Below are 55,748 nucleotides of genomic sequence, written 5' to 3'. Positions count from 1 at the left end.
CGGCGCGGGACATCCCGCCGCGCTGGTTCCCGGTCGCCGCGGCCCGCGACGACGACGGGGCGGCGTACGCCCTGGCGCACGCCGACGACCCCCGCCTGGCCCGGCTCGTCGTGCTCGACGCGGTGATCAACAACGCGGACCGCAAGGGCGGGCACGTGCTCGTCGGCCCGGACGACCGGATCTACGGCGTCGACCACGGCGTGAGCTTCCACGCCGAGGAGAAGCTGCGTACGGTGCTGTGGGGCTGGGCCGGTCGCGAGCTGCCGCCGGACGCGGTGGAGATGCTCGACGGCCTGGCCGGGCAGCTGGGCGGGCCGCTCGGCGAGGAACTGGCCGAGCACCTGACCATCGGTGAGCTGGCCGCGCTGGCGGAACGGGTGGAGCGGCTGCGCGAGAGCGGCCGGTTCCCGCTGCCGCCGCAGGAGTGGCCGGCGATGCCCTGGCCACCGATGTGAGCCGCTGTCGCGTTGATCACCCGTAGGGCGGCACCCAAGCGTCTGACAGATCGTTAGGCTGGCGGTCATGGAGTCTTGGGCGGGACATGACGTGCCACGGCTGCCCGGCGAGGGCGTGTCGCTGAGGTTGTACGACTCGGCGCGGCAGGGCGCCCATCCCAGCCGGCCCGAGGGCGCGGCCTCGATGTACGTCTGCGGCATCACCCCGTACGACGCGACGCACCTCGGCCACGCCGCCACCATGATCACGTTCGACCTGGTGCAGCGGATGTGGCGCGACGCCGGCCTGGACGTGCGGTACGTGCAGAACGTCACCGACATCGACGACCCGCTGCTGGAGCGCGCCGAGCGCGACGGCGAGGACTGGAAGGTCCTGGCCATGCGGGAGACCGCGCTGTTCCGCGAGGACATGGAGGCGCTGCGGATGATCCCGCCGGCGCACTACGTCGGCGCGGTCGAGTCGATCCCGGACATCGCCGAGAAGGTGCTGATGCTGCTCAAGGACGGCGCGGCGTACCAGCTCGACGACGGCACCGGCGACGTCTACTTCGACGTCTCCGCCGCGCCCCGCTTTGGCTACGAGTCGAACCTGACCCGCGAGCAGATGATCGAGCTGTTCGCCGAGCGCGGCGGCGACCCGGAGCGCGCCGGCAAGCGCGACCCGCTCGACCCGCTGCTGTGGCGCGGCGCCCGCGAGGGCGAGCCGTCCTGGCCCGGCGGCGACCTGGGCGCGGGCCGTCCGGGCTGGCACATCGAGTGCACAGTCATCGCGCTGAACCTGCTCGGCGACCGGATCGACGTGCAGGGCGGCGGCAACGACCTGATCTTCCCGCACCACGAGTGCTCCGCCGCGCACGCCGAGCGGCTGACCGGCGAGGCGCCGTTCGCCGACCACTACGTGCACGCGGGCATGATCGGCCTGGACGGCGAGAAGATGTCGAAGTCCCAGGGCAACCTGGTCTTCGTGTCCCGGCTGCGGGCCGACAAGGTGGACCCGATGGCGGTCCGGCTGGCGCTGATGAGCGGGCACTACCGCAGCGACCGCTCCTGGACCGACGAGCTGCTCACCGAGGGGCAGGAGCGGCTGGGTCGGTGGCGGCGGGCCGCCGCCGCGCCGGCCGGGCCGTCGGGGGCGGCGTTGCTGGCCGAGGTACGCGAGCGCCTGGCCGACGATCTGGACACGCCGGGTGCCCTGGCGGCGGCAGACCGCTGGGCCGAAGGCGCCCTGAACGGCGTCACGGACGACGAGACCGCCCCGGCCCTCTTCCGCGACACGGTGGACGCCCTCCTCGGCATCGCCCTCTAGCCCCGCCCGCCTCTCCGCCGAGTCCTGCCCGTCTCGCGCGGGCCCGCCCTTCTCGCGCGGGCCCGGGCCGTCTCGCGCGGCCCGGGCCGTCTCGCGCCGCCGATCTTGCACTTGCGGCCCGCGTTCCGCCCCTTTTGCTCGAGTTCGCGGGGATCGTGAGTGCAAGATCGCGCCAACCGGGGAGCGGGTGGAACGTGACGGGTGTGTCGAGGGCGGTTTGACACCCGTGGTGTTCCACTCAGGCGTGCCCGGCCCTCGCAGCCCTCGGTGATCTTGCAGGTGAGGCCCTCGAGGTGTCGGGAATGTCCTACTTGCCGGGGCGGAAAGTGCAAGATCGCCGGGTGCCGGGTGCCGGGTGCCGGGTGCCGGGTGGGTCAGCCCAGGACCAGGCCGGGGTCGGGGGCCTGGTCGGGAGCGGGGGCGGGGATCTTGTACTCCTCGGTGAGCGTGGTCATCGGGCCGGGCCACGTGGCCTGGGCGACCTCGATCGGCTTGTGCCGCTCGTCGTAGGCGACGTGCAGCAGGTGCAGCACCGGGGTGTCCGGGCGGATCTGGAGGATCTCCGCCTCCTCCCGGCTGGGCTGGCGGGCGCTGATCGTGTCGGTGGCGGTGACGTACCGCCGGCCGCTGACCTCCTCCGCCTCCTGGTAGAGCGGGCGGCCGAACGCCTCGGCACGCTCCAGTGACGTGCCGGCGGTGTCGGCGGGCAGGAACCACGACGCGCCGACCTCGACCGGGGAATCGTCGGTGCGTACCAGGTGCCGCCGGCAGAGCAGTTCGGTGCCGTCGGCGACGCCGAACGCGTCGGCCACCTCGGCCGGGGCGGGGGAGCGGCCGACCGAGACGAGCTGCTGGCGGTACCGGGCGGCCAGGTCGGTGTGGTATCCGCGGAAGCCGCCGTACCGGCCCCGGGACAGGCGGTTGAGGCGGCGCCGGGTGCCCCGGACGTACGTACCGGAGCCGGGTTTGGTGATCAGGACGCCCTCGACCCGTAGCTGGTCGACGGCGCGCTGCACGGTCTGCTTGGCGACGCCGAACATCTCGGCGATGGCCGGGATGGACGGCAGCCGCTCGCCCGGCCCCCAGTCGCCGCGGCGCACCTGGGCCTTGAGCTGCGCGGCGATCTGCCGGTGCGGGAACTCGGCCGCGCCGGGGTTGATCTGCATGCCCGCCTCCTCAGAACAGCTAGGTTCCTAGGATGCCCTAGAGGGTGTGACGGCGCCACCCCGGACACGAAGAAGCCGGGCCCCGACGAGGAGCCCGGCTTCGACGCAAAGAGCTACCAGGAACCCGCTGTCGGCCCGGCGGAACCGCCGCGGCGGCGCAGGTACTTCTCGAACTCCTGGGCGATCTCGTCCCCGGTCAACGGGGTGATGCCGGCGTCGCCGACCCGTTCCTCCAGCTCACGCACGTACTCGCCGAGCTCGGCGTCCTGCTCGGCGGCGCTGCGCACCCGCTGCTCCCACTCGGCGGCCTCCTCGGCCAGGTCGGCCATCGGCACCGGCAGGTCGAGCACCTCCTCGACCCGGTGCAGCAGCGCGAGGGTGGCCTTCGGGCAGGGCGGATTGTTGGCGTAGTGCGGCACGTGCACCCAGAACGACACCGCGTCGACCTCGGCCCGGGTGCAGGCGTCGTGCAGCACGCCGACGATGCCGGTCGGCCCGTCGTACCGGGTGGGGGTGAGCTGGTAGCGCTTGGCGGCGTCGGCGTCCGACGCGCTGCCGCTGATCGGCAGCGGCCTGGTGTACGGCACGTCGGCCAGCAACGCGCCGAGCAGCACCACCCGCTCGACCTCCAGGCTGTGGCAGATCTCCAGCACCTGCTCGCAGAACGTCCGCCAGCGCATGCTCGGCTCGATGCCGCGGATCAGCACCACGTCCCGCTCGGTGCCCTCCGGGCTGGCCACCATGAACCGCGTGGTCGGCCACTCGACGCGCCGTGTCTCCCCGTCGGCCATGGTGATCGTCGGGCGGCTCACCTGGAAGTCGTAGAAGTCCTCCGGGTCCAGCTCGGTCACCTGCCGGGCCTGCCAGACCTGCTCCAGGTGTTCCACGGCGGCGGTGGAGGCGTCGGCGGCGTCGTTCCAGCCCTCGAAGGCCGCGATGGCGACCGGCGAGCGCAGTACCGGCAGCCCGTCGAACTCGGTCACGCCGTCACCTCACCCTGCTCGTCGGGCGCGGCGCCGCCCCGTCGCACTGTCGCACCCCTGTTGTCCTTCACGTCCGTCAGCCTACGTGCCGCCGCGGGGGCCGGCCCGTCGGCCGCGCCGGTCGCCGGGTCGGACCACCCGGGCGAACCGGCGGAAAGGTGTACGCCGGCCCGGTGGGCAGAATGTGGGAAGGCCTGGTTCGGGTGACTCTGCCGCACTCGGGCGCACTAACCTGGGGCATGTGCCTATTTCGTTGCGTGACCTGCTGGCCGATCGGATCCTGATCGCGGACGGCGCGATGGGGACGATGCTCCAGGCCGCCGACCTCACCCTCGACGACTTCGACGGCCTCGAAGGCTGCAACGAGATCCTCAACGTGACCCGGCCGGACGTGGTCCGCGGCGTGCACGACGCCTACCTGGCGGCGGGCGCGGACTGCGTGGAGACCAACACGTTCGGCGCGAACCTGCCCAACCTCGCCGAGTACGGCATCCCCGGCCGTATCCGGGAGCTGTCCGAGGCGGGCGCGCGGATCGCGCGGGAGGCAGCCGACGCGTACGCGACGCCGGAGCACCCCCGGTTCGTGCTCGGCTCGATGGGCCCGGGCACCAAGCTGCCCACGCTCGGCCACGCGAGCTACGCCTCGCTGCGCGACGCGTACCAGGAGAACGCCGCCGGCCTGATCGCCGGCGGGGCGGACGCGCTGATCATCGAGACCTGCCAGGACCTGCTCCAGGTCAAGGCGGCGGTGGTCGGGTCGAAGCGGGCCCGCGCCGAGGCCGGCCGGGACGTGCCGATCATCTGCCAGGTGGCGGTGGAGACCACCGGCACCATGCTGCTCGGCAGCGAGATCGGCGCCGCGCTGACCGCGATCGAGCCGCTCGGCGTCGACCTGATCGGGCTGAACTGCTCCACCGGGCCGGCCGAGATGGGCGAGCACCTGCGCTACCTGGCGCAGCACTCGCGTATCCCGGTGTCGGTGATGCCGAACGCCGGCCTGCCGGTGCTGACCGCCGACGGGGCGTACTTCCCGCTCAGCCCGGACGAGCTGGCCGACGCGCTGGAGCAGTTCGTCACCGACTACGGCGTGGCCCTGATCGGCGGCTGCTGCGGCACCACCCCGGAGCACATCCGGGTGCTGGTGGAGCGGCTGGGCGGGCGGGCGCCGGTGGCGCGGGAGCCGAAGCCGGAGGCCGGGGTCTCCTCGATCTACCACCACGTGCCGTTCGCCCAGGACGCCAGCATCCTGATGGTGGGGGAGCGGACCAACGCCAACGGCTCGAAGGCGTTCCGCGAGTCCATGCTCGCCGGGGACTGGCAGGCCTGCGTGGAGGTCGCCCGCAGCCAGGCCCGGGACGGCTCGCACCTGCTCGACCTCTGCGTCGACTACGTGGGCCGCGACGGCACGCAGGACATGCGTGAGCTGGCCGGCCGGTTCGCCACCGCCTCGACGCTGCCGATCGTGCTGGACTCCACCGAGCCGGCCGTGATCGAGGCCGGGCTGGAGATGCTCGGCGGCCGGTGCGTGGTCAACTCGGTCAACTTCGAGGACGGCGACGGCCCCGACTCCCGCTACGCCCGGATCATGCCGGTGGTCAAGGAGCACGGCGCCGCCGTCGTGGCGCTGCTCATCGACGAGGAGGGCCAGGCCCGCACCCGCGAGTGGAAGGTACGGGTGGCCAGCCGGCTGATCGACGACCTGACCGGCCGGTGGGGGATGCGCCGGGAGGACATCCTCATCGACGCGCTGACGTTCCCGATCGCCACCGGGCAGGAGGAGACCCGCCGGGACGGCATCGAGACGATCGAGGCGATCCGGGAGATCGCCGCCCGCTACCCGGGCGTGAACTTCACCGCCGGCATCTCCAACGTGTCGTTCGGCCTCAACCCGGCGGCCCGGCAGGTGCTCAACTCGGTGTTCCTGCACGAGTGTGCCCAGGCCGGGCTGACCTCGGCGATCGTGCACGCCAGCAAGATCCTGCCGATGTCGCGGATCCCGGACGAGCAGCGCGAGGTGGCGCTCGACCTGGTCTACGACCGCCGTCGCGAGGGATACGACCCGGTGCAGCGGTTCATCGAGGCCTTCGAGGGCGTGGACGCGGCCTCGGCGCGCGCCACCCGGGCCGAGGAACTGGCCGCGTTGCCGCTGGACGAGCGGCTCAAGCGGCGGATCATCGACGGCGAGCGCAACGGCCTGGAGGCCGACCTGGAGACCGCGATGGCGCAGGGGCGTACGCCGCTGTCCATCATCAACGACCTGCTGCTGGACGGCATGAAGGTGGTCGGGGAGCTGTTCGGCTCCGGCCAGATGCAGTTGCCGTTCGTGCTCCAGTCCGCCGAGGTGATGAAGACCGCGGTGGCCTATCTGGAGCCGCACATGGAGAAGACCGATGACGACGGCAAGGGCCGCATCGTGCTCGCCACGGTGAAGGGCGACGTGCACGACATCGGCAAGAACCTGGTCGACATCATCCTGTCCAACAACGGCTACGACGTGGTGAACATCGGCATCAAGCAGCCGATCAACGCGATCCTCGACGCGGCCGAGGAGCACCGCGCCGACGCGATCGGCATGTCCGGCCTGCTGGTCAAGAGCACCGTCATCATGAAGGAGAACCTGGCCGAGATGGCCTCCCGCGGCGTGGCCGAGCGCTGGCCGGTGCTGCTCGGCGGCGCGGCGCTGACCCGCGCGTACGTGGAGGACGACCTGCGGTCGATCTATCCGGGCCAGGTGCACTACGCCCGCGACGCGTTCGAGGGGCTGTCCCTGATGGACCGGGTGATGGCGGCCAAGCGCGGCGGCGCGCCGGTGGTCGACCCGGAGCGGGAGGCGGCGCTGGCGGCCCGCCGGGAGCGCCGCGAGCGGCAGCGGGCGCAGGTCCGCGAGGCGCTGCCCGAACTGGACGACACGTCGGTCCGCTCCGACGTGGCGGCGGACGTTGCCGTGCCGAAGCCGCCGTTCTTCGGCACCCGCGTCGTCAAGGGCGTACCGCTGGCCGACTACGCGGCCCTGCTGGACGAGCGGGCCACGTTCCTGGGCCAGTGGGGGCTGCGCGGCGCCCGCGGCGGCAAGGGACCGTCGTACGAGGAACTGGTCGAGACCGAGGGCCGGCCCCGGCTGCGGTACTGGCTGGACCGCCTGATCTCGGACCAGGTGCTGGAGGCGGCCGTCGTGTACGGCTACTTCCCGGCGTACTCCGAGGGCAACGACCTGGTGGTGCTGGACGAGAACGGACACAGCGAACGGGCCCGGTTCTCCTTCCCCCGGCAGCGGCAGGAGCGGCGGCTGTGCCTGGCCGACTTCTTCCGGCCCAAGGGCGACCAGCTCGACGTGGTGGCGTTGCAGCTGGTCACCGTCGGGCAGCCGATCAGCGAGTACACGGCGAAGATGTTCGCCGGCAACGAGTACCGCGACTACCTGGAGGTGCACGGCCTGTCCGTGCAGCTCACCGAGGCGCTGGCGGAGTACTGGCACCGGCGGATCCGATCCGAGCTGGTGCTGCCCGGCGGCGGCACGGTGGCCGACGACGACCCGGCCGACCTGGCCGGCCTGCTGCGCACCGACTACCGGGGCTGCCGGTACGCGTTCGGCTACCCGGCCTGCCCGGACCTGGAGGACCGGGCGAAGATCGTGGAGCTGCTGGGCGCGGAGCGGATCGGGGTGCAGTTGTCGGAGGAGTTCCAGTTGGTGCCGGAGCAGGCCACGGACGCGATCGTGGTCCACCACCCGGAGGCGAACTACTTCAACGCCAAGTGACGCCGCACGAGCGCGAAGGCATCATGCCGACTGGGACCGTTCTTTCTGCGGCAACGGCTGGAGCCCACGCTCGATGACGTCAAGGTCGTCGTCATGAATCACGGCCTCCGGGTCGTTTGCTCTCAGTTGCGCGCGGATCGCGCGGTAGAACTCCTGTAGAGCGTCACCGGAGGGGCCGAGTGGAGGCAGCGAACGCCTCACCGTGTTTGAGTAGCGCGGCGTCCCAACGCGCACGGATGTCGGCTGCCATCAATTGCTTGTTCGTCTTTGTGACGGCAACGCGGGGATCCTCGCCGCCGCCCGCAACCGCGCGCAGCCCGACCGTCGTAGTGGTGGCGGCGTCGTTCACGACGGCGATGCGCTGAACGCATGGTTCGGCCTGCGCGCTGGCTGTGGAGGCCGCGGCCAGTGCCGATGCGCCGGCGCCCGGTCGACCAGATCGCGATCATCGACGGTACACCGTCCAGCACGCTCCATGCCTGCTCAAACACTCATGTGACGGGAGGTCAGAAGCGACCGACGCCGATACAATCGCGTGGCACCTCACCCGGCTTCGGTACCCCGCGCCGGGCAACCGGGCGCGAAGGGGAGCACAAGGGTGAGCCCACGTCATGGAGTCGGCCCTGACGGCATGTGGCGGATCGGGCCGCTCCGCCTGTTGACGGTGGTGGGAGTCGGTTACCTGATCGTCGTGCTGGTGCTGGCGGTGGTCACAATGGGCCTCGACCTCGGGCAGTCGACCGCGGTCGATCGTTCTCCCGGGATCGGCGTTGTGACAGGCGTCCCCGGACCGTCGGCGACGGAGGGGCAGGACTACGGCCCTTCCAGTACGTTGGTGCCGCCCCCTGCCACTCCCGGCGGCGCGGCCGAGGATTTGCGCGTCGGATCGGCGGAAACTCGACCGGCGCCACCGCCCCCGGCGCCGCCCGTCACCCGGCGGCCCACCGCCCCGGCCGCACCGCCGCTCGTGACGTCGTATGAGGCCGAATCGTCGGCGAACGGCTTGGCGAACATCCGCATCTACACCTGCTACGGCTGCTCGGGCGACAAGAAGGTGGGCAACATCGGCCGGGACATGGGGACGTTGCAGTTCAACGGCGTGACCGCCCGGACGGGGGGCTCGGCGACCGTGACGATCGCCTACGTCAACGGTGAGGCCCCACGGGTGGGGAAAATCAGCGTGAACGGCGAGCCGCCGATCACGCTGACCTTTCCGGGTACGGGCGGCTGGAGCAGCGTCGGCACGATGGTCGTGACGATGTCTCTCCGGCCCGGGCCCAACACGCTGAAGATTTTCAACCCGGACTCGGCGGCCCCCGACTTCGACAAGATCACAGTCAGCGTCCGATAGTCCCCGGCCGCACCGTCGCCTGTACCACCGACGCCATCGAATGAAGTTGGGTAACGACGGTGAACTGTACGATCCCGTCACCGATCGCAGCGACGACTACTGCACCCTCGCCTATGACCTGTCCAACTGGCTCGATCCATCGCGGCGCTGGGCAGTCCCGGCAGCAGCGAAAGTACGTGCATCCGGGAGGTGTGGGCCGACTGCAAACCCGAGCGCGGCACTGACGCACGCGGGAATGGCGGCGAGGGCCAGTACGACGGCGTCACCGGCGAAGCTGTGGTGGGGCGAGTTCAGCCATGTGCCGGCGTAGAAGCCTGCTAGCAGTGCAAGGGCCGGCATGAACCACCTGCCGCCGTCCTGGCGGCCCGACACCAAGCCGACCAACAAGCCGGCGCTGCCGAGCCCGACCACCATCACGAGGAGGGCGGTGGGGGCGCGTTGTAGCGATCCGCCGGCACCGGCCGAAAGCCAACCCGACGCCGATCCGAGCGCGATCGCCAACGCGGGTAACCATGAACGGCTGCCGAATCGCATAGCCGGACCGTAGCAACACGCATGGCATTGCCCGTCGTGCCGCGAGGCCGGTCAACAGCGTCAACCAGCCCGACCGCCTCGCGCGGCAGGGAGAGCCCACCGATCACCAGGTGTCGCATCCGCGAGTCGAGGCACCGTCCCGAAACCGGGATTGCAGGCGCCCCCTTCGGCGAGGCCGGATGGATGTACCCTCCACCGCCATGAGCTATGACCTGATCTTCGTTCCACGAGGCGACGACCAGTCCTGGGATGACGCCTTGGACGCGGCGGAAGAGTCCGACAGCGCAGAGCGTCCGAGCGGCGAGGTGTGGGCTCGCCTGGTGGCGGCGTCCCGGCAGGCACTCGGTGAGGTTTCCGTCTTCGAGGGCGCCGACAACTACGAGCTGACCCACGAGCCGACCGGCATCCAGGTCAGCTACTACGCGGAAGAGGCCGGGATCACGGTGCCCTACTGGTACCGGGGCGACGATGCCCGGGCAGTCGTCGCGGCGATGTACCAACTCGGCGAAGCGGTCCAGGCGGTCACGGGCCTACCCGGGTACGACCCTCAACTGGAGCTGCCGTTGTCCGATGCTCTCGCGCAGCCCGAGCTTGCCGTCGGTGTCTTCGATGAGGTCGCGGCGTCCTTCGCAGAACGCGGGATCTCCAGCCCCAGCAACGGCTGATCGGCGGCGTCCACGCCGATGAGGTCACCACACCGGTCAGCTCGTGGCCCGAGTACGGAACGCCGGCCGTAGGCCACACTTGGGACGTGCGGAGGTCTCTGGGCGACGGTTGGTCGGTGGAGCTTCCCGGCCCCTGGACACGGGAGATCACCGACGACGGTGTCACCAGGTGGCGGGCGTCCGGCCGAGCAATGCGGGCCGGTCCAGGACCTTCGTGGCGGTGTGCCGATGGCGCCCTGGCTCTACCGCGACGACGACGGGATCGAATTCACCCTCTACGGCTTCACCTTTGTCGACGGCGCGTACCTGGAAACGGTCTTCACCGGTGCGGCCACGGCCGACCTCAAATGGGCCTTCGAGGCCTGGCGTTCGGTCACTCGATCGGGTGACGAGTGATCGGACGACTCGTCTACCGGCGGCACCCGCTCGCTACTCCTATAGCCCGCATCACGTACGGCTTGACCGGCGCCTTCAGACTGAGGGATCGATTCCGATGGCGTGTGAGCGTCCCGGCGCGAGGAGTCCGAGGTGATGAACTCCGCCCTTCTCTCTGTCGTCCACGCGGCCGGAGCCGATCTGCCGCCGCCGGCGGACGAAGTCACGGCCGAGTAGCCGTCAGGGAGGTAGCGCGAAGTGCGGACGGCCTCGAGAGGATCTACCCGCAGTCGTTCTTCTTGGGCCACGTGGCCAACGCTGCGAGGACGGCGCACGGAGCCAAACAGCCGAGTAGGCCGCACAGCGGTACGACGGCCATCCAGAACAGACCCTCCATGGGTCTGGATGGTAGGCGCCGGTCGCCTTGGGGAAGCTCGCGGACAGCCCGTGCCTCCAGTCGGAAACGGCCGTGCCCCCGGGTAGCCGCGATACGCCGTCGGAAGCGGAGCTTTAGCCGGCCCTCACGCCCAGGCTCCGCGTCAGGGCGGGGATCATCACCGCCGCCGCGACCAGATGCAGCCCGACCAGGGCGATGGCGGTCGTCGCAGCCGCCCCGACGAGGAACGGCGGCACGATCGACAGCGCGGTCAGTGCCACCGCCGTCCACCCGAACCGCCGCGCGGGACGCCCGCTGAACCGCAGCAGCACGGCGGCGATGACGACGCCCACGAGCGAGAAGAAGCCGGTCACCACGGTGAACCCGCCCAGCGGGATGGTTTCGCCGCCGCCGTCGGGGATCTCGAAGTCGACGCCGGCGGCCCGGGCGAGCGCGGCCGCGAGTGTGGTGACCACCATCGCCGCGACCGTGGCGACCAGGCCGGTGACGGCGAGCCGCCGGAAGCCGTGCGCACGGCCCGAGACGATGCCGGTGTCGGTGCTGCTGATCATGTCGTTTCTCCGAGCTTCGAGGTGAGGGGTGAGGATCCGCACCGTCGCGGTACGACGGCCGGGGTTGCGCAGCGCGCGTACGCCGGTGCCGTGCAGCCAGAAGCCGGCGTCGAGGCCGAGGACCGGCCCGGGAGCGCCGTCACGCAGCTCCAGCTGGACCCGTCCGCGGGTGACCACGCCGTACGCGTGGTGCCACTGGGCCGCGACCACCGGGACACGCGCGCCGCCGGGCAGCGCGAGCGTCCGCGCGGGCACTACGGCGTACGGTCGGCGGGCAGGCGGTCCGGCAGCCCGAGCCGTGGGAACTGGTCGGCGTGGAACGTGACGATCTCGGTGATCGCCCCGCCGGTGATGCGCAGCGCGTCGACGGTGAGCGGCAGGTACGCGCCGTCGCTCTCCTGCCAGAGGTAGAACGCGACGGCGGGTTGCCGGTTCACGGCGGTGGGTACGGCCCGCAGGCTGCCCAGGCTCTCGAAGCCGTCCGCCACCCAGTCGTTCACCACCGCGTCGCGGCCGATCTGCAGGCCCGGGGTGGGCGGCATCGAGCAGCGCACGTCGTCGCGCAGCATCGCGGCGAGACCGTCGACGTCCTTGGCGATGCTGGCGTCGGTGAAGCGGCGTACCAGTTCGCGGGTCCGGGTGTCCGTCTCGTCGCCGGTCCAGTCCTGCCGCTCGGCTGGTAGGTGTTCCCGCATGCCCGCGCGAGCCCGCTGCAGGGCGCTGTTCACCGAGTTGACCGAGTCGCCCAGCAGTTCCGCGACGTCCTTCGCCGGCCAGCCGAGCACGTCCCGCAGGATCAGCACGGCCCGCGGGCGCGGCGCCAGGTGCTGCACCGCGACCAGGTACGCCAGCTCGATCGTCTCCCGCGCCACCGCGACCGTCTCCGGCTCGTCCGCGCCGGCGGCGGGCAGCTCGTCGAGCAACCGGTCCGGGTAGGGCTGGAGCCACCGCACCTCACCGCCGGTCGCGGGCTCCGGACGGCACTTGGCGAGCAGGTCCAGGCACGCGTTGGTGGCGATCCGGTACAGCCAGGCCCGGAACGTCGAGCGTCCCGAGTACGTCTCCCGCCGCCGCCACGCCCGCAGGAACGTCTCCTGGACGGTGTCCTCGGCGTCCTCGAACGACCCGAGCATCCGGTAGCAGTGCACGTGCAGTTCCCGCCGGTGCCGCTGCGCCAGCCCGGTGAACGCCGGTTCATCGACCTCAGCCAGACCGTTCACGCCCAGCTCCAGCAGCCGCGTGTCCGTACCCATGACGTCATCCTTCCGCGTCGTCGTGTCCCGTCGTAGGTGTGACGGGCACGGCCGCGGAAACTCATCACCGCGACGTCAGCTCGCGCGCGGGGCGTACATGATGACGGCGACGCCGACCAGGCAGATGGCCGCGCCGACGAGGTCGTAGCGGTCGGGCCGGAACCTGTCGACGACCATGCCCCAGGCGAGCGACCCGGCGACGAAGACGCCGCCGTAGGCGGCGAGGATGCGGCCGAAGTTCGGGTCCGGCTGGAACGTGGCCACGAACCCGTAGGCGCCGAGCGCGACCACCCCGGCGGCGATCCAGAGCAGCCCGCGGTTCTCCCGCCAGCCCTGCCACACCAGCCAGGCGCCGCCGATCTCGGCGAGCGCGGCGAGCAGGAACAGCAGGATGGACCGTGCGACAGTCATGCGTCAGACCGTAGCCGGGCCGTGGTCCGGACCGGCGAAGGGCAGCGGGCAGCGAGAGCTGGCGGCGCAGGTGACCAGGTCGTCGCAGCCGGTCGGCGATCTCGGCGCGAGGGCGAAGCCGAGACGTTGCGCGGCCAGCAGCCCGCGCCGTTCGTCGTAGCGCAGCGTCTGCACGTCGACCCCGGCCGCGTCGGCGAGCCGGCCGCTGCGCAGCTCCGGCTCGCCCATCACCGGCCCCGCGCGGCCGTGGCCCGCAGGGCCAGGGCATCGAGTACGGCGACACGGGCGCCCGGAACGCGGATGTCGAGCCTCAGCGGGCTGTCGTCCGGGCGGGCGAGGTCGAACGTGAAGAACGAACAGCATGCCGACTCGCGGGCGATCAGGTCGCGGGCGGCCGGTTCGGCGGCGTCGTCGAGGTGCAGCCGCAGGTGCCGGTCGGTCAGCCGGTCGACGCCGCGCAGCGCGTCGCGGAACAGCGTGTCGAACTCGGCCAGTCGCAGCGGCCGCTCGGCGCTGGGCAGCGTGCAGGCGTCGGGAACCCAGGAGTGGTCGTCGCTCACGTCTCGACGGTAAGCCCGTACCCGGTACCGGATGCAAGCCCTGCGACGCGCGGACGTGATCACCGGCCGCGACCTGCGGCGACGTCGGGAATACGGCTGTGCGCGGCGGCCCGGGCGGCTACCGTCACCGGAGTACGGGCCGGCGTGGGTCAGGCGCGCCGCGTCCACGCCCGCGCTGTCCCGTTGACGTGGCGGAAACGCCCGCAGACGAGCATGGGTACGACGAAAGGGGCGGACATGACCGACGAGGTGACGTCGCAGGTCCCGCCGGAAGCGGCTCCCGTGCTGACCACCACGCCCGCCGGTACGGGGCCGGTCGGGCCGCCGAGCAACCTGGACCTGTGGGCGCGCGCCCAGGTGCTGCACCGCTGCTTCGGCGACGACGACGGCGAGCCGCACATCATGCGCGGCCTGGACTGACCGCGCCGGTCAGCGCACCGTCACACCGGCCCCCGCGAGTGCCTCCCACCACGACGCGAAGTCGAGAATAGGCTCGGCGGACGGGGTCCGGCGGGCCGTGAACTCGTCCAGCCGTCGCCGTTGCTCCGCGCTCGGCGCCGGCGAGACCGCGGCGCCCTCGCCGACCAGGGCGTACCGGCGGTCGTCGACTGTGAGCAGCATCGTGCCGAAGATCGTTGCCCGGGCCTCGACCCGACCGGCGGGGGCGGCGAACACCTCCGCGCCGTGCCGGTCGCAGGCGTGCAGCCGGCCCCCGTCGAGCGTCAGCAGCACCGGCACGCAGCGCATGCCGTTCCAGAGGCTGCGTCGCCAGTAGACGATTCCTGCGTACGACGGGCCCACGACGCCGACCCTACCGCTGCGGTGATCCGGTGAACGTTTTCCGGCGGTGGTACGTGAGAGCCGGTGAGCATCACCGGCGCCGGCCGGGGATACTCCTGCGGGACACGGGTGCGACAGCCGGGAGGTCATGGTGGGGGACAGGGCGGGACGTCAGGGGCGCGGGCCGATCGCCGGACTCGTGGTGGCCGCCCTGGTGGCGGCCGGCTGCATGGCCGGCGGCGTCGACCGGGGCGAGCCGCAGCAGCCCGCACCCCCGCGCAGCGCGCAGCCGGAGTCGCAGACCACCCGCGCGGACGGCACGACGAGCGTGGCCGAGTTCAAGCAGGACATCCAGGACGCGGTCCGGCTGGCCGAACGCTACTGGGCGGAGCAGTTCCGCGCCTCCGGTGAGCGGTTCACCCCGATCCGGCGGGTGGTGCCCTACAGCCGCGAGGGCGAGGTGGCCTGTGCCGGGCAGGGGCTGCCGCGCAACAACGCGGTGTACTGCTCGGCCGGCGACTTCATCGCCTACGACGTGAACTGGTCGGTGGCGGCGTTCCGGCAGGTCGGCGACGCGTTCCTGTTCTACCTGCTCGGCCACGAGTACGCCCACGGCATGCAGGTGCGGCTGGGCATCCGCTACAACTTCACCATCCAGCAGGAGTTGCAGGCCGACTGCATGGCCGGGGCGTACCTCGGGGACAGCGTGCGTTCCGGGGCGCTGGAGCTGGAGGACGGTGACCTGGAGGAGTTCCGGGAAGGGCTGCTCGCGGTCGGCGACGACCCGGACCAGCCGTGGTTCGCCGAGGGCTCGCACGGCACCGCCGAGCAGCGCAGCGACTCGTTCTTCCGGGGGTACGAGAAGTCACTCGGCGCCTGCGGCCTCGGGTGATGCCGCAGGTCACCCCGATCGGGGACGGTGCCGGGCGCGCCGGGCGCGGCTGGCAGGATCGGCGGGGTAGGCGTACCGAAGGAGGCCCCCGCTGAGCAGCCCACACCCCGCCGCCGTGCTCTTCGACATGGACGGCACCCTGGTCGACAGCGAGAAACTGTGGGACGTCGCGTTGGAGGAGCTGGCCGCCGTGTACGGCGGCGTGCTCTCCGACTCCGCCCGCCGCACGATCGTCGGCACCGCGATGGCCGACGCGATGCGGATCGTGCACGACGACCTGGGCCAGCCGCAGCGGGACGTGCAGGCCAGCGCCGACTGGATCAGCGCCCGGATCCTGGACCTGTTCCGCACCGGGCTGCAGTGGCGTCCGGGGGCGCTGGCGTTGCTGCGGGCGGTACGGGCCGCCGGCATCCCCACCGCGCTGGTCACCTCCAGCGGCCGGTCCCTGGTCGAGGTGGCCCTGGACACGCTGGGCCGGGACAGCTTCGACGCGGTGGTCTGCGGCGACGAGGTGGACGCGGCCAAGCCGCACCCGGAGCCGTACCTGACCGCCGCGCGTCTGCTGGGCGTGCCGATCGAGCGGTGCGTGGCGATCGAGGACTCACCCACCGGCGTGGCGAGCGCGCTCGCCGCCGGGGCGGCGGTGCTGGCCGTACCGGCCGAGGTGCCGCTGGCGCCCGCCGACGGCGTACACCAGGTGGAGAGCCTGACCGGGGCGGACCTGGAGCTGCTCGCGGCGCTGCTCAACCGTTAAGAAGGGCCCCTTCCTCTGCGCGAGGCGTTAAGAAGGGGCCCTTCCTTTCACGTCAGTCGTGGGCGATGGCGCCCAGGACGTTGATCCGCGCGGCGCGGATCGCCGGCAGTACGGCGGCGATCACGCCGATGATCGCGGCCAGGATCAGGAACGTCACCATCTGACCCCACGGCAGGACCAGGTCGGTGATGCCCTCGTCCCTGAGCGCCTCGACCACCGCCGCGCCGAGACCGGTGCCGACCACCACGCCGAGCAGCGCGCCGAAGATGGAGATCACCACCGCCTCGACCGTGATCATGCGCATGGTCTGGGCGCGGCGCAGTCCGATCGCCCGCAACAGGCCCAGCTCCCGGGTCCGTTCCAGCACCGACAGCGCGAGCGTGTTGATGATGCCCAGCACCGCGATCACGATGGCCAGCGCCAGCAGGATCTGGATCATCTGGAGCAGGGAGTCCAGCTGACCGGTCTGCTGCTCGATGAACGCGGCCCGGTCGGCCACCGACACCTCCGGACTGTCCGCCAGCAGCCGCTCGACCTGCGGCTGCACGGCGTCCACCGACGTGCCGGGGGCGAGCTGGAGGAAACCCTGGATCGGCTGCGGGATGCTGAAGTCCGCCGCGGCCTGCGGCGGCAGCGTCACCGGGTTGGTCAGCTGCGAGCTTTCGTAGATGCCGCTGACCGTGTAGGTGCGGGCCTCGCCGCGGGACAGCTGCACCGGCACCGTCGAACCGACGGTGAGGTTGCGTGCCTTCGCGGTGTCGGAGCTGACCAGCATCTGGTCCGGCGCCAGCCGGCTGATGTCACCGGCGGCCGCCTTCGCCCCGAAGATCTGCTGCAGCGCGGCCACGTTGCTCGACGCGGCCACCCAGGTCCGCTCGCCGCCGACCACTGCCATGTCGCCGTACTCGCCGCTGACCATCCGCACGCCCGGGATCGCGGCGGCCTTCTCCAGCACCGCCGGGTCGAAGCTCGCCGGACGCGGCCCGGACGACGCCCCGGAGATCACCAGCTCCGCCTTGATGTTGTCCTCGGCCAGCTTGCCGATGCTGCCCTTGGCCGAGTCCAGGATCACCGTCACGCCGGTGACCAGGGCGATGCCCACCATCAGCGCGGCCGCGGTGATCGCGGTGCGGCGCGGGTTGCGGCCCGAGTTGAGCCGGCCCAGCTTGCCCGGCACCGACCAGGAGAACATCGCGCCGAGCAGCGCGACCACCGGCCGGCTGATCACCGGCGTCAGCAGCGCCACCCCGATGAACGCGAACAGCACGCCGCCGAGGATGGTCGCCAGGGTGCTGTCGCCGGCGTGCCCGCCGAGGCCCAGGAACAGCAGCACCGCGCCGATGCCGGTGACCACCGCGCCGCCGATGGTGACCTTGGTGAGCGGCCGGTCCGGCGTGGCGACGTCCTGCATCGCGGCGATCGGCGGGATACGCGAGGCACGCAGCGCCGGCAGCAGCGCGGCGATCACCGTGATCAGCATGCCGACCGCGAACGCGCCGATCACCGCCGAGGCCGGCACACCCAGCCCGGCCAGGCTCAGACCCCCGGCGAGCTGACCGAACAGGTACGCGAGCAGCGCACCCACGCCGATGCCGGCGGCGAGCCCCAGCACCGAGGCGATCAGGCCGACCGCGAGCGCCTCCAGCACCACCGAACCGATGACCTGCTTGCCGCTGGCTCCGATGGCCCGCATCAGGGCCAGCTCACGGGTGCGCTGGGCCACGATGATCGAGAACGTGTTGAGGATCAGGAACGTGCCGACCAGCAGCGCCACCGCGGCGAACCCGAGGAGGATCTTGTTGAAGAACGACAGCCCTTCCTTGAGGCCGGCCGAGGCGTCGGCGGCGAGTTGCTCACCGGTCTTGACCTGGTAGTCGGCGCCCAGCGTGCGGGCCACCTCGTCGCGCAGCGCCTCCGGCGTGGTGCCGTCGGCGGCCTGGACGCTGACGCTGCTGTACACGTCCGGCTCGCCCAGCATCAGCTGCTGCGCCACCGGAGTGGTGAAGTGGACCTCGTTGGCGCCGCCGATCGAGTCCCGGCCGCCGCTGTAGCCGAACACGCCGACGAGCGTGAACTCCTTCTTCGGCGCCAGCGTCAGCACGCCGACCCGGTCGCCGACCTTGACCTTGCCCGCCTCGGCCAGCGCGGCGTTGACCACGATCTCGTCGTCGGCCTGCGGGCCGCGACCCTCGCGCAGCTTCAGCAGATCGCCCTCGCCGAGCCAGTTCTGGCCCAGCTGCGGCGGGCCGAACGAGGTGACCACCTTGCCGTTGCTGCCGATCATGCGGGCGCCCTCGGCGGCCACCACGCCCTCGGCGTCGGCGACGCCCGGCACCGCCTTGACCCGGTCGAGCACCGACGCCGGCATCGGGGTGCTCACCGGCATGCCCTCGGCCGTGGAGACGTCGATCTTCGGTTTCGCCTCGACGTTCACGTCGACCTCGGCGTACGCGTCGGCGAAGACCGCGTCGAAGGACCGCCCGAGCGTGTCGGTGAGCACGAACGCGCCGGAGACGAACATGACGCCGAGCACCACCGCCAGGCCGGACAGCAGCAGGCGCAGCTTGCGCGCCAGCAGGCTCTTGAGCGTTGCCCGCAGCATCAGTTGCCCACCTCGACCGGGGCGTCCAGCTTCTTCATCGTGTCCAGCACCGTCTCGGCGGTCGGCTCGATCAGCTCCGAGACGATCTGCCCGTCGGCGAGGAAGACCACCCGGTCGGCGTACGCGGCGGCGGTCGGGTCGTGCGTGACCATAACGATGGTCTGGCCGTGCTCGCGGACCGAGTTGCGCAGGAACTTGAGCACCTCGGCGCCGGAGCGGGAGTCCAGGTTGCCGGTCGGCTCGTCCGCGAAGATCACCTCGGGGCGGGCGACGAGCGCCCGGGCGCACGCCACGCGCTGCTGCTGGCCGCCGGAGAGCTGCGCCGGGCGGTGCCCGAGCCGCTCCCGCAGCCCGACCGTGTCGATCACCGTGTCGTACCAGGCCGGGTCGGGCTTGCGCCCGGCGATCGACAGGGGCAGCAGGATGTTCTCCTGCGCGGTGAGCGTGGGCAGCAGGTTGAACTGCTGGAAGATGAAGCCCACCTTGTCGCGGCGCAGCTTCGTCAGGCCGGAGTCGTTGAGGCCGGTCACCGTCGTGTCACCGATCATGACCGTGCCCTTGGTCACCGTGTCCAGACCGGCGAGGCAGTGCATCAGCGTGGACTTACCGGAGCCGGACGGCCCCATGATCGCGGTGAACCGGCCGCGTTCGAACTCGGCGCTCACCCCCCGCAGCGCGACGACCTGCGCCTCGCCGCTGCCGTACACCTTCCACACGTCGTACGCCCGGGCCGCGGCCTGCTCTCGGCCTACCGTCGCGGTCACGTCATCTACCTCTTCCGTATGTCGTTCTCATGCCGCACCGCCCCCGCTGGCCGGTGCGGCGGAATCCATCCTCGGGGTCGCGCGCCCGAAAGCCCTCCGACCTGGGGTGGAATCCGCGCCGATCTTCCGGTGAGGGTCGACCCCTATGCGGGCTCAGGGTGACCCCTGACCGGCAGGCGACGCCGACGCTAAGGCCTCACCCGGCGTTATGGTCAACACATCAGCCCCGCCGCTGGTCACGGTAGGTGAGCCGCGCCACCTCAGCCGCCGGGACGGACCAGGCCCGTCTCGTACGCGAGCACGACCGCCTGCACCCGGTCGCGCAACCGTAGCTTCGTGAGCACGTGCCCGACATGGGTTTTCACGGTGGTCTCGCTGACCGACAGCACCCGGGCGATCTCCGCGTTGGACAGTCCGCGCGCCATGTGGGTGAGCACCTCGCGCTCCCGGTCGGTCAGCGGCGAAAGCGCCCGCGCCGGCGCGGCGGCCGGGTCCGGCAGCACCTGGGCGAAGCGGTCCAGCAGCCGGCGCAGGACGCGCGGGGACATCACCGCGCCTCCGGCGGCCACCGCACGGGTCGCGGCGACGAGGTCCTCGGCCGGCACGTCCTTGGTCAGGAAGCCGCTCGCCCCGGCCCGCAGCGCCCCGACGACGTGCTCGTCCTGCGCGAACGTGGTGAGCACGAGCACCCGTACCGGCAGCCGGGCCGACACGATCGCGCGGGTGGCGGCCACCCCGTCCAGGCGCGGCATCCGGATGTCCATCAGCACCACGTCGGGCAGGAGCCGCCGGGACAGCTCCACCGCCTCCGCGCCGTCGCCGGCCTCACCCACCACGTCGAGGTCGTCCTCCGCGCCGAGCACCATGCGGAATCCGGTACGCAGCAGCGGCTGGTCGTCGGCGAGCAGAACCCGCACCGGCCGGGACACGGCGCCCTCGGTCATGCGTCCCCCTCGTCGTCCGGGCGGCGGTCCGGCCGGGACCGGGCACCCGCGAGCCGTCCGGCGCGGGACCGGCCAGCCGCACCCACGGTAGAGGCCGGCCGCCGCCCGCACCCCGACCAGGTCACCCCGTTCCCGCAGGATGGCCCCGCCCGCCCGCCCGCCCGCCCGCCCGAGCCGCGCCCTCGCCCGCCTCATCGCCCGGCGATCATGAAGTTGGCTGGCGGGAAAGCGCTTCCCGAGGCGGCCAACTTCATGATCACCGCGTCCGGGCCGGGCTGCTCCGGGTGAGGTGCGGATGGGGATCTTGGTACGGGGGCGCCCCGCCAAGGGCGCCCCCGTACCAAGATCTCGGGGTGGGCCGGGGTTACTCGTCGGCGCCGGGGGTTGCCGGGCGGGAGCGGGCGTCCACCAGCGGGTCGGGCGCGGCTGTCGCCACCGGGAACGGCGGCGGCGTCCCGCCGTAGCTCGGGCACAGCGCCTGGTGGTTGCACCAGTCGCACAGGCGGCTCGGCCGGGGACGGAAGTCCTGCCGGGCGGTGGCCTGCTCGATCGCCCGCCACAGCGCCACCACCGTGCGCTCGAAGCGGACCAGCTCGTCGGCGTCCGGGGCGTAGTCGCAGACCTCGGCGTCCTTGAGGTAGAGCAGGCGCAGCACGCGCGGCACCACGCCCCGGGTGCGCCACAGCACCAGGGCGTAGAACTTGAGCTGGAACAGCGCCCGCGCCTCGAACGCCTCCCGCGGCGCCCCGCCGGTCTTGTAGTCGACCACCCGCAGCGCGCCGTCCGGCGCGACGTCGAGCCGGTCGAGGTAGCCCCGGATGAGCAGCTCGTCGTCCACCACCGCGGAGATCAGCGCCTCGCGCTCGGCCGGCTCCAGCCGGCGCGGATCCTCCACCGCGAAGTAGCCGTCCAGCAGTGCCGTCGCCGACCGGAGGAACTCCTGCGGCCCGACGGCGTCGCCGTCGGCGAACAGCGTGGCCAGCTCCGGCTCCTCGGTGACCAGCCGGTCCCACTGCGGGGCGACCAGGTCACCCGCCGACTCGGGGGTACGCGCGGCGGCCGGCAGGTCGAACAGCCGCTCCAGCACGGCGTGCACGAGCGTGCCCCGGGCCTGCTCGACGGTCGGCCGCTCGGGCAGCCGGTCGATGCTGCGGAACCGGTAGAGCAGCGGGCAGGTCTTGAAGTCGGCCGCCCGCGACGGCGACAACGAGGCCCGCACGGTGACCGGTGCCGCCGTCTGGTCGCCGTGACTGTCGATCATCGGTTCCGCCGTCATGCCCGGAAGGTTAGGCCACGCGTGTGACAGGGCCGGCCTCGCCGCACCGAAGCATGATCGGGATCGCGGCGCCCTCAGCCGGCTCGCGTAAGCGGCCCGCTGCTTCAGCTCACGTAGCATCGGGCCGGTGCAGCAGCGGAGCCGAGGATCCCGCCGGCCGGGGCTCAGCCTCGGCCGGGTTCTCGGGGTGCCGCTGCGCGTCGACGCCTCGATGCTGCTGCTCACCGTCGTGGTCACAGTGCTGTACGCGGCGCTCGCCCGCCGCCAGCTCGACCTCGGCCCGCTCGGCGGCTACCTGGTCGGCCTCGGCTTCGTGATCTCGCTGCTCGGCTCCGTGCTGCTGCACGAGCTGGGCCACGCGCTGACCGCCCGCCGGTACGGCATCGGTGTGCGGGGGATCACGCTGGAACTGCTCGGCGGCTACACCGAGATGGACCGCGACGCCCCCAGCCCCCGGGTCGAGCTGCTGATCTCGCTGGCCGGGCCGGCCGTCTCCGCGGTGCTCGGCGCCGGCGCGGTCGCCGCCACCCTCGCCCTGCCCGCCGGCACGCTCGGCCACCAGCTCGCCTTCCAGCTCGCGGTCAGCAACGTGGTGGTGGCGATCTTCAACAGCCTGCCCGGCCTGCCGCTGGACGGCGGCCGGGCGCTGCGCGCCGCCGTGTGGGCGCTCACCCGCGACCGGCACCGCGGCACCGAGGTGGCCGGCTGGGTGGGCCGGGCCGTCGCGCTGGGCACGCTGGCGCTGGTCGTGGTGCTCACCATGCGCCGGGCGCTGGCCCCGCTGGCCCTGCCGCTGCTGCTGCTCGTCGCGCTGACGCTGTGGCGCGGCGCCGGCCAGTCGATCCGGCTGGCCCGCATCGGCCGCCGGCTGCACCTGGTCGACCTGGCCCGGCTGGCCCGCCCGGTGCTGCCCGTGCCGGCCGGCACGCCGCTGGCCGAGGCCCAGCGCCGCCGCGACGAGGCGGGCACCCCCGAGGCGGCACTCGGCGTGGTCGACTCGGCCGGCCGTACCGTCGCCCTGGTCGACCCGGCCCGCGTCGCCGCCGTACCCCCGGAACGGAGGCCGTGGGTCGCGGTGGACGAGGTGGCCCGCGACCTGTCCGCCGTGCCGGCCCTGCCGCTCGGGGCGGACGGCGAGCGTGTGCTGGAGACCGTGCGCACCCACCCGGGCGCGCAGTACGTCGTGACGGCAGGCGAAGATGTGGTCGGCGTGCTGCACATCGCGGATCTCGCCCAGCTCCTGGAACCCGAACGGAAGACGAACACGTGACCGCAGAGATCTCCACCGTCCCGGCGTTGCCCCCGGTCCACCGCGGGCCGTTCCGGCCCGGCGACCGGGTCCAGCTGACCGACCCGAAGGGCCGGATGCACACCGTGACGCTGGAGCCCGGCAAGGAGTTCCACACCCACCGCGGGATCCTCAAGCACGACACCCTGATCGGCCTGCCCGACGGCAGCGTGGTCACCACCGCCGGCGGCGGCACCGCGTTCCTGGCGCTGCGGCCGCTGCTGTCGGACTACGTGCTGTCCATGCCGCGCGGCGCCCAGGTGATCTACCCGAAGGACTCGGCGCAGATCGTCGCCATGGGCGACATCTTCCCCGGCGCCAAGGTGCTGGAGGCCGGCGCCGGATCCGGCGCGCTGTCCTGCTCGCTGCTGCGGGCCGTCGGCACCGAGGGCGAGCTGCACTCGTTCGAGCTGCGCGACGACTTCGCCCAGATCGCCCGCCGCAACGTGGAGGCGTTCTTCAACGGGCCGCACCCGGCCTGGCGGCTGCACGTCGGCGACGTCGCCGACTGCACCGAGACCGGTTTCGACCGGATCATCCTCGACATGCTCACCCCGTGGGAGATGCTCGACATGGTCGAGCGGGCGCTCGTCCCGGGCGGCGTGCTGATCGGCTACGTGGCCACCACCCCGCAGCTGTCCGAGCTGGTCGAGGCGCTGCGCGAGCGCGGCGGCTGGACCGAGCCGCGCGCCTGGGAGTCGCTGGTGCGCGACTGGCACGCCGAAGGGCTCGCGGTGCGCCCGGACCACCGAATGATCGCCCACACCGCGTTCCTGGTCTCCGCCCGCAAGCTCGCCCCCGGGGTCACCGCGCCGCCGCGCCGGCGCAAGCCCAGCAAGGGCGCCGAGGCGTACGCCCAGCGCCGCGACGCCCTGCGCGCCGCCGCGGCCGCCCGCGCGGCGGAGGAGCCGGAGCAGTCCTGACCCCCGCCGCGCGGGCGCGCGCGCACGGGCGGATCATGTGTGCCGGTGGGGACGACACCTGAGCGGGTGGAGACGGTGGCATGAGCGAGCGGATCGGGGCGCGCGTCGGGCGGCGCGCCCGTGCCGATGACCGGAACCGATGGCGGCGCCGCGGCGCGGGTCGGCCGGAGGCGGCGTGAGCAACCCCGGCTACGGCAACGGCGACCTGCCCGCCGTCTTCCCGGACTGGTCGCCCTACACCGACCTGGAGTCGGCCGCCCGGGCGTACCTGCGCGACCCGGACATCGCGCTGGAGGCGCTCGACGGCGTGCTGCGCGGCGCGTCCGTGCTCGGCTTCACGCTGGAGCGCTTCGTCAACGAGGTGAACGGGGTGTGGCAGGAGGTCGTCGTCTGCGACGGCAGCCGGCTGGTGCTCTGGCACGGCGAGGACGTGCCGCCGGGGGAGGGGCCACCCGGCGCGATGACGTCCTCACTGCGGGTGGTGCCGCTGTCCACCGTCACCGAGGTCGGCTGCCGGCGGCGGCTCATGCGCGCCGACAACGGCACCGTACGGGTCGACAGCATCGACGTGTACCTGCTGCTCAGCTCGCTCGACGAGGCGCCGCCCAGTGACGAGGCGGTGGGCGCGCCCCGGCACGACGCGCTGCGCTTCGGCAAGACCCTCGACGACGGCGGGGCGGGGCAGATCGCCCGGCTGGAGGAGTTCGCCCGGCTGGTCGCCTCGGTCGTCGGCCGGCCCCTGCTCTGAGGCGGACGCACGGCGGGCCGGGGACGTGTGGTCCCCGGCCCGCCGTGTCCGTCTCCGCGTCAGTCCTCGGCCTCCGGGCCGGCCACCTCGACGCCGTCGCTGCCGCGCACCACGTGGATGCACTCGCCCGGGCACTCCTTCGCCGAGTCGATCACCTCGAGGCGCAGGTGCTCCGGCACGTCCACCCGGGCGCCGGGGGCCTGCCGCAGCTCGCCGTCCGGGCCCTTGACGTACGCCAGGCCGTCGACGTCGAACTCGAAGACCTCCGGCGCGTACTGCACGCAGAGCCCGTCACCGGTGCAGAGATCCTGATCCACCCAGACCTGCAACTGGTCGGTCGCGACGTCGGTCACGAAGCACCCCCCATGTTCTCCCGTCCCACGCCCCGACGGTACCCGAACGCCCGTACCCGCCCCGCGACCAGCCCTTCGCGATCAAGCTTCGGTGACGAGCGCGTTGCTGTGGACCGAATCGGGCTCATAGCGGCTAGTGTTAGGTCAGAACGTTCAAGCCCCCCGGGGAGGTGGGACGTGGCACGCAGCGACGACGCGGACTCGCGCGCCGCACGGTGGGAAAAGGAAGCCCACGATCTCTCCACGCAGGTCGCGTTCCTGCAAGAGGAACTCGCTCTGGTGCGGCGCAAGTTGACCGAAAGCCCCCGACACGTCCGGCAGCTCGAAGAGCGGCTGGCGGCCACCCAGGCACAGTTGGCGCGGCTGACCGAGAACAACGAACGGCTCGTGAGCACCCTCAAGGAGGCTCGCGCGCAGATCGTGACGCTCAAGGAGGAGATCGACCGGCTCGCCCAGCCGCCGAGTGGCTACGGCGTCTTCCTGGCCAAGCACGACGACGGCACGGTGGACGTGTTCACCGGCGGGCGCAAGCTCCGGGTGGCCGTCTCGCCCTCGCTCGAGGTCGACGAGCTGCGCCGTGGCCAGGAGGTCCTGCTCAACGACGCGCTCAACATCGTCGACGCGTTCGGCTACGAGCGGGTCGGCGAGGTGGTGATGCTCAAGGAGATCCTGGCGGGCCCCGACGGCGCTCCGGGTGACCGGGCGCTCGTGGTCTCGCACTCCGACGAGGAGCGCATCGTGCACCTCGCCGAGACCCTGATCGGCAGCGCGATCCGGGCCGGCGACTCGCTCATGATCGAGCCCCGCTCGGCGTACGCGTACGAGCGGATCCCGAAGAGCGAGGTCGAGGAACTGGTCCTGGAGGAGGTGCCCGACGTCAACTACGAGGACATCGGTGGCCTCCAGGCGCAGATCGAGCAGATCCGCGACGCGGTGGAGCTGCCGTTCCTGCACTCCGACCTGTTCCGTGAGCACCAGCTCCGGCCGCCGAAGGGCATCCTGCTCTACGGCCCGCCCGGCTGCGGCAAGACGCTGATCGCCAAGGCGGTGGCCAACTCGCTGGCCAAGAAGATCGCCGAGCGGGAGGGCAAGGATCGGCACACCAGCTTCTTCCTCAACATCAAGGGCCCCGAGCTGCTCAACAAGTACGTCGGCGAGACCGAGCGGCACATCCGGCTGATCTTCCAGCGGGCGCGGGAGAAGGCCGGCGAGGGCACTCCGGTGATCGTGTTCTTCGACGAGATGGACTCGGTGTTCCGCACCCGCGGCTCCGGCGTCTCGTCCGACGTGGAGAACACCATCGTCCCGCAGCTGCTCAGCGAGATCGACGGCGTCGAGGGCCTGGAGAACGTCATCGTCATCGGCGCCTCCAACCGGGAAGACATGATCGACCCGGCGATCCTGCGGCCCGGCCGGCTCGACGTGAAGATCAAGATCGAGCGGCCGGACGCCGAGGCGGCGAAGGACATCTTCTCCAAGTACATCCTCGCCGGTCTGCCGCTGCACGCCGACGACCTGGCCGAGCACGGCGGCGACGCCCAGGCCACAGTCGCGGCGATGATCGACGCGGTGGTCCTGCGGATGTACTCCGAGACCGAGGAGAACCGCTTCCTCGAGGTCACGTACGCCAACGGCGACAAGGAAGTCCTCTACTTCAAGGACTTCAACTCCGGCGCGATGATCCAGAACATCGTCGACCGGGGCAAGAAGATGGCCATCAAGGAGTTCCTCACCTCCGGACGCAAGGGGCTGCGCCTTCAGCACCTGCTCGACGCCTGCGTCGACGAGTTCCGCGAGAACGAGGATCTGCCCAACACCACCAACCCCGACGACTGGGCCCGCATCTCCGGCAAGAAGGGCGAGCGGATCGTCTACATCCGCACGCTCGTCTCCGGCGGCAAGGGCGCCGAGGCCGGACGGTCCATCGAGACCGCCAGCAACACCGGTCAGTACCTGTAGTCCGATCCCTCGACGGAGGCCCGTGGCGTACGCGCCGCGGGCCTCCGCGCGTTTCCGGGTGGGCCGCCACACCGGACCCGCGCTGCCGCCACGCCCCCTCGGCGCGTCACGCCGACTACGCTCGACGTGACGGGGACCGGGACGGCGAGCGGAGCGGGCAGGTCGATGAGCGTTAGACGGATCATGGGCACCGAGGTCGAGTACGGCATCTCCGTGCCCGGTCAGGCCGGAGCCAACCCGATGGTCACCTCCTCCCAGGTGGTCAACGCCTACGGGGCGCGGCCGGAACTCAACCGGGGCGGCCGGGCCCGCTGGGACTACGAGGAGGAGTCGCCGCTGCGCGACGCCCGCGGGTTCACCTACTCCGGCGCCGCGTACGACCCGGCCGAGGCGCTCGCCGACGAGGACCTCGGGCTCGCCAACGTCATACTCACCAACGGCGCCCGCCTCTACGTCGACCACGCGCACCCGGAGTACTCCACGCCCGAGGTGACGAACCCGCTGGACGTGGTGCGGTGGGACAAGGCGGGGGAGCGGGTGATGGCCGAGGCGGCCCGGCGGGCCGCGACCATCCCGGGCACCCACCCGATCCACCTGTACAAGAACAACACCGACAACAAGGGCGCCAGCTACGGCGCGCACGAGAACTACCTGATGCGTCGGCAGACGCCGTTCGCCGACATCGTGGCGTACCTGACGCCGTTCTTCGTCACCCGGCAGATCGTCTGCGGCGCCGGGCGGGTCGGCATCGGCCAGGACGGCGGCCAGGCCGGTTTCCAGATCTCCCAGCGGGCCGACTTCTTCGAGGTCGAGGTGGGGCTGGAGACGACGCTCAAGCGGCCCATCATCAACACCCGGGACGAGCCGCACGCCGACGCCGACAAGTACCGCCGGCTGCACGTCATCATCGGCGACGCCAACCTGTCCGAGATCTCCACGTTCCTCAAGGTCGGCACCACCTCGCTGATCCTCGCCATGATCGAGGAGAAGGCGCTCGGCGCGGACCTGGGCATCGCCGACCCGGTGGCCGAGCTGCGCGCGGTCAGCCACGACCCGTCGCTCAAGCACCTGATGCGGATGCGCGACGGCCGCAGGCTGACCGCGCTGGACGTGCAGTGGGCGTACCTGGAGCGGGTCGGCTCCTTCGTGGACGATCGCTACGGCCAGGACGTGGACCCGCAGACCGCCGACGTGCTGCGCCGCTGGGAGAGCGTGCTGGACCGGCTCGGCCGGGACGCGTTCGAGTGCGCCGACGAGCTGGACTGGGTGGCCAAGCTGCGGCTGCTGGAGGGCTACCGGGAGCGGGAGAAGCTGAGCTGGGGCTCGCACAAGCTGCAACTGGTCGACCTGCAGTACTCCGACGTGCGGCCGGAGAAGGGCCTCTACCACCGCCTGGTGCAGCGCGGTTCGATGAAGACGCTGCTCACCGACGAGCAGACCCGCACCGCGATGACCGAGCCGCCGGAGGACACCCGGGCGTACTTCCGGGGCCGCTGCCTGGACCGGTACGCCTCCGAGGTGGTCGCCGCGAGCTGGGACTCGGTCATCTTCGACGTGGGCCGGGAGTCGCTGGTCCGGGTGCCGATGATGGAGCCCGAGCGGGGCACCCGCGCGCACGTCGGCGAGCTGTTCGACCGCTGCGAGAGCGCCAAGGATCTGCTGGAGACACTCACCGGCGGGTGACCCCGATGCCGGAAGGCCCGCCGGGTGCCGGAAACGGGCACGCGACGGGCCTTTCGTCGCTCCCGCGAGGTAAGTTGATCGCAGGCGATCGTGGAGGAGGCACCACCATGGCGACGCAAGAGGGTGGGCAGACCCAGTCCGGCAAGTCCCGCGAGGAGGTCGAGGAGGTCACCGCTGAGGCCAATCCCGAGGTGGCCGAGCGGCACGCCGAGATCACCGAGGACGTGGACGACCTGCTCGACGAGATCGACTCCGTCCTGGAGGAGAACGCCGAGGAATTTGTGAGGGGATATGTGCAGAAGGGGGGTCAATGAGGCTTATGTCCGATTTGCCGGAGGCTTCGGACAAGCTTTGCCCCCAGTGTCGCCGCTCGCTTCCCGCGTCGGCGTTCCACCGTAATCGGCGTCGTCCAGACGGGCTGGCGTTCTACTGCAAGACGTGTGCCGCTGCTCGCTCAGAGGCGAGCCGCCGGAAACGTGGCATCGCGCCGCAGCGAAGGGCTGCCGTGCCGGTAGCGGACGGCCTCAAGTGGTGCCCCGACTGCGAGCAGATCAAGCCCGTCGGCGATTTCCCCCGAACGACCAACGCCAGCGGTCGGCACAGCTACTGCAAGCCGTGCCACATCGCCCGCGGTAACGAGACCAAGCAGCGGCTCTACGGTGGCAATCGCGAGTATCACCTGCGTCGTCGTTACGGGGTCGGGGAGAGGGAGTTCCAGGAGCTCCTGGCCGAGCAGGGCGGTGTGTGCGCGATCTGCCGGCGCCCCGATCCGGAACATCTGGACCACGATCATCGCACCGGATGGGTGCGCGGGATACTCTGCTTCAACTGCAACGGTGGTCTTGGTCAGTTCAAGGACAACCCCGACGTCCTGGCCAGGGCGATCACGTACCTGAGAGGAACCACGTGGCAGCGGGTTTTGATCCATCCGGGCGTCTTCCAGATGTGTTCACCAACGCGGGGACGTCCTCCTTCACAGCGTTCCTGAGCAAGGTGGCCCCCGAGATGCTGCCCGGCCGGAGGCCGCTGCCGCCCGGCATGGCTGCCGACATGGCGCCGCACGCGACCACGATCGTGGCCATCTCGGCCGCCGGCGGCGTGGTCATGGCCGGCGACCGGCGCGCCACGATGGGCAACCTGATCGCCCAGCGCGACATCGAGAAGGTGCACCCGGCCGACGCGTACTCGCTCGTCGGCATCGCGGGCACCGCCGGCATCGGCATCGAGCTGATGCGACTGTTCCAGGTGGAGCTGGAGCACTACGAGAAGATCGAGGGCGCGATGCTCTCGCTCGACGGCAAGGCCAACCGGCTGGCGTCGATGATCCGCGGCAACCTGGGCGCGGCCATGCAGGGCCTCGCCGTGATCCCGCTGTTCGCCGGCTTCGACCTGGCCGCGAGCGACCCGGCCCGGGCGGGGCGGATCTTCAGCTTCGACGTGACCGGCGGCCCATACGAGGAGACCGGTTACGACGCCATCGGCTCCGGTTCGCTGTTCGCCAAGTCCGCGCTGAAGAAGCGGTTCCGGGCCGGTCTGTCGGTCGAGGATGCGACCCGGCTGGCGGTCGAGGCGCTCTACGACGCGGCGGACGACGACACCGCCACGGGCGGCCCCGACCTGACCCGGCGGATCTACCCGGTCGTGATGACCGCCACCGCCGAGGGCACCCACCGGCTCACCGACGCCGAGACGGCGGCGATCGCGGAGAGCGTGGTGTCCGGCCGGATGGAGAACCCCGGCGGCTGAGGCCGCTCCCACCGTCCACCGAGTCAGCAGTCCCGCAGAAGGAGAACCGCCGCCGTGGCCATGCAGTTCTACGCCTCGCCCGAGCAGATCATGCGCGACCGCTCCGAGCTGGCCCGCAAGGGCATCGCCCGGGGCCGCAGCGCGGTGGTCCTGAGCTACGCAGGCGGGGTGCTCTTCGTCGCCGAGAACCTGTCCAGCACGCTGCACAAGGTCAGCGAGATCTACGACCGGATCGGCTTCGCCGCTGTCGGCCGGTACAACGAGTTCGAGAACCTGCGGCGCGCGGGTGTGCGGATGGCCGACCTCAACGGCCTCAGCTACGACCGGCGGGACGTGAACGGCCTGGCGCTGGCCAACGCGTACGCGCAGACGCTCGGCGCGATCTTCACGGAGCAGTCGAAGCCGTTCGAGGTGGAGATCTGCGTGGCCGAGGTGGGCGCCACGCCCGAGGACGACTCCCTCTACCGGGTGACCTACGACGGGTCGGTGAACGACGAGCCGGGCCGGATGGCGATGGGCGGCCAGGCCGAGGCGATCAGCGGGGTGCTGAAGAACGAGCACCGGCCGGAGATGTCGCTGTCGGAGGCGGTCCGCGCCGCCATGAAGGCGCTGAGCAGCGTCGGCGGCGAGGGCGGGGCGGCCCGCACGATCGCCGCCAACCAGCTGGAGGTGGCGGTCCTGGACCGGCACCGGGTGGGGCGTACGTTCCGGCGGGTGACCGGCGCGGCGCTGACCGCGCTGCTGGACGGCGAGCCCGAGGGGGACGTCGCCCCGGCGCCGGGCCGGGCGAAGACGCCGACAGTGCCCACGGAGGAGGCGAAGAAGCCGACCACGTCGGCGGGTTCGGCCGATCTGGAGGGCAACGCGGAGGACGAGCCCGCCGAGTGACGCGCGCTCACGGACCCCGCCCCTCGCCGAGGTGGCGGGGTCTTTCGCGTACGGATGCCGCCACCTCGCCGATCCGCGCGGGGGAGATCGTAAGCGGTGCGCGTCGGCGCTGCCCATCGGAGGCTCCGGGCGGCTAGTGTCTCATCATGGAGCGGCGAATCTTCGGCCTCGAAACCGAGTACGGCGTCACCTGCACCTATCGCGGGCAACGCCGACTGTCCCCCGACGAGGTCGCGCGGTACCTGTTCCGGCGGGTGGTGTCGTGGGGCCGGTCGAGCAACGTGTTCCTGCGCAACGGCGCCCGCCTCTATCTCGACGTGGGCTCGCACCCGGAGTACGCGACCCCGGAGTGCGACTCGGTGACCGACCTGGTGGCACACGACCGGGCCGGTGAGCGGATCCTGGAAGGGCTGCTCGTCGACGCGGAGAAGCGGCTGCACGACGAGGGCATCGCGGGCGAGATCTACCTGTTCAAGAACAACACCGACTCGGCCGGCAACTCGTACGGCTGCCACGAGAACTACCTGGTGTCCCGGCACGGCGAGTTCGGCCGGCTCGCCGACGTGCTCATCCCGTTCCTGGTGACCCGGCAGTTGATCTGCGGCGCGGGCAAGGTGCTCCAGACGCCGCGCGGCGCGGTCTACTGCCTGTCCCAGCGGGCCGAGCACATCTGGGAGGGCGTCTCGTCGGCGACCACCCGCAGCCGTCCGATCATCAACACCCGGGACGAGCCGCACGCGGACGCCGAGCGCTACCGCCGGCTGCACGTGATCGTCGGCGACTCGAACATGAACGAGGTCACCACGCTGCTGAAGGTCGGCACCGCCGACATCGTGCTGCGGATGATCGAGGCCGGTGTGGTGATGCGCGACCTGACGCTGGAGAACCCGATCCGGGCGATCCGCGAGGTGTCGCACGACATCACCGGCCGGCGCAAGGTGCGGCTGGCCTCCGGCAAGGAGGTCTCGGCGCTGGAGATCCAGCAGGAATACCTGGCCAAGGCGACGGAGTTCGTGGAGCGCCGGGGCGGCGACCAGACCGCGAAGCGGGTGGTCGACCTGTGGGGCCGGGTGCTGCGCGCGGTCGAGACCGGCGACCTGGACCCGGTGGCCCGCGAGATCGACTGGGTCACCAAGCTGAAGCTGATCGAGCGTTACCAGCGCAAGCACGACCTGCCGCTGTCGCACCCGCGGGTGGCGCAGATGGACCTGGCGTACCACGACCTGCGGCGCGGGCGCGGCCTGTACGGGCTGCTGGAGCGCCGCCGCGAGGTGGACCGGGTGGCCACCGACCCGGAGATCTTCGAGGCGAAGGAGACGCCGCCGCAGACGACCCGGGCGCGGTTGCGCGGTGAGTTCATCCGCCACGCCCAGGAGAAGCGGCGCGACTTCACCGTGGACTGGGTGCACCTGAAGCTGAACGACCAGGCGCAGCGCACGGTGCTGTGCAAGGACCCGTTCCGGGCCTACGACGAGCGGGTGGAACGGCTGATCGCCAGCATGTGATCGTGCGGGCGGCCGGTGCCCGGCACCGGCCGCCCGTCCACGGGTACTCTGGCGTCGCGATGAACACTTCCGAATCCGCCGGTGGGTCCGGCCGCGAGACGTCCTCGGGCCGTGACGGCACCGAGAAGCTCAACTGGATCGACCGCCGGCGGGAGAAGATCCGCGCCGAGATCGAACGCAACAGGCGCGGCGACTACACGGTGCCGACCTGGGTGCTGGCGGCGGCGCTGGTGCTGATCGTGGGCGCCTGGCTCGGGCTGATCCTGTTCCTCGGCTGAGCGCCGCCCCGATCAGTTCAGCAGGCCGGCGGCGTGCCGGCCGGCGGCGGCCGCGGCCAGGAAGTAGGCGTGGTCGGCGTCCAGGCCCCGGCCCATCGTGGACAGGCCGACCGGGGCGGCCCGCAGCGCCGCGTCGAGGCCGTCGGTGGGCACCGTGACGATCCGGTGGCGGTCGGCCAGCGGGGTCAGCGCCGCGGCGACCTCCGCGGCCAGGGCGGGGGCGAGGCCGTCGGGCACGACCAGCTCCGCGGGGGCCAGCGCGACCCGGCCGTACGCGGTGAGGCTGTGGTGGGAGACGCCACGGTGCCGGGGCCGGGCGTCGGCGTCGGAGATGCGCAGCGACCCGACCGGGCGCCCGCCCAGCGTGGCGACGGCGTTCACCGCCTCGCCGACGGCCACGCCGGAGAAGCCCCAGCGGGTGCCGGTGCCGAGGTTGCCGGGCCCCTGGGCGACGATCGTCAGGTCCGCGTCGAGCACGTGGCGGGCGGCGAGCAGGCCGCTGTGCAGCGTGCTCGCCTCCAGGTCGCCGCCGAACGCCTGGCCCACGCTCACCGTGCCCACGAGGTGCCCGGACAGGCCGGCCAGGGTGCGGGAGAACCAGGCCGGCAGCGCGCCGCCGTCGGTCAGCACGTACGCGACCCGGGCGTCGGGCGCGTCGGCGCGTACGCCGGCCAGGATCGCGGGCAGCGCGGAGTGCAGGTCGGCGGTGACCACCGGCATGCCGTCGACGGTGTCGGCGGCGGCCAGCCGGTCGTGGTGCGGCGACGCCTCCTCGTCCACGCCGAGCAGGATCGGTTGCAGCGGCGTGTAGCGGGCCTTGACCAGGTGCCCGGCGTCGCGGCGGTCGCCGGCCTGCGGCGGGTCCGGGGGCAGCCGGTCGGGCAGCGCCACGACCAGCGCGTAGCCGCCGGTGCCGAGGCCCATCAGCAGCGCCCCGGCGTTGAGCAGCACCCGGTCGCCGGGTTCGGGCTCGCCGACCAGGGCCGGGTAGGCCAGGGCACGCATCCGGGCGCCGTCGGGCAGGTCGACGTCGAGTTCGGCAGCGCCGGCCCACCGTCGCCGTACCGCCGTGACCGTGCCGGACCGCCATCGCACCATGCGGTGCACGGTATCGGCCGCCGCCGGGACGGCCCCCGGGCGGGTCAGGGGTTCCGGTCGTCGGCCGGGCGGCCCGCCTCGTCCTGCGTGGTGCGGGCGGGCCGGCCGGGCGACCGGGACCGGGTGGGGTCGAGGAAGACGTACGCGATCTCCGGGAAGTGCCCGGTGAGCCGGCGTTCGGCCTCGTCGGCGGCGGCCTCGATGTCCGCGCCGGTGGCGTCGTCGCGGAAGTCGACCTTGGCGGCGACGAGGATGTCGTCCGGGCCGAGGAACATGGTCATCAAGGTGTCGACCCGGTCCACCGTCGGCACGTCCGCCAGTTCCCGCTCGATGCGGCGGTGCAGCCGGTCGGAGACGGACCGGCCGACCAGCAGTGAGATGTTGCTGCGCGCCAGGACGGCGGCGACCACCAGGAGCAGCACGCCGATGAGGATCGAGGCGATGCCGTCGTACAGCTCGTCGCCGGTCAGGTGCGACAGGGTGAGCCCGCCGGCGGCGATCAGCAGGCCGATCAGCGCGGCGCTGTCCTCCAGGAAGACCGCCTTGACCGTGGTGTCGGCGGTCAGGCGCAGGTAGCGGCGCGGGGTGGTGTCCCAGCGGCGCGACTCGCCGCGCACCTGCCGGACCGCCCGGGCCAGCGACACCGACTCGATCGCGAAGGAGACCGCCAGCACCACGTACGAGACCAGGTACTCGCCGCTGTGCTCGTGCACCAGGATGGTGGTCACACCGTGCGTGACGGCGAAGCCCGCCCCGGCGACGAAGGTGAACAGCGCGGCGAGGAACGCCCAGACGTAGCTCTCCTTGCCGTACCCGAAGGGGTGCCGGGTGTCGGCGGGCCGCGCGCCGCGGCGCAGCGCCAGGTAGAGCAGCACCTCGGTGGTGGTGTCGGCGAGCGAGTGGGCGGCCTCGGAGAGCATCGCCGCGGAGCCCGAGATCAGGCCCGCGACCAGCTTGGCGACGGCGATGGCGAGGTTCGCCGCGCCGGCCACCACGACGGTGCCGACGCTCTCGGTCTTGACCTCCGGTTCCGCCATGCGATCACCCTATGACCGGTCGATGGCCGCCGCCGGGTGGGAAGACCCCCGCGCCGCGCCGCGCGGGTGCCCGCGCCGCACGCGCGGGCTGCTAGCGTTTGGGCGTGTCCCGGACCCGTACCGAACGCCTGGTCAACCTGGTGATCTGCCTGCTGTCGACGCGACGCTTCCTGACTGCCGCGCAGATCGCCGCGACCGTGCCCGGCTACGAGCACGACCCGGACGACGCCAAGGACCACGAGGCGTTCCAGCGCAAGTTCGAGCGCGACAAGGCCGAGCTGCGTGAGCTGGGCGTGCCGCTGGAGACCGGCACGGCGAGCGTCTTCGACGCCGAGCCGGGCTACCGGATCGCGCCGCGCGCGTACGCGTTGCCCGACATCCCGCTCGAACCGGACGAGGCCGCGGCCGTGGGCATCGCCGCCCGGCTGTGGCAGCACGCCGGGCTGGCCGCCGCCGCGTCGTCGGGGCTGGCGAAGCTGCGCGCCGCCGGCATCGACGTGGACCCGCAGGCCACGCTGGGCCTGGAGCCGATGGTCACGGTCGACCCGGCGTTCGCGCCGCTCACCGCCGCCGCGCGGGACCGGCGCGAGGTCAGCTTCGACTACCGCGTGCCGGACCGGGACGCGCCCACCCGCCGCCGGGTGCAGCCGTGGGGCGTGGTCTGCTGGCGCGGCCGGTGGTACGTCGTCGGCCACGACCTGGACCGCGCGGCGACCCGCTGCTTCCGGCTGTCCCGGGTGGTCGGCACGGTGCGGGCGACCGGCGAGCCGGGCGCCTACGAGCCGCCCGCCGGTGTCGACCTGATCAGCCACGTGGCCCGCTGGTCCGGGCCGGTGGAGCGCACCGGCCGGGCGACGGTGCTGGTCGCGCCGGGCCGCGCCGCCGGGCTGCGCCGCTGGGCCGTCGAGTGCCAGGCCGGCCCCGACGGCGACCGGCTGGTGCTGCCGTACGCCGACGCCGACTACCTGGCCGGCCAGATCGTCGGGTACGGCCCGGACGTCCGCGTGCTGGAGCCACCGGAGGTACGGGAGGCGGTCATCCAGCGGCTCAAGGAGGTCGCCGCCCGCCACGACGAGCTGGCTGTGACCGGGGGTGCCCGGTGACCCGCCCGGCGGCCCGCGCGGGCCGTGCCTCCGCCGACCGGCTGGCCCGGCTGCTCAACCTGGTGCCCTACCTGCTGGCCCGCCCCGGCATCGAGATCGCCGAGGCGGCGCACGACCTCGGGGTGACCGAGAAGCAGCTCCGGGAGGATCTGGAACTGCTCTGGGTGTGCGGGCTGCCCGGCTACGGTCCGGGCGACCTGATCGACATGGCGTTCGACGGCGACCGGGTGACGATCACCTACGACGCCGGGATCGACCGTCCGCTGCGGCTCACCCCGGACGAGGCCCTGGCGCTGGTGGTGGCGTTGCGGATGATCGCCGAGACGCCGGGCGTGGCCAACCGGGAGGCGGTCGAGCGGGCACTCGCCAAGATCGAGAACGCCGCCGGTGACCTGGCCGGCGCGCCGGTCGAGGTCCGCCTGTCCGGCGACAGCGCCCGGGTACGCGAGCTGCGCGCCGCCGTCGAGCGCGGCCGGGCGCTGCGGATCACCTACTACACCCCGGCCCGGGACGAGACCACCGAACGCACCATCGACCCGCTGCGGATGCTGATGGTCGGCGGCCGGGCGTACGTGGAGGCGTGGTGCCGCCGCGCCGAAGGGGTACGGCTGTTCCGGGCCGACCGGATCGACGCGGTGACCGAGCTGCCGGAGCAGGCGGTGGTGCCGCCGCAGGCCCGCCCGCACGATCTCAGCGACGGCGTGTTCAGCCCGTCGGCCGACCTGCCGCTGATCACGCTGCGGATCGGCCGGGGCGAGCGGTGGATCACCGAATATTATCCGTGCGAGCGGGTCGAGGCCGACGGCGAGCAGTGGCTGGTGTCGCTGCGCGTCACCGACCTCGGGTGGGCCCGGCGGTTCGTGCTCGGGCTGGGCCCGGAGGTGACCGTGGTGGCCCCGGCCGAGCTGGCCGAGCAGGTCCGCGCCCAGGCCGTGGCCGCGCTCGACGCGTACGCCACCCCGGCCGGCAGCGCCGACCCGGCAGCCGTCGGCGGCACCCGATAGGCTGACCGCCGTGGTGACGTGGATCGTGCTCGGGGTCGTGGTGTTCGCGCTGGTCGTACTGGCCCTGGCGATCCGTCCGGTGGTGAGCCGCCTGCCCGGGCTGCGCCGTTCCGCGCTGGCGTTGCAGCGCCGGGCGGTCGAGGCGGAGTCGCTGCGGTCGGCCGCCGAGCAGTTGCAGGCGCGGGCCGAGTCGCTCCAGGAGCGGGCGGCGCTCGCGCAGGAGCGGATCGCGTTGATCAAGGCCAGGCGCGGCGACTGATCGACGGTGGTCGGCCCGGTGAGCGTCGTCTGCGCGTTCCCGGGCGGTTACGCGCAGAAATGCGCGGACCTGGACGGTTGACGGGACACTTCGGGTTGGTCGAAACTTCACCGATCGGGCCCGCACCAGCAGGCCCGCGGGGGTGGCAAGGCGCTGCGACACACGTACGATGGGCGACGACCCACCCCTTACCGACACAGAGCGACTGGAGCTTCCCATGGGTGCCCTCAAGCCGTGGCACATCGCCGTACTCGTGGTCGTGCTGATCCTGCTGTTCGGCGCGAAGCGGCTCCCCGACGCGGCCCGCTCGCTGGGCCGCTCGCTGCGGATCATCAAGGCTGAGACCAAGAGCCTGCACGACGACGACCGCGATCTCGCCGAGAAGGCCGACGCGCAGGCCGGCTACCAGCCGCTCCAGCCGCAGCAGCAGCCGGTGCAGGGTCAGCCGTACGCGCAGCAGCAGCCGTACACGCAGCAGCCGTACGCGCCGCAGCCGCAGCAGCCGGTCGCGCCGCCGGCCGACCCGGTGCAGCGCGTCCGCGAGAACTGATCCGGAAGGGCCCCACCACCGTGGCCTTCGGGTTGAAGAAGCGCGGGCCGAGCACGTTCGCGCGCGCGGCCGACGGCTCGATGACGCTCATCGAGCACATCCGCGAGCTGCGTAACCGCCTGTTCCGGGCGTCGCTGGCGGTCGTCGGCGGCCTGGTCGCCGGGTTCTGGCTCGCCGATCCGGTCTTCCTGCTGCTGAAGCGTCCCTACTGCCGGCTGCCCGGCACGACCGACGCGTTGGGCAACTGTCAGGACCTGCTGGCGCTGGCGCCGACCACCGGCTTCGTGCTCAAGCTGAAGCTCGCGCTCTGGCTGGGTCTGATCATCGGTGGACCGGTCTGGCTCTACCAGCTCTGGGCGTTCATCGCGCCCGGCCTGCACCGCCATGAGCGCAAGTGGGCCTACGTCTTTGTCGCGATCGCTGCGCCGTTGTTCGCGGCCGGCGCGGCGCTCGCCTACCTCGTGGTCGACAAGGGGCTCGGGTTCCTGATGGACTCCGGGGTGGGCGGTCTGTCTAACCAGTTCGAGGTCAGCGCCTACATCGCGTTCATCACGAACATGATCCTGCTCTTCGGGGTGGCGTTCGAGTTTCCGCTGATCCTGCTCATGCTCAACTTCACCGGGGTGGCGAGCGCCCGGCGGCTGTTGAGCTGGTGGCGCGTCGTGATCTTCATTTCGTTCGCGTTCGCGGCGATCGCCACGCCCGACCCCGGGCCGTTTGGCATGACCCTGCTGGCGCTCTCCCTCTCCCTGCTCTACTTCGTGGCGGTGGGGGTGGCGTTCCTCAACGACAAGCGGCGGGGGCGGGGCCGGGAGGTTTACGCGGGCATCGCCGACGACGAGGTGTCGCCGCTGGACCTGTCGACCGAGCCGGTGCCGACCGGCGCCCGGATCGAGGCGTCCGCGCCGATCGGCGCACCCGAGCCGATCGTCGCCCCGAAGCCGATCGAACGCCGCTACGACGACATGACCTGACCGATCCCGCTCACCGCCGGACACCGTCCCCGCTCCACCGGGGGCGGCGTCCGCGTCTCGCGGCCGCCCCTCGCCACCCCTCCGAGGACGCCGACGCCCTGCCCCGCGCCGATCTTGGACTTGGCGCCCCTCGAATGCCCGATATCCGCACTTTGCCCGGGCCGAAAGTGCACAGATCGCCGGGGGCCGGGGGCCGGGGCCGGGGCCGGGGTGGGTCAGGTTTGGCGGCGGGCTGCTTCGGGGTGTGGTGGGGGGACGGCGTCGGGGTGCAGGATCGCGGCTATCGTCTCGGCGCCGTCGACCAGGCGCGGGCCGGCGCGCACGATCAGCCCGTCCGCGTCCAGCGCCCACACCTGCGCGTCCGGGAAGTGCCCGGCCACCGTGGCGGCCTGCTCGGCCGCGCCGTCGAGGCGGAACCCGCACGGCGCGACCAGCACCACCTCGGGACGGGCGGCCCGCAGAGCGTCCCAGGTGGTCGGCGTGGACCGGGCGCCGCGATGGGTGGCGACCGGCTCGCCGCCGGCGACGTCGACCAGGTCCGGGATCCAGTGCCCGGCGCCGAACGGCGGGTCCACCCATTCGACCACCGCGACCCGTGGCCGGGGCCGGCCGGCCACCGCCGCGCCGACCGCCGCGAGCCGGGCGCGCAGGCCGTCGACAAGGGCCTCGGCACGGTCGGGCACCCGGGCCGCCGCGCCCACCGCGCGGATCGACTCCAGCACGTCGTCCAGGGTGTACGGGTCCAGCGACAGCACGTCGGCCCGGCACCCGAGGTGGTCCACGGCGTCGGCGACCCGGCCCGAGGGCAGCGCGCAGACCCGGCACAGGTCCTGGGTGAGGATCAGGTCCGGGTCCAGCCCGGCCAGTGCCCCGGCGTGCAGCGTGTAGAGGTCGGCCCCGGCCGCGACCTGCGCCTTGACGTAGGCGTCGATGTCGCCGGGACTCATGCCGCGGGTGTCCCGGCCGCCGACGACCACAGTGGTGCCCGCCCGGTAGGACGGGGGCACCTCGCACTCGAACGTGACGCCGACCAGATCGTCGCCGAGACCCAGCGCGTACACGATCTCGGTGGCGGAGGGGAGCAGGGAGACCAGCCGCATGCCGCCATCATGCCGGTCCTGCGGATCGCCCGGTGCGCGGGCACATCGGGTCGCCCTCGGGCCTTGCCGTGGCGCCGTACGCGCTTAGACTCTGCTGACTCCGCCGAGCCCCCCGGGCGGTGTGCCGGGGTGCGTCGGCGCCCCGTTCCGGTCAGCCCGTCTGACCTGCGCTCCGGAGAACCCGATGAAGAGCCGTACCGCCGCCGTCCTGACCGTCCTCTGCGCGGCCACCGCGCTCACCGCCTGCGGTGACGACGAGCCCGCGCCGAAAGGCCAGCAGGTGCCGGTGACCGCCACCGACACCAGCTGCGAGGTCACCACCACGCTGTTCACCCCGGGCACCGTCACCTTCACCGTGACCAACCGGGGTCAGCAGGCCACCGGGGTCTACGTCTACGGCCGGGAGGGCGACGCCTTCACCAAGGTGATCGCCGAGGTCGCGGACGTGCCGGCGGGCCGCACCGGCGACCTGCGCGCCTCCCTGCAGACCGGCACGTACGAGGTGGCCTGCAAACCCGGCCGGCAGGGCGACGGTGTGCGGACCCGGATCACCGTCTCCGACGACGGCAACCTCGCCAGCGCCGCGGCCGAGGTGGCCTACGACCGGTCGGTGACGATCGAGCTGACCGACGACGCGATGAGCGGCGTGGACGCCCTGATCGCCGAGCCGGGGGAGAAGCTCGCGTTCAAGGTGACGAACAAGACCGCCGGGGCCCGGACGCTGTACGTGCTCAACCCCGAGGGCAAGCGGGTCGCCGAGATGAAGGCCGAGGCCAACGGCACCGCCGAGACGGTGGTGACGCTGGGCGCGGCGGGGGACTGGTCGCTGAAGGTCAAGGGCGACGGCGTGCCGTCGGTGAGCAAGCCGCTCGTGGTCCGATAGGCCCCGATCGGAAGCCGGTCGATCCGGGTGCATCCACCGGGGACGGTCCGGGCGAAGCAATGGTCGTGACGACAGTCACGGACCTGGTCGCTTCGACGAAAGGCTCCCCGATGAACATCGCTCGTCTCGCCGCCCGGCTGGCGGTGGGCGCCACCGCCGCGGCGGTGGCCACCACCGCCGTCGCCGTGCCCGCCCAGGCCGGTGCCAAGCAGCCGGGTACGCGGTCGCTGGCCGCCGTGCTCACCGCCGACAAGAGCGGCTTCGACCGCAACTCGCGGGACTTCGACGTCCTCACGAAGGCGGTGCTGACGGTGTTGCAGGCCAAGCCGGACTCGCCGGTGAAGGTGCTCACCGACGGCACCGTCGCGCTGACCGCGTTCGTGCCGAACGACTACGCGTTCCGCGAGCTGGTGCGGGACATCACCGCCGCGAAAAAGCTGCCCGGTGAGAAGGCCGCGTTCGACGCGGTCGCCGGCCTGGGCGTGGACACCGTGGAGGACGTCCTGCTCTACCACGTCGTGCCCGGCGCGACGATCGACCGGAAGGCGGCGCTCAAGGCCGACGGCGCGGACCTGACCACCGCGCTCGGCGCCACCGTCGAGGTGGACGTGAAGCGCTGCTGGTACGGCCGCGAGGTGCGCCTGGTCGACGCCGACACCAGCGACCGCAACGCGAAGGTGGTGCGGTACGACATCAACAAGGGCAACAAGCAGATCGCGCACGCGGTGGACCGGGTGCTGCGTCCGATCGAGCTGCCCTGAACCACCCCGCCACGGCGCCCGGCACCCCTGCCGGGCGCCGTCGGCGTGCGCCGGATGCTCGCTGCGTGACCCGCCTCTGGCAGGCGGCGTGAGCCGTGCCGTACGGTGCTCGCCGTGACCGCGCACGATCATGTCCCGCCCGGCCCCGTCGCCGTGCTCGCCAACCCGACCGCAGGCCGGGGGCGGCACCGCGGTCTGCTGCCCGGGATCCTGGAGCGCCTCGCCGGAGCGGGCCGCCCGGTCGAGCTGCTGCGCGCGCGTACCCCCGAGGAGGCGGAGGCGGCGTGCCACGCCGCGGTGGCCGGCGGCGCCGGGGCGCTCGTCGCGGTGGGCGGCGACGGCACCGTGCACCGGGCGATGCAGGCGGTCGCCGGCACGGCCGTGCCGTTCGGGCCGGTCCCGGCGGGCACCGGCAACGACTTCGCGGTGGAGACCGGCTTCCCGGCCGACCCGACGGCCGCCGCCGAGGTGATCACCGCGGCGCTCGCCGCCGGCCGCGCCCGCCCGGTCGACCTGGCGCGGCTGTCCCGGCCCGGGGAGGCGGACCGCTGGTTCGGCGCGGTGCTCGCGGCCGGCTTCGACGCGATCGTCAACGAACGCGCCAACCGGATGCGCTGGCCGCGCGGCCCCCGCCGGTACGACCTGGCGATAGTGGTGGAGCTGGCCCGGCTGCGGCCACGCCGCTACCGGCTGGTCCTCGACGGGGTGGCGCAGGAGGTGGACGCGGTGCTGGTCGCCGTGGGCAACACGGCCAGCTACGGCGGCGGCATGCGGATCTGCCCGGACGCCGACCCGCACGACGGCCTGCTGGACGTGGTGGTCGGCGGGCGCTTCGACCGGCGCACGCTGATGCGGGTCAAGCCGCAGATCTACCGGGGCACCCACGTCACGCACCCGCTGGCGCGCGTCTACCGGGCGCGGACGGTGGAGCTGTCCGCCGAGGGCATCACCACGTACGCCGACGGGGAGCGCGCCTTCGACCTGCCGGTGACCGTCACCGCCGTGCCGGCGGCGCTGCGGCTGCTGCGCTGACCGCCGCCGGTTCCGCGACACCCGGCGGGTCGGGAACGGCCGGCGGTGCGGAAGGCGCAGGTGCGGCGGGCGGGGCGGCGGCGCGGACCGCGCCGGCGCTCGCGGCGACCACGAGCGCGATGGCGAGCACCTCGACCGGGCGCAGCGCCTGCCCGAGCACCAGCCAGCCGGCCACCGCGGCGATCGCCGGACCGAGACTCATCATCACCGCGAACGTCGCGGTCGGCAGCCGCCGCAGCGCGGCCAGTTCCAGGCTGTACGGCAGCACCGAGGCGAGCAGCGCCAGCCCGGTACCGAGCCCCAGCACCACCGGATCGGCCAGGCGGCCGCCCGCGTCGGCCAGCCCGAACGGCAGGGTGAGCAGCGCGGCGACGGTCAGGGCGAGGGCCAGCCCGTCGGCGCCGGGGAACCGTGCGCCGGTCCGCGCCGAGCAGACGATGTACGCGGCCCACATGGCGCCCGCCGTCAGCGCCAGCGCGGCGCCGGCCGGGTCGAGCCGGTCGAACCCGCCCTGACCGAGCAGGACCACCCCGGCCAGCGCCAGCGCGGCCCAGCACCAGGCGGCGACCCGGCGCGCGGCGATCACGGACAGCGCCAGCGGGCCGAGCACCTCCAGCGTGACGGCCGGGCCGAGCGGGATCCGCTCGATCGCCTGGTAGAAGATCGAGTTCATGCCGGCCAGGGCCAGCCCGAACGCCAGCACCGCCGCCCAGTCGCGGCGCCCGTACCCGCGTACCCGCGGGCGGCAGAACACGAGCATCAGCAGCGCGCCGATGGTCAGCCGCAGCGTCACCGCCCCGGCCACCCCGGTACGCGGGAACAGCAGCGCGGCGAGCGCGGAGCCGAACTGCACCGACAGCGCCCCGCCGAGCACCAGCGCGACCCCGCCGAGCCGTCCCGGCGTACGCGGCGGCAAGGGGTGGGCACCGGTCATGCCCCTGACGGTAGCCGGTGCGCCGGGACGCGTTCGCGCCGCTGGGGGCCGAGCGCTCAGCCGGCCCCGGCCAGGTCCAGCACCGCGCCGAGCCCGTTCGGGCGGCCGGCGTCGGCGCAGGGCAGCACCAGCACCCCGCACCCGGCCGCCACCGCGCCCGCGTCGGCCGGTGTGTCGCCCACCATGAGCGTGCGCTCCGGGTCGACGCCGAGCATCCCGCAGGCCCGCAGGAAGATGCCCGGGTCCGGCTTGCAGCGCCCCACCTCGTACGACAGCGCGTACGCGTCGACGAGCGCGTCGAGATTCCAGGCGGCGAACAGCGGCCGCAGGTCGAAGCCGATGTTGCTGACCACCGCCACCTTGACCCCGGCGGAGCGCAGCGCACCCAGCACCGGCGTGGTGTCCGGGTACGGCACCCAGCCCTCGGGCACCAGCACCCGCTCGTAGAGCGCGTCGGCGAACCCGTCGATGCCGGTGTCCACGGTCTCGGCCAGCCCGGTGTACGCGCCCCGGTGCGCGTGCGGGTAGAGGTCACGGTCGGCCCACACTTCGGCCAGCCGGGGCGGCACCCGCGCCGGCAGCGGGCCGCCGGCACGCCCGGCGGTGAGCAGCCGGTCGGCCAGCGAGGTGGCCCGGATCCGGTCCAGCTCGACGCCGCAGGCGGACGCGGCGGCCAGTACCCAGGCCAGCGGTTCCTCCACCTGGGCGAGGGTGCCGTGGAAGTCGAAGAGCACCGCCTCCACCGGCCGGCGGGACGGGCCCGGGCGGACGGCGTCGTCGGCGCTGCTCGGGGCGTGGGGCAGTTCGGTACGGTCCGGCACGTCGTGCACCCTACCGACCGCTCCGACCGTCCTGCCGGATGGCCTTAACCGGTACTCCTCGGCCGTACCGATTAATCTTGGAACCATGTCGAGCCCCGCCGAGCGGTACGCCGCGGCGCGCCGCCGGGCCGCGCAGGCCTCCGCCTTCCCGGCCCTGGACGAATTCTCCCTGGATCTCGGGTTCGATCTCGACGACTTCCAGCGCGAGGCGTGCGAGGCGCTGGAGCGGGGCGGCGGCGTGCTGGTCTGCGCGCCCACCGGCGCCGGCAAGACCGTGGTGGGCGAGTTCGCGGTGCACCTGGCGCTGCGCGGCCGGCCCGGCGGCGACGCGCCGGTGACCCGGCGCAAGTGCTTCTACACGACGCCGATCAAGGCGCTGTCCAACCAGAAGTACCACGACCTGGTGGACCGCTACGGCGCCGAGCAGGTCGGCCTGCTCACCGGCGACAACGCGATCAACGGCGACGCGCCGGTGGTGGTGATGACCACCGAGGTGCTGCGCAACATGCTCTACGCCGGCTCGGCCACGCTGGAGGGCCTGGCGTACGTGGTGATGGACGAGGTCCACTACCTGGCCGACCGGTTCCGCGGCGGGGTCTGGGAAGAGGTGATCATCCACCTGCCCGAGTCGGTCACGCTCGTGTCGCTGTCGGCCACCGTCTCCAACGCCGAGGAGTTCGCCGACTGGCTGGTCACCGTGCGCGGCGAGACCGCGGTGGTGGTCTCCGAGCACCGCCCGGTGCCGCTGTGGCAGCACATGCTCGTCGGCAAGCGGATGTTCGACCTGTTCCACGACGCCGACGCGGCGCGCAAGCACGACGTGCACCCCGAGCTGCTGCGCTACACCCGGGACACGATGCGCCGGCTGGAGCTGGGCGAGGGCCGCAGCGCCGGTCCCGGCGGCGGGCGGCGCGGCCCGCGCTGGCGCGGCCCGATGCGCCCGGACATCGTCGACCGGCTCGACCGGGAAGGGCTGCTCCCGGCGATCCTGTTCATCTTCAGCCGGGCCGGCTGCGACGCCGCCGTGCAGCAGTGCCTCGCCGCCGGGCTGCGCCTGACCTCCCCGGAGGAACGCGCCGAGATCCGCCGGGTGGTGGAGTCCCGGGTGACCGCCATCCCGGGCGAGGATCTGTCGGTGCTCGGCTACTGGGAGTGGCTCGACGGGCTGGAACGCGGCCTGGCCGCCCACCACGCCGGCATGCTCCCCGCGTTCAAGGAGGTCGTCGAGGAGCTGTTCGTCCGCGGGCTGGTCAAGGCCGTCTTCGCCACCGAGACGCTCGCGCTGGGCATCAACATGCCGGCCCGCTGCGTGGTGCTGGAACGGCTGGTCAAGTTCAACGGCGAGGCCCACGTCGACCTCACCCCCGGCGAGTACACCCAGCTCACCGGCCGGGCCGGCCGCCGGGGCATCGACGTGGAGGGCCACGCGGTCGTCGTCTGGTCGCCGGAGACCGACCCCCGGCACGTCGCCGGGCTCGCCTCCACCCGCACCTACCCGCTGCGTTCCAGCTTCCGGCCGTCGTACAACATGGCCGTCAACCTGGTCGGCAGCGTCGGCGCGGCGCCGGCCCGGGAGCTGCTGGAGTCCTCGTTCGCGCAGTTCCAGGCCGACCGGTCGGTGGTCGGCCTGGCCCGGCAGGTGCAGCGCAACACCGAGACCATCGAGGCGTACGGTGCGGAGGCCGCCTGCCACCACGGCGACTTCGACGAGTACTTCGCGCTGCGGGTGGCCATCGCCGACCGGGAACGCGCCATCGCCCGGCAGGGGCAGACCCAGCGCAAGGCGGCGGCCGTCGCCTCGCTGGAGCGGCTGCGGGTCGGTGACGTGATCCGGGTGCCGTCCGGTCGGCGGGCCGGCCTCGCAGTGGTGCTGGACCCGGCCACCGGCGGGTTCGGCGAGCCCCGGCCGCTGGTCCTCACCCAGGACCGCTGGGCCGGGCGGGTCACCCCTGGCGACTTCACCACCCCGGCCGAGGTGCTCACCCGCATCCGGGTGCCGAAGCACTTCAACCACCGCTCGCCCGCGGCCCGGCGGGATCTCGCCGCCGCGGTCAGCGGCACCGGCCTGGACCGGCACGGCGGCCGGCGGGGCGGCCGGTCCCGTCAGGCGGTGGGGGAGGACCACCGGCTCAGCCAGCTCCGCGTCGAGCTGCGCGCCCACCCGTGCCACGCCTGCCCGGACCGGGAGGAGCACGCCCGCTGGGCGGAGCGGCGGCGCCGGCTGGAACGCGACACCGAGGAGCTGCGTCAGCGGGTGTCCGGGCGGACCGGCTCGCTGGCCCGTACCTTCGACCGGATCGTCGCGTTGCTGACGGCGCGCGGCTACCTGGCCGCCGACGGCGAGGTCACCGACGCCGGGCGGATGCTGGCCCGGATCTGGACCGAGGCCGACCTGCTGGTGGCAGAGTGCCTGCGCCGCCGGGTGTGGGACGGCCTGTCCCCGGCCGAGCTGGCCGCCGCCGTGTCGGTGGTGGTCTTCGAGGCCCGGCGGGACGTCGACGAGCGGGCGTCGCTGCCGCGCGGCGCGGTGGCCGACGCGGTCGACGAGACGCTCAAGCTGTGGGGCGACATCGAGGCGGACGAGGCGGCACGCGGCCTGGCCGTCACCCGGGAGCCCGATCTCGGCTTCGCCTGGCCGATCTACCGGTGGGCGCGCGGCGAGGCGCTGGCGAAGGTGCTGGCCAGCGGCCACCAGATCGACGGGGAGATGCCGGCCGGCGACTTCGTCCGCTGGGCGCGCCAGGTGGTCGACCTGCTCGGGCAGATCGCCGACTCGGGCGGCGCCTCGGCCGAGCTGCGCGGCACCGCCCGGCAGGCCATCGCGGCGGTCAACCGGGGCGTGCTGGCCTACCACGCCTCCGCCTAACGGTCACTTTCGGTCATCGAGCGCCGGAAACCGACGCACCGCTGCGTCACGGCGCTACCACCCCGCGAATTGTCGGGGGGTCGATGCGCGCCCTGGTCAGGGGCTATCCCATCATTGCCCCGGGCGCCGTGGGTCGCGCTCGGCCGATGGTGAGGGAAGGGCGTCGTGGGCGAGATCAATCACTTCGAGTACGGATGGATCACACCCGCGCTCAGCTACGCGTTGTCGGTGCTCGGCTCGGCGCTCGGGCTGGTCTGCGCCGGGCGGATCCGGACCGCCACCAGCGCCGGCCAGCGCGCCTGGTGGGGCCTGCTCGCCGCCTGGGCGCTCGGCGGCACGGCCATCTGGGCCATGCACTTCATGGCGATGCTCGGGTTCGCCGTCGGCGGCACCCGGATCCGCTACGACGTGCCGCTGACGGCCGCCAGCACGGTGATCGCGGTGGCGTCGGTCGGCATCGGCCTGGCGATCGTGGGCACCGGGCGGCTGGCCGCGCCCCGGCTGCTCGCGGGCGGGTTCTTCACCGGCGCCGGGGTGGCCGCCATGCACTACACCGGCATGGCCGCCATGCGCCTGGACGGCTCGCTCGGCTACGACCCGCTGCGGGTGATCCTGTCGGTGGTCATCGCGATCGTGGCCGCCACCGTGGCGCTCTGGCTGGCGATGACCGTCCGGCGGGCGCTCGCCATCGCCGCGTCGGCGCTGGTCATGGGCATCGCGGTCAACGGCATGCACTTCACCGGCATGAGCGCGCTGTCGGTGCACCTGCACGACAGCAGCGGCCCGGTCTCCGGCACCGAGGTGAGCGGACTGCTGGTGCCGATCGTGCTGGCGGTGGTCTTCGGCGTGGTCGGGCTCGTCTACGCGTTGCTCGCCGCGCCCTCGGACGACGACCGGGCCGGGGCCGCGTACGTCAGCGCGCGGCTCGACGAGGGGCCGCAGGCCGCGGCCGCCGAACCCGCGCCGGACCCGGTCGGCCTGCGGGCCCGGTCGACGCTGGCGCAGCCCGGCGCACAGTTCCCGTCCCGCCGGAGCACCGACCGCCAGTCGTGATCAACTGATCACGATCGGCCGCCGGCCAGCGCGTCGACCAGGCGGCGGCACGAGCCGGCCAGGTTCCAGCGCTGCGCCAGCTCCAGCAGCCGGTCCGGGTCGGCGGGCGACGTCGGCAGTGCCGGGTCCAGCTCGGGCAGCGGCACGTCGGTGGCGACCCGGACCACCTTCGGCGCCACGGCCAGGTAGTCGCGGGCGGCGTCGAGCTTCGCCCGCAGCCCCGGCGCGAAACCGGATCGGGGATCGTCGAGCGCGGCCAGGATGCCGTCCAGCCCGCCGTAGCGGTCGATCAGCCGGGCGGCGGTCTTCTCGCCGACGCCGGCCACGCCGGGCAACCCGTCGCTGGGGTCGCCGCGCAGCGCCGCGAAGTCGGCGTACCGGTCGGCCGGTACGCCGTAGCGGGTGCGGACCGCCGCGTCGTCGCAGTCGTCCAGCTTGGCCACGCCCCGGCCGACGTAGAGCAGGCGTACCGGGCGGGCGTCGTCGACGAGCTGGAACAGGTCACGGTCTCCGGAGACCACCTCGACCGGGCCCGGCTGGGTCACCGAGAGCGTGCCGAGCACGTCGTCGGCCTCGTAGCCGGTGGCGCCCACGGCCGGGATGCCGAGTGCCTCCAGCACCTCCAGGATCATCGGCACCTGCGGGGACAGCGTGTCCGGCACGACCTCGCCGCCCTCGGGCGCGACCCGGTGCGCCTTGTACGACGGCAGCAGCTCGACCCGCCACGCCGGCCGCCAGTCGTGGTCGAGCGCGCAGATCATGCGGTCGGGCCGGCGGGTGCGCACGAGCTGGGCGAGCATGTCGAGGAAGCCGCGCACGGCGTTGACCGGCTGGCCGTCGCCGGTCTTCGCGGCCGACTCGGGGATGCCGAAGTAGGCGCGGAAGTAGAGGCTGGGGGAGTCGATCAGAAGGATCGGCTGTCGGTGTGCCACGTCGGCAAGCCTTCCACAGCCCTGTGACGAGGTGGGGGAGGCGACCGCCGGGCCGGAAACCCGGGCGCGCGGAGGGCGTCGGATGCGCAGACTGGCGGGGTGAGCTTCGTACCCGGCCTGACCCTGGCCCGCCGGTTCCACGACGAGGTGGTGGGTCCGCTGCTGGCGCGGCGGCTGCCCGGCCTGCCGTACTCCGCCGGTCTGCTCGACGGCGGTTCCGAGCTGCTCGGCCTCGACTCGCCCCGCTCCACCGACCACGACTGGGGCCCGCGTACCCAGCTCTTCGTGGCGGACGCGCGCGACGTGGCGCCGGTACGGGCGGTGCTGGACGCGGAGTTGCCGGCGCGGTTCCTCGGCTGGCCGACCCGGTACGCGGGCGGGCCGGAGGCGCGGCTCGGCACGGTCCGCGCCGACGGCGAACGGCACGGCGTGCGCGTGGACGAGCTGGGCGGATGGCTGCGGGAGCGGCTCGGCGCCGACCCGCGCGCCGGGATGACGGCGGCGGACTGGCTGGCGACGCCGACGCAGCGGCTGGCCGAGCTGACCGGGGGAGCGGTGTTCCACGACGGGCTCGACGGCGCGCTCACCGGCGTCCGCGCCCGGCTCGCCTGGTATCCGGACGACGTGTGGCGGTACGTGCTCGCCTCCGGGTGGCAGCGGGTCGCGCAGGCCGAGCACCTGGCCGGCCGGTGCGCCGAGGTCGGTGACGAGCTGGGCAGCCGGGTCGTGATCGCCGGACTGGCCCGGGATCTGATGCGCCTCGGGCTGCTGCTGCACCGGCGCTGGCCCCCGTACGCGAAATGGCTCGGCACGGTGTTCGCGACGCTGCCGGACGCGGCGCCGGTGGTGGACGGGCTCGCCGCCGCGCTCGGTCCGGGCGACTGGACGGCGCGGGAGCCCGGCCTGGTCCGGGCGCTGGAGACGGTCGCCGGCTGGACCAACGACGCCGCGGCGGCGCCGCCGGTGGACCCGGCCGCCCGGCCGTTCCACGACCGGCCGCTCCTGGTGCTGCACGCCTGCCGGTTCGTCGAGACGCTGCGCGCCGCGATCACCGACCCGGATCTGCGCGACCGGCCGCCGGTGGGCGCGGTGGACCAGTACGTGGACAGCGTGGACGTGCTCACCCACCCCGGCCGTGCCCGCCGCGTGGCCGCGGCGGTTGTCGGCCCGCCGGTCGGGGCCTAGACTCCGATTCGAGTCGCATCGATCCGCGACCGTCTATCTCGTCTCCGAGGGTCCGGGCCGCCCGTCGCAGGCGCCTCGCCGGCGAGAACGCCGCGACACGCGGCGTTCCCACCATCCGAGGAGAACGCATGCTGTCCAGAAGGAGCAGACTCCGGCTGCTCGGCGCGGCGCTGGCCGCCGCCGGGCTCGCCGCCGGGGCGGCGCTCGCCGTCCCCGGGCCGGCCTCGGCCGCCGCGCTGACCGAGGTGACGAACTTCGGCGCCAATCCGAGCAACCTGCGCATGTACCTGTACGTCCCGGACACCGTCGCGGCCCGTCCCGGGCTGCTCGTGGTGAACCACTACTGCACCGGCAGCGGCCCGGCCATGTACTCCGGCACCCAGTTCGCGGCGCTCGCCGACCGGTACGGCTACATCGTGGTCTACCCGTCGGTGACCCGCAGCAGCAAGTGCTTCGACGTCTCCTCGCCGCAGGCGCTGCGCCGCGACGGCGGCAGCGACCCGGTGGGCATCAAGTCGATGGTGGACTACGTGCGGCAGCGCTACCCGGTCGACTCGCAGCGGATCTTCACCACCGGCACCTCGTCCGGCGCGATGATGACGAACGTGCTGCTCGGCGACTACCCGGACGTGTTCCGCGCCGGTGCCGCCTTCGCCGGGGTGCCGTTCGGCTGCTTCGCCACCACCAACGGCTCGGAGTGGAACAGCGAGTGCGCCAACGGCCAGGTGCTGAGGACCCCGCAGCAGTGGGGTGACCTGGTGCGCAACGCCTACCCGGGCTACACCGGCCCGCGCCCGCGGATGCAGATCTGGCACGGCACCAACGACGAGACGCTGCGCTATCCGAACTTCGGCGAGCAGATCGACCAGTGGACGAACGTGAACGGGCTGGGCCAGACGCCCGCGTACACGGACAGTCCGCAGGCCGGCTACACCCGCACCCGCTACGGCGGCACCGGCGGCACCGCGACCGTCGAGGCGATCAGCATGCAGGGCGTCACGCACAACCTGCCGGTGGACGCGGCCCAGGCCATCCGCTTCTTCGGCCTGGACTCCACCACGCCGCCGCCGACCACCGCTCCGCCCACCACGACGCCGCCCACCACGACGCCGCCCACGACGCCTCCGCCGACCACCCCGCCCCCCACCACGGCGCCGCCGACCACGCCGCCGCCGTCCGGGGCCTGCCGGGTCGGGTACGTGGTGAACGCCTGGAACAACGGCCTGACCGCCGCGGTGACCATCACCAACACGTCCACCACGGTGATCAACGGCTGGAACCTCGCGTTCACGCTGCCGGGCGGTCAGACGATCACCGGGGGCTGGAACGCCACGTACAGCCCGTCCAGCGGCGCGGTGACCGCCCGCAACGTGTCCTACAACGCGTCGATCCCGCCGGGTGGCTCGGTGGACATCGGCTTCCAGGCCACCCACACCGGCAACACCGGCAGGCCCGCCTCGTTCACGCTCAACGGCAGCGCCTGCACGACCTCCTGAGCGGGGTCGTGGCGGCATCCCGGCCGCGCCCGTCCCGGACCGGGGCGGGCGCGGCCGGGCATGACCACACCGGCGGCGGGTACCCGTGCCGGACGGACACCGGCGGGAACCGAAGGAGCGGATATGAAGGTCCGAAGCTCCCTGCGCGCGCTCAAGCGCAAGGCCGACTCGATAGTGGTCCGGCGCCGGGGCAAGCTGTTCGTCCTCAACAAGTCCGACCGGCGGCAGAAGGCCCGGCAGGGCTGAGCCCGTCGTCGCCGCGCGACCAGCTCAGGGAGTTCGAGACGCGGGTGCGGGACGCGGCGTCGTGACGGCGGCGGCCGGTACGTCGTCCACCTCGGCGCGCCCGGCCAGGCGGGCGAGCGCGGAGGCGGCCAGCGGCCGGTAGATCCGTACCGAGTCGGCGAGCGCCGAGAAGTGCGAACCCGAGTTGTCGCCGTGGTAGCGGGTGGCGATGTCCACCTGCTCGACCGGCAGCCCGGCACGTACCAGCCGCAGCAGCACCGTCATCTCGTACTCGAAGCGATCACCCGGGATCGTGGTGAGCCAGCCGAGCAGCGCGGCCGGGTAGGCGCGCAGCCCGGTCTGGGTGTCGCGCACGTCCCGGCCGGTCGCCAGCCGGAACGCCACCCGGGTCGCCGCGTTGCCGAACCGGCTGCGCGCCGGGACCTCACCGTCGAACGCGCGGACGCCGAGCGCCGGCGCTCCGGTGGCGCGCATCCGGTCCGCCACGCGGCACACGTCGGGCACGCCGTGCTGGCCGTCGGCGTCCACACAGACCACGTCGCGTCCCGGGTGGTGCGCCGAGGCGTACCGGAAGCCGGTGCGCAGCACCACGCCCTTGCCCCGGTTGACCCGGCGGCGCAGCACGGTCGCGCCCCGGGCGCGGGCCGCGTCCAGGACCCCGGCGGCGGCCGGGCCGCTGCCGTCGTCGACGACGAGCACGTCCGCGCCGGGCAGCGCGGCCCGCAGGTCGCCGACCAGCGGCGGCAGCCGGTCACCGGGCCGGTACACCGGCACGAGCACGATCACGGAACCTCCCGGGTGGACTCGCCCGCCGGCACGGCCCGCCGGGTCGGTCGAGGACCGTCGTACCCCGCGCCCGCTCCGGCGAATCACCGGCGGGGCGTGAGGCGTCCGATCCGGTCGGCGGCGCGGGTCAGCGCGCGCTCGCGGCGCAGCGACGCCTCCGGGGTACGCACACCGAGGAAGCCGATGCGGCTGAACGCACGGGCGGCCCGCTCGCGCCGGACGGGCACCGGGTCGGGCGCGGTCACCGGCACGTCGGCCAGCGCCGGGCCGGACAGCCCGAGCACGCGCGCGGCGAGCAGCCGGACGCGGGGCAGGTGCCACGGGTGGGAGACCAGCCCGAGCGGGCGCTGCGCGGTGAACTCCGCCGCGCCGAGCAGCCCGTGCGGCCAGCCGCCGGTGAACACCACCCGGGCGCCGGGCGTCCGGCGGAACGCCTCGGCGTGGGCGCGGACGTAGGCCACCGCGGCCTCGGTGCGCGCCACGCTCTCCGCGGTGAGCCGGTAGCCGTCGTCGCCGGCCACCACCCCGCGGCCGAAGACCAGCAGCACGGTGGCGGTCGTCGTCATCCCCTCACGGTACGGGCCGGATCACTCGTCGTCCGGCGGCCAGGGCGGCGTGCCGACGCCGGTGATCCGGACGCCGCCCCACGGGTCCACCTCGGCCAGCCGGGCCCGGGCGACCCGTTCGCCGATCCGGACCTCCACGTCGCGGCGGCCGGAGCGCAGCAGCCGCGCCAGGCGCGGTTCCGGCTCGATCCGCCCGGCCCAGTGGTAGCGGCCGTCGACCGGCTCGAACCGGCCGCCGGCGTGCAGCCGCACCGTGGTGCCGGCGATCTCGGCCGTGCCCTGCCAGGTCACCTGTCGATCCGTTCGTGCGCGCGGGTCAGCTCCGGCGGCAGGTCGGCGCCCCGGCGCACCCCCTCGATGCCGCTCCACAGCAGCGTGGTGAGGTATTCGGTGAGCGCGGCCCGGTGGATCGGCTGCCCGTGCGTGGTCCACCAGTCGCCGACCGCCTGCACGAACCCGACCAGCCCGTACGCCCACGGCTCGGCCGGGCCGGCGTCGAGGCCGAGCGCGCGCAGCCGGTCGCCGATGACCCGGGCCAGCCCGGTCGCGACCTGCCGGCTGGTGCCCGTGACGACCTGCTGGATGCCGGGATGCCCGGACTCGTGCACGAGGAACCGGTAGAGCGACGGCTCGTACTCCACCACGCGCAGGTACGCGTCGATCGTCGCCTCGACCAGCGCCCGCTCCTCGCGTACCTGCTCGACCGCGGGCGCGATGGCGGCCACCACGCGCGCCGCGACCACCTCGCTGACCGCCAGCCAGAGCTGCGCCTTGTCGGCGAAGTAGCGGTAGAGCACCGGCTTGCTGACCCCGGCGGTGGCGGCGACCTGGTCCATGTCGACGCTCGGGCCGTGTCGCAGCAGCGCCTGGATGGCGGCCGCGATCAGTTCCTGCCGCCGCTGTTCGCGGTGGCCGGCCCAGCGGTCGCGCCGCCCGCCGGGGCGGGGTGCGGCCGGCTCCGGGGGAGCGTCGGGGCCATTGACATCGGTGGTGGTCCATCGCATGCTACCACTCGTAACAGTTACTCGAAGTTACGTCAATATGGAGGGGTCATGGAGCGGACGACGGCAGGATTCCCGCGCGAGGCGGTCGCCGATCGCCTGCTCTCCGCCTCGGTACGCACCAGCTACGACCCGGTGGTCGACATCGACTGGTCGGCGCCGCCGGTGCCCGGCGCGTACTGGCTGCCGCCGTCGCGCAGCAGCCTCTACGGCACTGCACTGTGGGAGGCCATGACCGAGGACCAGCGGGTCGAGCTGACCAAGCACGAGGTCGTCAGCGCGGCCAGCGCCGGGATCTGGTTCGAGACGATCCTCATGCAGATGCTGATCCGGCACTACTACGACGCCGACCCGACCAGCCGGCACGCCCAGTACGCGCTCACCGAGGTCGCCGACGAGTGCCGCCACTCCATCATGTTCGGCCGGCTCATCGAGGCCGCCGGCGCGCCGGTCTACCGCGCCGAGCCGTTCGATCACCTGCTCGGACGCTGGCTCAAGTCCACAGCGACCGGTCCGCAGATGTACGCGGCCATCCTGATCGCCGAGGAGATCCTCGACTCGTTCCAGCGCGAGATCATGGCCGACGAGTCGTTGCAGCCGCTGATCCGGATGGTGTCGCGCATCCACGTGGTGGAGGAGGCCCGGCACGTGCGCTTCGCCCGCGACGAGCTGGCCCGGCAGGTCGAGGCCGCCGGGCCGGTGGCCCTGGCGTACGCGCGGCTGGTGATCGGCCGGGCCGCGTACTCGATCACGCGGCGCCTGGTGCACCCGCGGGCGTACGCGGCGGTCGGGATCGACCCGGCGGCCGGCCGGGCCGCGGCGCGGGCCAACCCGCACTGGCGGGCCACGCTGCGCTGGTCCGCGCAGCGGATCGCCGACCACCTCACCGAACTGGGCCTGGTCGCCGGGCCGGG

At 73.0% G+C, this 55,748-nt stretch carries 58 protein-coding genes (2 of these 58 only partly in view); 34 read left to right on the top strand and 24 right to left on the bottom strand.

Annotated elements, in window-relative coordinates:
- Both ABIH81_RS25095 and mshC read left to right on the top strand, forming a co-directional pair.
- On the top strand, positions 1–455 hold the 3' portion of the coding sequence (locus tag ABIH81_RS25095) for an SCO1664 family protein (protein ID WP_349877337.1). 364 nt of this gene lie to the left of the window's left edge; the window shows 455 of its 819 coding nt (coding positions 365–819); its start codon lies beyond the left edge, outside the window; the stop codon is at positions 453–455.
- A 67-nt stretch (positions 456–522) separates the two neighbouring features.
- Complete coding sequence (mshC, locus tag ABIH81_RS25090; RefSeq protein ID WP_349877336.1) at positions 523–1,761, top strand: cysteine--1-D-myo-inosityl 2-amino-2-deoxy-alpha-D-glucopyranoside ligase; 1,239 nt, start codon at positions 523–525, stop codon at positions 1,759–1,761.
- 374 nt (positions 1,762–2,135) lie between these two features.
- On the opposite strand, the gene ABIH81_RS25085 is transcribed toward mshC, so the two are convergent.
- Both ABIH81_RS25085 and ABIH81_RS25080 read right to left on the bottom strand, forming a co-directional pair.
- A complete protein-coding gene (locus ABIH81_RS25085; RefSeq protein WP_349877335.1) occupies positions 2,136–2,927 on the bottom strand; it encodes a GntR family transcriptional regulator in 792 nt (263 codons plus the stop codon).
- A gap of 113 nt (positions 2,928–3,040) precedes the next feature.
- Positions 3,041–3,910, bottom strand: a complete 870-nt coding sequence (locus tag ABIH81_RS25080; RefSeq protein ID WP_030504102.1) for a PAC2 family protein — start codon at positions 3,908–3,910, stop codon at positions 3,041–3,043.
- 241 nt (positions 3,911–4,151) lie between these two features.
- Between ABIH81_RS25080 and metH the strand changes: the two genes are divergently transcribed.
- Complete coding sequence (gene metH, locus ABIH81_RS25075; RefSeq protein ID WP_349877334.1) at positions 4,152–7,667, top strand: methionine synthase; 3,516 nt, start codon at positions 4,152–4,154, stop codon at positions 7,665–7,667.
- Positions 7,668–8,298: 631 nt separating this feature from the next.
- A complete protein-coding gene (locus ABIH81_RS25070; RefSeq protein ID WP_349877333.1) occupies positions 8,299–9,018 on the top strand; it encodes a hypothetical protein in 720 nt (239 codons plus the stop codon).
- A gap of 111 nt (positions 9,019–9,129) precedes the next feature.
- Here the strand turns inward: ABIH81_RS25070 and ABIH81_RS25065 are convergent, their stop codons facing one another.
- Positions 9,130–9,552: a hypothetical protein gene (locus tag ABIH81_RS25065; protein WP_349877332.1), complete on the bottom strand. Its 423-nt coding sequence runs from the start codon at positions 9,550–9,552 to the stop codon at positions 9,130–9,132.
- A 200-nt stretch (positions 9,553–9,752) separates the two neighbouring features.
- On the opposite strand from ABIH81_RS25065, the gene ABIH81_RS25060 reads away from it, so the two are divergent.
- Together ABIH81_RS25060 and ABIH81_RS25055 are read left to right on the top strand one after the other, a co-directional pair.
- The gene (locus ABIH81_RS25060; RefSeq protein ID WP_349877331.1) at positions 9,753–10,217 is read left to right on the top strand and encodes a hypothetical protein; all 465 of its coding nucleotides are present in this window, start codon (positions 9,753–9,755) and stop codon (positions 10,215–10,217) included.
- A gap of 228 nt (positions 10,218–10,445) precedes the next feature.
- Positions 10,446–10,613: a hypothetical protein gene (locus tag ABIH81_RS25055; protein ID WP_349877330.1), complete on the top strand. Its 168-nt coding sequence runs from the start codon at positions 10,446–10,448 to the stop codon at positions 10,611–10,613.
- 489 nt (positions 10,614–11,102) lie between these two features.
- On the opposite strand, the gene ABIH81_RS25050 is transcribed toward ABIH81_RS25055, so the two are convergent.
- From ABIH81_RS25050 to ABIH81_RS25030, 5 genes are all read right to left on the bottom strand, one after another.
- Positions 11,103–11,795 carry a DUF6069 family protein gene (locus ABIH81_RS25050; protein ID WP_349877329.1) on the bottom strand — a complete coding sequence of 231 codons (693 nt, stop codon included), beginning with the start codon at positions 11,793–11,795 and terminating at the stop codon, positions 11,103–11,105.
- Entirely contained in the window at positions 11,795–12,793 is a 999-nt protein-coding gene (locus ABIH81_RS25045) for an RNA polymerase subunit sigma-70 (RefSeq protein ID WP_349877328.1), read from the bottom strand. Before ABIH81_RS25045 ends, ABIH81_RS25050 begins: the two co-directional genes overlap by 1 nt.
- 75 nt (positions 12,794–12,868) lie before the next feature.
- Positions 12,869–13,204, bottom strand: coding sequence for a YnfA family protein (locus ABIH81_RS25040; RefSeq protein ID WP_349877327.1), 336 nt, complete (start codon positions 13,202–13,204; stop codon positions 12,869–12,871).
- Between the two features lie 3 nt (positions 13,205–13,207).
- A complete protein-coding gene (locus ABIH81_RS25035; RefSeq protein WP_349877326.1) occupies positions 13,208–13,432 on the bottom strand; it encodes a MerR family DNA-binding transcriptional regulator in 225 nt (74 codons plus the stop codon).
- Positions 13,432–13,764, bottom strand: a complete 333-nt coding sequence (locus ABIH81_RS25030) for a hypothetical protein (RefSeq protein WP_349877325.1) — start codon at positions 13,762–13,764, stop codon at positions 13,432–13,434. The genes ABIH81_RS25035 and ABIH81_RS25030 overlap by 1 nt, the downstream gene beginning before the upstream one ends.
- A 237-nt stretch (positions 13,765–14,001) precedes the next feature.
- On the opposite strand from ABIH81_RS25030, the gene ABIH81_RS25025 reads away from it, so the two are divergent.
- Complete coding sequence (locus ABIH81_RS25025) at positions 14,002–14,184, top strand: hypothetical protein (protein ID WP_349877324.1); 183 nt, start codon at positions 14,002–14,004, stop codon at positions 14,182–14,184.
- A gap of 9 nt (positions 14,185–14,193) precedes the next feature.
- Here ABIH81_RS25025 and ABIH81_RS25020 read toward each other — a convergent pair whose 3' ends face one another.
- On the bottom strand, positions 14,194–14,565 hold the full coding sequence (locus ABIH81_RS25020) for a hypothetical protein (RefSeq protein ID WP_349877323.1): 372 nt from the start codon (positions 14,563–14,565) through the stop codon (positions 14,194–14,196).
- A gap of 130 nt (positions 14,566–14,695) precedes the next feature.
- Here ABIH81_RS25020 and ABIH81_RS25015 point away from each other — a divergent pair, with 130 nt between their 5' ends.
- Complete coding sequence (locus ABIH81_RS25015) at positions 14,696–15,436, top strand: neutral zinc metallopeptidase (RefSeq protein WP_349881193.1); 741 nt, start codon at positions 14,696–14,698, stop codon at positions 15,434–15,436.
- Between the two features lie 115 nt (positions 15,437–15,551).
- Positions 15,552–16,190 (top strand): HAD family phosphatase, encoded by a 639-nt coding sequence (locus ABIH81_RS25010; protein WP_349877322.1) that lies wholly within the window; start codon positions 15,552–15,554, stop codon positions 16,188–16,190.
- Between the two features lie 52 nt (positions 16,191–16,242).
- Here ABIH81_RS25010 and ABIH81_RS25005 read toward each other — a convergent pair whose 3' ends face one another.
- From ABIH81_RS25005 to ABIH81_RS24990, 4 genes are all read right to left on the bottom strand, one after another.
- Positions 16,243–18,792, bottom strand: a complete 2,550-nt coding sequence (locus tag ABIH81_RS25005) for an FtsX-like permease family protein (RefSeq protein WP_349877321.1) — start codon at positions 18,790–18,792, stop codon at positions 16,243–16,245.
- Complete coding sequence (locus tag ABIH81_RS25000; RefSeq protein ID WP_349877319.1) at positions 18,792–19,556, bottom strand: ABC transporter ATP-binding protein; 765 nt, start codon at positions 19,554–19,556, stop codon at positions 18,792–18,794. Before ABIH81_RS25000 ends, ABIH81_RS25005 begins: the two co-directional genes overlap by 1 nt.
- A gap of 260 nt (positions 19,557–19,816) precedes the next feature.
- Positions 19,817–20,500, bottom strand: coding sequence for a response regulator transcription factor (locus ABIH81_RS24995; protein ID WP_349877318.1), 684 nt, complete (start codon positions 20,498–20,500; stop codon positions 19,817–19,819).
- 364 nt (positions 20,501–20,864) lie between these two features.
- Positions 20,865–21,776: a PD-(D/E)XK nuclease family protein gene (locus tag ABIH81_RS24990; protein WP_349877317.1), complete on the bottom strand. Its 912-nt coding sequence runs from the start codon at positions 21,774–21,776 to the stop codon at positions 20,865–20,867.
- 211 nt (positions 21,777–21,987) lie between these two features.
- Between ABIH81_RS24990 and ABIH81_RS24985 the strand changes: the two genes are divergently transcribed.
- The 3 genes from ABIH81_RS24985 (at position 21,988) to ABIH81_RS24975 (ending at position 24,735) form a co-directional block, all read left to right on the top strand.
- Complete coding sequence (locus ABIH81_RS24985) at positions 21,988–23,046, top strand: M50 family metallopeptidase (RefSeq protein ID WP_349881192.1); 1,059 nt, start codon at positions 21,988–21,990, stop codon at positions 23,044–23,046.
- The gene (locus tag ABIH81_RS24980) at positions 23,043–23,987 is read left to right on the top strand and encodes a tRNA (adenine-N1)-methyltransferase (protein WP_349877316.1); all 945 of its coding nucleotides are present in this window, start codon (positions 23,043–23,045) and stop codon (positions 23,985–23,987) included. Before ABIH81_RS24985 ends, ABIH81_RS24980 begins: the two co-directional genes overlap by 4 nt.
- 175 nt (positions 23,988–24,162) lie before the next feature.
- A complete protein-coding gene (locus tag ABIH81_RS24975) occupies positions 24,163–24,735 on the top strand; it encodes a hypothetical protein (protein ID WP_120570080.1) in 573 nt (190 codons plus the stop codon).
- Positions 24,736–24,794: 59 nt separating this feature from the next.
- Here the strand turns inward: ABIH81_RS24975 and ABIH81_RS24970 are convergent, their stop codons facing one another.
- On the bottom strand, positions 24,795–25,088 hold the full coding sequence (locus ABIH81_RS24970; RefSeq protein WP_013286103.1) for a ferredoxin: 294 nt from the start codon (positions 25,086–25,088) through the stop codon (positions 24,795–24,797).
- Positions 25,089–25,265: 177 nt separating this feature from the next.
- Here ABIH81_RS24970 and arc point away from each other — a divergent pair, with 177 nt between their 5' ends.
- From arc to ABIH81_RS24930, 8 genes are all read left to right on the top strand, one after another.
- Positions 25,266–27,047: a proteasome ATPase gene (gene arc / locus ABIH81_RS24965; RefSeq protein WP_349877315.1), complete on the top strand. Its 1,782-nt coding sequence runs from the start codon at positions 25,266–25,268 to the stop codon at positions 27,045–27,047.
- Positions 27,048–27,212: 165 nt separating this feature from the next.
- Positions 27,213–28,730, top strand: coding sequence for a depupylase/deamidase Dop (gene dop, locus ABIH81_RS24960; RefSeq protein ID WP_349877314.1), 1,518 nt, complete (start codon positions 27,213–27,215; stop codon positions 28,728–28,730).
- 107 nt (positions 28,731–28,837) lie between these two features.
- Positions 28,838–29,044 carry a ubiquitin-like protein Pup gene (locus tag ABIH81_RS24955; protein WP_013286106.1) on the top strand — a complete coding sequence of 69 codons (207 nt, stop codon included), beginning with the start codon at positions 28,838–28,840 and terminating at the stop codon, positions 29,042–29,044.
- Complete coding sequence (locus ABIH81_RS24950) at positions 29,041–29,718, top strand: endonuclease VII domain-containing protein (RefSeq protein WP_349877313.1); 678 nt, start codon at positions 29,041–29,043, stop codon at positions 29,716–29,718. The genes ABIH81_RS24955 and ABIH81_RS24950 overlap by 4 nt, the downstream gene beginning before the upstream one ends.
- Positions 29,637–30,476, top strand: a complete 840-nt coding sequence (prcB, locus tag ABIH81_RS24945) for a proteasome subunit beta (protein WP_181726645.1) — start codon at positions 29,637–29,639, stop codon at positions 30,474–30,476. Before ABIH81_RS24950 ends, prcB begins: the two co-directional genes overlap by 82 nt.
- A 54-nt stretch (positions 30,477–30,530) precedes the next feature.
- Entirely contained in the window at positions 30,531–31,364 is an 834-nt protein-coding gene (prcA, locus tag ABIH81_RS24940) for a proteasome subunit alpha (protein ID WP_349877312.1), read from the top strand.
- 146 nt (positions 31,365–31,510) lie between these two features.
- Entirely contained in the window at positions 31,511–32,869 is a 1,359-nt protein-coding gene (gene pafA / locus ABIH81_RS24935) for a Pup--protein ligase (RefSeq protein WP_013286109.1), read from the top strand.
- A 59-nt stretch (positions 32,870–32,928) separates the two neighbouring features.
- Positions 32,929–33,147 carry a hypothetical protein gene (locus ABIH81_RS24930; protein ID WP_252453763.1) on the top strand — a complete coding sequence of 73 codons (219 nt, stop codon included), beginning with the start codon at positions 32,929–32,931 and terminating at the stop codon, positions 33,145–33,147.
- Between the two features lie 12 nt (positions 33,148–33,159).
- Here ABIH81_RS24930 and ABIH81_RS24925 read toward each other — a convergent pair whose 3' ends face one another.
- Together ABIH81_RS24925 and ABIH81_RS24920 are read right to left on the bottom strand one after the other, a co-directional pair.
- Positions 33,160–34,245 carry a DUF3866 family protein gene (locus tag ABIH81_RS24925; RefSeq protein WP_349877311.1) on the bottom strand — a complete coding sequence of 362 codons (1,086 nt, stop codon included), beginning with the start codon at positions 34,243–34,245 and terminating at the stop codon, positions 33,160–33,162.
- Between the two features lie 44 nt (positions 34,246–34,289).
- Positions 34,290–35,282: a cation diffusion facilitator family transporter gene (locus ABIH81_RS24920; RefSeq protein ID WP_047893698.1), complete on the bottom strand. Its 993-nt coding sequence runs from the start codon at positions 35,280–35,282 to the stop codon at positions 34,290–34,292.
- Positions 35,283–35,386: 104 nt separating this feature from the next.
- Between ABIH81_RS24920 and ABIH81_RS24915 the strand changes: the two genes are divergently transcribed.
- From ABIH81_RS24915 to tatC, 5 genes are all read left to right on the top strand, one after another.
- Positions 35,387–36,385, top strand: coding sequence for a WYL domain-containing protein (locus tag ABIH81_RS24915; RefSeq protein ID WP_349877310.1), 999 nt, complete (start codon positions 35,387–35,389; stop codon positions 36,383–36,385).
- Complete coding sequence (locus tag ABIH81_RS24910) at positions 36,382–37,389, top strand: YafY family protein (protein WP_349877309.1); 1,008 nt, start codon at positions 36,382–36,384, stop codon at positions 37,387–37,389. Before ABIH81_RS24915 ends, ABIH81_RS24910 begins: the two co-directional genes overlap by 4 nt.
- Before the next feature lie 10 nt (positions 37,390–37,399).
- A complete protein-coding gene (locus ABIH81_RS24905) occupies positions 37,400–37,648 on the top strand; it encodes a hypothetical protein (protein WP_047893701.1) in 249 nt (82 codons plus the stop codon).
- Between the two features lie 217 nt (positions 37,649–37,865).
- Entirely contained in the window at positions 37,866–38,198 is a 333-nt protein-coding gene (gene tatA / locus ABIH81_RS24900) for a Sec-independent protein translocase subunit TatA (protein ID WP_349877308.1), read from the top strand.
- Positions 38,199–38,218: 20 nt separating this feature from the next.
- Positions 38,219–39,172, top strand: coding sequence for a twin-arginine translocase subunit TatC (gene tatC / locus ABIH81_RS24895; RefSeq protein ID WP_349877307.1), 954 nt, complete (start codon positions 38,219–38,221; stop codon positions 39,170–39,172).
- 215 nt (positions 39,173–39,387) lie between these two features.
- Here the strand turns inward: tatC and ABIH81_RS24890 are convergent, their stop codons facing one another.
- Entirely contained in the window at positions 39,388–40,272 is an 885-nt protein-coding gene (locus ABIH81_RS24890) for an ABC transporter substrate-binding protein (protein ID WP_349877306.1), read from the bottom strand.
- A 184-nt stretch (positions 40,273–40,456) separates the two neighbouring features.
- Between ABIH81_RS24890 and ABIH81_RS24885 the strand changes: the two genes are divergently transcribed.
- From ABIH81_RS24885 to ABIH81_RS24875, 3 genes are all read left to right on the top strand, one after another.
- Positions 40,457–41,155 (top strand): hypothetical protein, encoded by a 699-nt coding sequence (locus ABIH81_RS24885; RefSeq protein WP_349877305.1) that lies wholly within the window; start codon positions 40,457–40,459, stop codon positions 41,153–41,155.
- A gap of 110 nt (positions 41,156–41,265) precedes the next feature.
- Positions 41,266–41,916, top strand: coding sequence for a fasciclin domain-containing protein (locus ABIH81_RS24880; RefSeq protein WP_349877303.1), 651 nt, complete (start codon positions 41,266–41,268; stop codon positions 41,914–41,916).
- Positions 41,917–42,021: 105 nt separating this feature from the next.
- Positions 42,022–42,948, top strand: coding sequence for a diacylglycerol kinase (locus tag ABIH81_RS24875; RefSeq protein ID WP_349877302.1), 927 nt, complete (start codon positions 42,022–42,024; stop codon positions 42,946–42,948).
- Here ABIH81_RS24875 and ABIH81_RS24870 read toward each other — a convergent pair.
- Both ABIH81_RS24870 and ABIH81_RS24865 read right to left on the bottom strand, forming a co-directional pair.
- Positions 42,911–43,882: an EamA family transporter gene (locus tag ABIH81_RS24870; RefSeq protein WP_349877301.1), complete on the bottom strand. Its 972-nt coding sequence runs from the start codon at positions 43,880–43,882 to the stop codon at positions 42,911–42,913. The genes ABIH81_RS24875 and ABIH81_RS24870 overlap by 38 nt on opposite strands.
- A gap of 56 nt (positions 43,883–43,938) precedes the next feature.
- Positions 43,939–44,685 carry an HAD-IA family hydrolase gene (locus tag ABIH81_RS24865; RefSeq protein WP_349881191.1) on the bottom strand — a complete coding sequence of 249 codons (747 nt, stop codon included), beginning with the start codon at positions 44,683–44,685 and terminating at the stop codon, positions 43,939–43,941.
- A 103-nt stretch (positions 44,686–44,788) separates the two neighbouring features.
- Here ABIH81_RS24865 and ABIH81_RS24860 point away from each other — a divergent pair, with 103 nt between their 5' ends.
- Positions 44,789–47,569 carry a DEAD/DEAH box helicase gene (locus ABIH81_RS24860; protein WP_349877300.1) on the top strand — a complete coding sequence of 927 codons (2,781 nt, stop codon included), beginning with the start codon at positions 44,789–44,791 and terminating at the stop codon, positions 47,567–47,569.
- A 165-nt stretch (positions 47,570–47,734) separates the two neighbouring features.
- Positions 47,735–48,622: an MHYT domain-containing protein gene (locus ABIH81_RS24855; protein WP_349877299.1), complete on the top strand. Its 888-nt coding sequence runs from the start codon at positions 47,735–47,737 to the stop codon at positions 48,620–48,622.
- Positions 48,623–48,630: 8 nt separating this feature from the next.
- Here ABIH81_RS24855 and ABIH81_RS24850 read toward each other — a convergent pair whose 3' ends face one another.
- Positions 48,631–49,554: a 5'-3' exonuclease gene (locus ABIH81_RS24850; protein ID WP_349877298.1), complete on the bottom strand. Its 924-nt coding sequence runs from the start codon at positions 49,552–49,554 to the stop codon at positions 48,631–48,633.
- Between the two features lie 99 nt (positions 49,555–49,653).
- On the opposite strand from ABIH81_RS24850, the gene ABIH81_RS24845 reads away from it, so the two are divergent.
- The 3 genes from ABIH81_RS24845 to ABIH81_RS24835 all read left to right on the top strand — a co-directional run bounded on the left by ABIH81_RS24845 (position 49,654) and on the right by ABIH81_RS24835 (position 52,481).
- The gene (locus tag ABIH81_RS24845) at positions 49,654–50,739 is read left to right on the top strand and encodes a DUF4037 domain-containing protein (protein ID WP_349877297.1); all 1,086 of its coding nucleotides are present in this window, start codon (positions 49,654–49,656) and stop codon (positions 50,737–50,739) included.
- 128 nt (positions 50,740–50,867) lie between these two features.
- Positions 50,868–52,235, top strand: a complete 1,368-nt coding sequence (locus tag ABIH81_RS24840; protein WP_349877296.1) for a PHB depolymerase family esterase — start codon at positions 50,868–50,870, stop codon at positions 52,233–52,235.
- Positions 52,236–52,358: 123 nt separating this feature from the next.
- A complete protein-coding gene (locus ABIH81_RS24835) occupies positions 52,359–52,481 on the top strand; it encodes a ribosomal protein bL36 (protein ID WP_043324353.1) in 123 nt (40 codons plus the stop codon).
- Positions 52,482–52,505: 24 nt separating this feature from the next.
- Here ABIH81_RS24835 and ABIH81_RS24830 read toward each other — a convergent pair whose 3' ends face one another.
- The 4 genes from ABIH81_RS24830 to ABIH81_RS24815 form a co-directional block, all read right to left on the bottom strand.
- Positions 52,506–53,267 (bottom strand): glycosyltransferase family 2 protein, encoded by a 762-nt coding sequence (locus ABIH81_RS24830; RefSeq protein ID WP_349877295.1) that lies wholly within the window; start codon positions 53,265–53,267, stop codon positions 52,506–52,508.
- 83 nt (positions 53,268–53,350) lie between these two features.
- A complete protein-coding gene (locus ABIH81_RS24825) occupies positions 53,351–53,833 on the bottom strand; it encodes a YdcF family protein (RefSeq protein WP_349877294.1) in 483 nt (160 codons plus the stop codon).
- 21 nt (positions 53,834–53,854) lie between these two features.
- Positions 53,855–54,124, bottom strand: a complete 270-nt coding sequence (locus tag ABIH81_RS24820; protein ID WP_349877292.1) for a DUF4873 domain-containing protein — start codon at positions 54,122–54,124, stop codon at positions 53,855–53,857.
- Complete coding sequence (locus ABIH81_RS24815) at positions 54,121–54,837, bottom strand: TetR/AcrR family transcriptional regulator (RefSeq protein ID WP_349877291.1); 717 nt, start codon at positions 54,835–54,837, stop codon at positions 54,121–54,123. The genes ABIH81_RS24820 and ABIH81_RS24815 overlap by 4 nt, the downstream gene beginning before the upstream one ends.
- Before the next feature lie 48 nt (positions 54,838–54,885).
- On the opposite strand from ABIH81_RS24815, the gene ABIH81_RS24810 reads away from it, so the two are divergent.
- Positions 54,886–55,748 carry the 5' portion of a diiron oxygenase gene (locus tag ABIH81_RS24810; RefSeq protein WP_349877289.1) on the top strand. Its footprint extends 40 nt past the window's final position, so 863 of the gene's 903 nt are visible here — the first part of the coding sequence; the start codon lies at positions 54,886–54,888; its stop codon lies beyond the right edge, outside the window.

The organism is Micromonospora sp. HUAS YX12 (genome assembly GCF_040215685.1).
GTDB classification, from domain to species: domain Bacteria; phylum Actinomycetota; class Actinomycetes; order Mycobacteriales; family Micromonosporaceae; genus Micromonospora; species Micromonospora tulbaghiae.
The sequence above is the reverse complement of the archived record's forward strand: the minus strand, read 5'-3'. Positions and strand labels throughout refer to the sequence as shown.

What these genes read in the sequence shown, in the direction of transcription:
- ABIH81_RS25025 (WP_349877324.1), top strand. Translation starts at nt 14,002, where the DNA reads ATGACCGACGAGGTGACGTCGCAGGTCCCGCCGGAAGCGGCTCCCGTG.
- ABIH81_RS25045 (WP_349877328.1), bottom strand. Translation starts at nt 12,793, where the DNA reads ATGGGTACGGACACGCGGCTGCTGGAGCTGGGCGTGAACGGTCTGGCT.
- ABIH81_RS25070 (WP_349877333.1), top strand. Translation starts at nt 8,299, where the DNA reads ATGTGGCGGATCGGGCCGCTCCGCCTGTTGACGGTGGTGGGAGTCGGT.
- ABIH81_RS24950 (WP_349877313.1), top strand. Translation starts at nt 29,041, where the DNA reads ATGAGGCTTATGTCCGATTTGCCGGAGGCTTCGGACAAGCTTTGCCCC.
- ABIH81_RS25065 (WP_349877332.1), bottom strand. Translation starts at nt 9,552, where the DNA reads ATGCGATTCGGCAGCCGTTCATGGTTACCCGCGTTGGCGATCGCGCTC.
- ABIH81_RS24920 (WP_047893698.1), bottom strand. Translation starts at nt 35,282, where the DNA reads ATGGCGGAACCGGAGGTCAAGACCGAGAGCGTCGGCACCGTCGTGGTG.
- ABIH81_RS24925 (WP_349877311.1), bottom strand. Translation starts at nt 34,245, where the DNA reads ATGGTGCGATGGCGGTCCGGCACGGTCACGGCGGTACGGCGACGGTGG.
- mshC (WP_349877336.1), top strand. Translation starts at nt 523, where the DNA reads ATGGAGTCTTGGGCGGGACATGACGTGCCACGGCTGCCCGGCGAGGGC.
- ABIH81_RS24835 (WP_043324353.1), top strand. Translation starts at nt 52,359, where the DNA reads ATGAAGGTCCGAAGCTCCCTGCGCGCGCTCAAGCGCAAGGCCGACTCG.
- ABIH81_RS24870 (WP_349877301.1), bottom strand. Translation starts at nt 43,882, where the DNA reads ATGACCGGTGCCCACCCCTTGCCGCCGCGTACGCCGGGACGGCTCGGC.
- ABIH81_RS25040 (WP_349877327.1), bottom strand. Translation starts at nt 13,204, where the DNA reads ATGACTGTCGCACGGTCCATCCTGCTGTTCCTGCTCGCCGCGCTCGCC.
- ABIH81_RS25085 (WP_349877335.1), bottom strand. Translation starts at nt 2,927, where the DNA reads ATGCAGATCAACCCCGGCGCGGCCGAGTTCCCGCACCGGCAGATCGCC.
- ABIH81_RS24890 (WP_349877306.1), bottom strand. Translation starts at nt 40,272, where the DNA reads ATGCGGCTGGTCTCCCTGCTCCCCTCCGCCACCGAGATCGTGTACGCG.
- ABIH81_RS24880 (WP_349877303.1), top strand. Translation starts at nt 41,266, where the DNA reads ATGAACATCGCTCGTCTCGCCGCCCGGCTGGCGGTGGGCGCCACCGCC.
- ABIH81_RS24985 (WP_349881192.1), top strand. Translation starts at nt 21,988, where the DNA reads ATGCTGCTGCTCACCGTCGTGGTCACAGTGCTGTACGCGGCGCTCGCC.
- tatA (WP_349877308.1), top strand. Translation starts at nt 37,866, where the DNA reads ATGGGTGCCCTCAAGCCGTGGCACATCGCCGTACTCGTGGTCGTGCTG.
- ABIH81_RS25035 (WP_349877326.1), bottom strand. Translation starts at nt 13,432, where the DNA reads ATGGGCGAGCCGGAGCTGCGCAGCGGCCGGCTCGCCGACGCGGCCGGG.
- ABIH81_RS24955 (WP_013286106.1), top strand. Translation starts at nt 28,838, where the DNA reads ATGGCGACGCAAGAGGGTGGGCAGACCCAGTCCGGCAAGTCCCGCGAG.
- ABIH81_RS24815 (WP_349877291.1), bottom strand. Translation starts at nt 54,837, where the DNA reads ATGCGATGGACCACCACCGATGTCAATGGCCCCGACGCTCCCCCGGAG.
- dop (WP_349877314.1), top strand. Translation starts at nt 27,213, where the DNA reads ATGAGCGTTAGACGGATCATGGGCACCGAGGTCGAGTACGGCATCTCC.
- ABIH81_RS24930 (WP_252453763.1), top strand. Translation starts at nt 32,929, where the DNA reads ATGAACACTTCCGAATCCGCCGGTGGGTCCGGCCGCGAGACGTCCTCG.
- ABIH81_RS24840 (WP_349877296.1), top strand. Translation starts at nt 50,868, where the DNA reads ATGCTGTCCAGAAGGAGCAGACTCCGGCTGCTCGGCGCGGCGCTGGCC.
- ABIH81_RS24995 (WP_349877318.1), bottom strand. Translation starts at nt 20,500, where the DNA reads ATGACCGAGGGCGCCGTGTCCCGGCCGGTGCGGGTTCTGCTCGCCGAC.
- ABIH81_RS24990 (WP_349877317.1), bottom strand. Translation starts at nt 21,776, where the DNA reads ATGACGGCGGAACCGATGATCGACAGTCACGGCGACCAGACGGCGGCA.
- ABIH81_RS25060 (WP_349877331.1), top strand. Translation starts at nt 9,753, where the DNA reads ATGAGCTATGACCTGATCTTCGTTCCACGAGGCGACGACCAGTCCTGG.
- ABIH81_RS24860 (WP_349877300.1), top strand. Translation starts at nt 44,789, where the DNA reads ATGTCGAGCCCCGCCGAGCGGTACGCCGCGGCGCGCCGCCGGGCCGCG.
- ABIH81_RS24885 (WP_349877305.1), top strand. Translation starts at nt 40,457, where the DNA reads ATGAAGAGCCGTACCGCCGCCGTCCTGACCGTCCTCTGCGCGGCCACC.
- pafA (WP_013286109.1), top strand. Translation starts at nt 31,511, where the DNA reads ATGGAGCGGCGAATCTTCGGCCTCGAAACCGAGTACGGCGTCACCTGC.
- ABIH81_RS25005 (WP_349877321.1), bottom strand. Translation starts at nt 18,792, where the DNA reads ATGCTGCGGGCAACGCTCAAGAGCCTGCTGGCGCGCAAGCTGCGCCTG.
- ABIH81_RS24825 (WP_349877294.1), bottom strand. Translation starts at nt 53,833, where the DNA reads ATGACGACGACCGCCACCGTGCTGCTGGTCTTCGGCCGCGGGGTGGTG.
- ABIH81_RS25055 (WP_349877330.1), top strand. Translation starts at nt 10,446, where the DNA reads ATGGCGCCCTGGCTCTACCGCGACGACGACGGGATCGAATTCACCCTC.